Genomic DNA, 43,778 nt, shown 5'->3' on the forward strand with positions numbered 1-43,778 from the left:
TACAGTATAGAAAAGGATCGCTAAAAGTTCCGGGAGTGAAGGGGATAATATTTATTTAAATAAAAAATAGCATTTCGCATGGAGACACTATAACTGACAATAATAGTATATTCTATGTAAGGTGAATCGTCAAAATTATATAATATTGTTTAAGGTGGTGGCAAATAAATTTGCCACCTTTTTGTAATTATTTTAAAAAGGATATAAAATAAGATTATAATAAGGTCATAAGTATACTAATATTTAAAATTGGGGAGGAATATATGAATTTACTTGTTGTGGGAAATGGATTTGATTTAGAGCATGGATTACCAACACAATATAAAGACTTTCTTGACTTTATATATGGGTTTAAAATTTTAATAAATGGTTCATATAGAAAAAATGGTTTAAAAGAATTTGAGAGAATAGTAATTAATGGAGAAAATACTTATATTGATGAGGTAAATAATAGAAAAAAAGAACCAAGGAATTTCAATGAATATGTAAAAAATATGCTACTATATGAAGACGCATTTACTATAAAAGGTTTTGAAGAATGGAGCAATCAAGATCATGTTAAAAATTTAAAAAACTATTGCGATGATAATATTTGGATAGAATATTTCGTTGATAAAAGAGATAAAGAAAAGAAAACTTGGATTGATTTTGAATCGGAAATATCTGAAGTAATACAAAGCTTAGACTATATGAGAAAATATAGGATAAAAGCGAAAGAAAATAAAAGTACATATTGTAATGAAAAATGCTTTAATATAGAGGGAAAGGTTTATAAATTACTAAATAGAGGAATAAACCACAGAGATATAAACTTATTAGATTATGAAGAATATAAAAAAATAGTAATAGATAGATTAAAAAATGATTTAAATAAATTAATATGTGCTTTAGAGATATATTTATATGTATATGTTAATAATGTAGATATAAAAACAATTGCTCCGGATATAAAGAATGTAGAGATTGATAAAGTATTGAGTTTTAATTATACAGATACATATAACAAAATATATTTAAAAAACAATATTAATTTTATGAAGTATCATTATATACATGGACATGCTAATTTAAAAGAAGAGAAAAATAATATGATTATAGGTATTGATGAGTATTTAGATGATGATTTAATAAATAAAGAAACTGATTTTATAGCATTTAAAAAATATTTTCAGAGGATTTATAAAAAAACAGGTTCTGAATATAAAAGTTGGTTGAACAATATGAATAAAAGTGATGAGCATAATAATATTTATTTTTTTGGACATTCTTTAGATGTAACTGATAAAGATGTAATAGAAGAATTAATAATAGGAAGTAATAAGAAGACTGACATAACTATATTTTATTATAACGAAGAGACATATGAGAGTCAGATTGCAAATTTAGTTAAGGTAATAGGAAAAGATGAACTTATAAAACGAGTTTCAAGGTCAGAAAATAGTATTACCTTTAAAAAACAAAAGAGTAGTGTTTCTTTAGAATTAATTTATAATATAGAAAAAACAAGTAAAGAGCTGGCTAAAGAGTTACATAATGAAGAGGTTTATTTTAATTATAGTAAAAATATTTTAAATTTAGGTTCCGACTTATATATTTATTTTGAAATAATTAATAATGAACTGATTAATGCTAACTTATATATTGATAAAATAGATGTTCATGATGTATACGGTGAATATATTCGCAATATAAATGATATTTGCACCCTTGCAATTAAGATTAAAGATGATAAATATTATATAGATACTATTTCATATAAATTAAATAATTCTGTAGATAAAGGAAATATAGATGGAAGTTTAGCTGATATATTAAAATACATCTATGAAGATTATACTTCAAAAACATGGAAGTATAGATGAAAATAGATGTCTATAAATCAGATGATTACATAAACAGATTATAAAGAAGAAAATGGCTTTTGCAACGTAGCAAAATGGTTATAAATAAGACTAAATAGGCTCAAAGAGTGTTTACGAAAATTGAATGTGATTTTGTAGACACTTATAATAATATCATAAGATAAATTAATGAAGAGGATTGATGATTATGATATTTGGATATATGAGAATAAGCACACAAAAGGAAAAGCAAACTACAGACCGTCAAAGAATTACATTAGAGCAGTATGCTAAAGATAATTCATTTACTTTTGATGAAATTATAGAGGAAAGAATAAGTGGAACAATTAAGGCTGAAAGTAGACCTCAATTTAATGCATTAAAGTATAAGTTAAGGGAAAATGATATATTAATCGTTACTGATATTGATAGGCTAGGGCGTAACGCTGATGATGTAATAATGGAGTTTAAGAAGTTAAAGGCTCAAGGGATTAGAGTTATTGCTCTTGATACTCCATACCTTAATGAATGGGAGAAGATTCAAGACAGTTCAATTTATAATATGATAGCTGATATATTCATTACTCTTAAGGCTCATATGGCGCAACAGGAGAGGGAGAAAACAGTTCAACGTATAAATCAAGGTTTAGAAGTTGCTAGAGCAAAAGGGAAGACTTTAGGAAGACCAAAGGTAGAACTATCAAAAGAATTTATAAAAGAATACAAAAAGTTTAAAGATGGTGCATATGGAGATATGTCAGCTTTAGCATTTGCTAAGGTGTTGGGTATTGGTAGAAGTACATTATATAAATATATTAAATTATATGAAAAAATAAAAAATACATGATTAATAAGATAATAGAAAGTGATGAATCTAGTTGAATTTTATAATAAAAATTAAAGATGGTTATGGCACATTTTGGGAATATAATAGTAATTAAAAGAGGTATAGTATTTAATACTATGCCTCTTTATATATTAAAATTTTGATTTTAATATATAAATTATTACAATAAACAACAAATACACTAAATAATATTTATGATATAATTATATATCATAAGTGGAAAGGAGTGTATAATATGGAAAATATATTCGAAGAAAAAGTTAAAGAATGTTTAAATAAAGAGAATTTATGGAAAAAAGGATATCACTTTGAAAAAAATCCTAATCAAAGAGGCCAATCTTTTAATTTTTTTGTAGTTGATGAAAAGGATCAAAAGATCTTCATTGCAAAGTTTTTTAATTATCTAGCTGATTTCAAGGGTGAAAGTTTTGAAAGGGCAAATGAATTTTCTAGTATTGCTGATTATATAGAATGGCTTTCAAACTCTGATAATTCTATTGATGTAGAGCAAGTAATGGAAATTACTCATTATATACAACGTTCATTTAATAGATATGTTGAGGTATGTTCTAATTATAATTGTGGATTTCCTAAATTATATGCAAATGAAAAATCATTGAAAATTAATGGATCATTTTATGGACTACTTATTGAAGAAGTTATAGTTGGAATAACATTGGATAAACATTTAAAGTACATGAACCGTAATAATTTAGAGAGTAATAATTTATTTTTGCAAGTAGTTTCATTTATTAATGAAATTACAAAAAGTTTAACGTTACTAAATCAAAATAATATAGTTCATAGAGATTTATCACCAGATAATATAATTTATAATGATGGTACATACACGATAATAGATCCTGGTGTAATAAAAATGATTGATAGAGATAAGACTAGAACTTTTGGGTTTGTATTTGGAAAACGTGATTATGTTTCACCCGAACAATTTAGAGGATATGCATCCCAAGTGGATTTTACAAGTGATTTGTATTCATTAGGAGTAATAAGTTTTGAGTTTATACTTGGATATAATCCATTAAAAAAATATATAAATAAAACAAGCAATCCACATAAAGACTTTTTTAGAGATATAAATAGAGATATAGAAGATGATTTTTTTGATTTAATAGAAGAAAGTACAACAACAAGGAGATTTTATCAGTTGCTGTGTAAAATGGTACAAGTAGAAAGAAGATATAGATTTGAAACTATGGAGGAATTCAGAGAATTTTTAGATACTATTACAATGGAGGTGGGAATATGACAAAGTTATTTGCACAACATGGGGCAGCTAAAGGGAAAAAAATTGATAATGCTTTTGATAATGATAGAATAGAAGGCGTTATTTTGTCACCAAGAGAGGAATGTATTGATACTATGATTAGTTACATTAATAATAATAAGTTATTAAATAAAGATAATTGTTTATATGATCCACAGTTTTATTATTCTACATATAATAATACATCCCTATTAAAAAAATTGGAAGAATTAGAGCATTATCCTCAGAAGGTAGAACGAAAAGATTGGAGGAAAAAATCAGAAAGATTATTAACTTATTTTGATTCGCATGTAAAACAGTCAGAAATGTTTTCTGATGCAATTATTGTTCCAGGATTTCATATAGAAAAACTTGATTGGAAATTTGATTATTCTTTAGATATTTACTCATATTTTTATGAAAACTATGAAAATAAAAATCAATATTTATCCTTATTAATATCATTTAGTTTATTCCATAGTAATTCAGATGTAGATGAAATGATAGAAGAAATTGTTGATAATATACAGCCTGAGGAAAGAAATGGAATATACTTAACTGTTTGCTATGAATCTACCTCAAATAATAATTATGAAGAGGTCGACCCAGAAAACTTGGCTAACGTATTATATTTTGTTCATTCTTTAAAGAAGGAAGGATTTAGAATAATAGTAGGTTATACATTTATAAATAGTTTATTATTTACAATGTTAGATTGTGATATTGTATCAAGTGGATGGTTTAATACATTAAGAAAATTTAACAAAGGACGTTTTGAAGAAAGTGATACATTTGGAAGACGAAAAAAAAGATATACAAGTATCCCATTGTTAACTAATATAACATTTGATATTATAAATAATTTTGATGAAGATTTACTAATAAAATGTTTATCAGGTACTTCTTTTGATCAAGCAGTAGTAGACGATTTAGAATCATTATCTTTTGTAGATTTAGAGCAACAGTATTGGGAAGCTATAAATAATTGTGTAAAGGATATTAATAAATCTAATCAAAAAATACAATATACTATTAAATTAATAGAGAACGCAAAAAAACTTTATAGCGACATATTAATAAGAAATGCATCATCAGTTGAACTATGTTACAGAATAAAAAAAGCATCTTCTCATTTAGATGTATGGATTACAGCAATAGTACTATTTAAGCGTAGAGCGTCAATAGTTTAAAGTAAAGAGCAAATTACAAAGAAGATGGGACTAAGTAATTTGCTCTTTTTCTGTTCTGATAGTTTGAGACTTAACTAAATGTAATAATCGCATATATGATTTTATTTCTTTGGCTTTTTGAGCTCTAATATACAATGTATTCTTATCTGTATCTACACCAATTAAGCCTACAGACTTTAGTATTAATTCGTATGAATATTTTTTGTGAATTTTTTCTGCTATATCATTTGGAAAAACTAAATAACTATAGTCTACATACTTTCGATTCTCAGTTGCTTGAAAATATGCTTTATTAAAATTATGAAGTTTTGCCTCGTAACCGTATATGGTAACATTAGGAAAATTGAAATTAACATTTCTTATGTATTTATTATCTTTTTCTTTTATTAAATTAATTTTTAGTAATTCATGTATTGAATTATTAAAAGTAGATTCGCTTAAACCCAAACCATTAAATAATGTATCAAAAGTTATTGGTCTTTTATTTTTTATTTTCATAAATATTTTTGCATTAGAAGGTTTACTAAGACAAAAACATTGATTGATGTTAAAGGGTAATGAATTAGAACTTATATTGACAACATCAATATTTCCCCATCTAATTGGCATTTCTTTAATAATAATTTCAGAGGAATCTAGATTTTTTATAAAGTTATCAACTAATGCTTCTTCGTATTTGAAATAATTATTCATAAAGATATCCTTTCTATAAAATACAATATACTATATCTTATCATATTTAAAAAAAATTATATATATCCAGGGATCATGAGTGAATGATACATACATCAAAAGGACAAGGCTAAAAAAAAGAAAATTATACAGCTCTAAGACTTTTGATCCCCCCCTATTTCGGTGGAATTTTTATTAAATGGACTGACACCACACAGCCCCCATTTAGATACACAATTTTCCCTAAATGAAATTTTAAAAAGATTTATTTTATAAAATGTGCTATAGTTAACGTATAATGGTAATTTAGAATTAATAAACGATCATATGGAAATAGCATTATAGAAATAATTTGTTTAAGATTTATGATTAATTAAAACAAAAGGGGATGTTAAGTGTGGAGATAATTACAATTGATGGGACAAATGTGTGTTGGTGGTATTCACAAGTAACTCCAAAAGAAATGTCAATAAAGCCTTTATTGGCAGTTATTGAAGCAATACTTGATAATGATGACGAATTCTATTGTGTATTTGATGCTTCTATTTATTATGATTTAAAAGAAAGTAGTAAAAGTGATGAAGAAAGCATTTTATCAGATTTAATTACTAATTTTTCAGATAATTTTTATATTGTCACAGCTTCAAGTCGTGCAGATGGAGTAGTCCTCCATGATGCAGAATTTCATCAAAGAAGAATTATAAGCAATGATATTTATAGAGATTATATAGAAAAATATTCGTGGTTATCAGATACACACAATTCAAGGTTAATACAAGGAAATTTGCAAAGAAGTGGATTAATAACAATTGACAAATTAACATATGGAAAACTTAATATAAGTGAAAATATTGAAGAACAAGCCAAAAGAATAAAAGATAAATTATCTTTAAAGAAATCTCCTGAAATCATTGGAATTGAAAGTGAAATCAATAAGAAAAAGAAAGTTTTATGTGGAATTGAGGAAAAAATACAAAAAGAAAATACAAATTTAGAGAATATATTTAAAGAAATAGAATTTAATAAAGATAAGATTCGAGTATTGGAGTATACTGAGAAAAAATACACAGAAAGTATAAATAGACTAATAGATCAAGAAAAAGTATATAAAGAAAAAATTGATTTTGCAAATAAGCAGTATATTCAACTTGAAAAAAAAATACAGGAAGCTGGATTTTTGGTTAATTATGATCAGATTCTTAAAGAGAAATACGATACAATAGCAAAGCTAGATAAAATTATAGAAGAAAGAGAATCAGATAAGAATAGGATTGATGATGAAAGTAAATTGATTCTTCAAAAATATCAGAAATATAAATTAGAAGTAAAGAAAGTGGAAGAAAGTGAAAAAGAAGAAGAATTAAAACTTTCTAATGATAAAGAATGCATAAGAAAAGCTCAAGAAGCTATAGGTAAATTTCTAGAACAATATGGTATTGATAATAAAGATCATTATTATAGTGGAAGAGGGAGCAAAAAAAGGTGTGACCAATTGGGTTTGCTACAATATACTGATGAAGATTTTATTAATTTTGATGGCTCAACATGGGATGTTGCTGTAAAGGCATTGCACATGTCATTTAAAAAATATCCAATTTGTGAAGATTGTTATGAAAGAAATATCTTTAGATGGACAGATGGGATATCTTGTAGTGCTTGTAAAAGTAAAAATATAACAACAAATCCAGAAAAAATATGGGACATAATTAATACATTTGCACCTAAAAAATAATTATATTCAGAAATTTATTAAGTCCAGAGATTTTTTTAATGTAATATGTTAGTACATAATGTTCAAATTGTGTAACAACCCCAAAACACATTATTCGAAATGAATGATGTGTTTTTTTGCAGAATTTTAAGAAATGCGGACAATCTAAAGCCCCTATGCTCAGATTATATAGTAAATAATTCATAAAACATATTCTAAAATTTCATTTTACAGATTTTTTGCATATGATTGGGGCGTTGTGGTGTTGTTATACTTTAAGAAGTATAACAACAAATAGGGGGAGTTAAATTTATATTAAAGTGACAGTTATGTGACTAATAAACCTGTCTACCTAAAACTATTGATATAACTAATGTTAGGACTATGTGACAAAGTGACAACTAATTAAATAGTTTTAATTAATAATTATTGATTTTTTATACCATTTAAATATATATTTTATAATGATTATTTATTATTAGGTGGCAAAATATTAACTTGCCACCAATTTGCCGTCCATGTATAAATTGTATAAAAATATAATTTAATATATTGTAATTTAAAATAGTTTTTAGTTTCCTTAAAAGTGTCAATTATCAAAGGTTAATACGATGTACTATGATTTAGTATGAGTTACCTTGTATATGCGATATCTACAAACAAAGCATGTGGAAACTGTGGCGAAACTAATCAAAGAAGTAGGCTGATATCAAAGGGTTTGAAGGTTTTTTAGAAAATTTCATAATGTGTTTTATATGTTCCCCAAAGTTGCTTTGGGGAATTTTTTGATTTAGGAGGCCTAACTTTTACGCAGAAATAAAGATATTTGCGTTAAAGTTTTAATTTCGCAAAATTACATAAGCAAAACAATAAAAGTACCACTATTGTAAATTTATAAAGAGAATATTGCCCATCAATCGTAACTCTACGATTGATGGGTATTAGTAGTTGATGTTGACACTATTGCTTTTTCACAGAGTTTATATTTAAAGATAAGCAACTCATATACTTCTTATCTTTATGCTAAGATAGACTAGTGTATTTAGAATACAAAATTAATATAAATATGAACTTCAATTTATTTGTTAAAATATACTTTTTCCATCTGTTCTTTTAAATTGCGTATGCCTTCCGGAATATCTTCTGGTTTTAAGGAATCGTGTACAGTACATGTCCCGGCAGCTTGTGCAGTTTCATAGTACCAGCATTTAAATTTAATCAAATCAAGAGTTTTATGTAATTCCGCTATATGTTCTGTAACTCTTTTTTGCTGCTCTCTGAACATGTTGAGCCGTTTGTCAATTGTTTCATCGCCTTGCATACACCAGTCCATAAATTCCTTTATATCTTTGATTGACATTCCAGATTTTTTTAAATATTCAATGATAAAAAGCGATTCAAAATCATCCTCCTTAAACATACGGATCCCGCTTTGGCTGCGTTCAACAAATGGCATTAAACCTTCCTTAGCATAAAAACGAAGTGTATGCGGAGATATATTAATTTTTTTGGATATTTCGCTAACTGTATAGTACATCTTTACCTCCCTAAAAAACTTTAAAAAAATATTTGTCTGAGAGTAAACTCTTAAGTTTGTGATAATATTACCATGCAAAAGAGTAAGAGTCAAATATGATATGCAACAGAGGCTTATAATCTAAATTGGAAAGTACAATTTAAGCAAATAAATGAGAAATTTTCAAATTTTCAAAAAAACATTGACTTAGAGTATACTCTCAAGTTTATTATAATCGTATCACCTAATTGAGTGTGCATAACCCATAATATATTATTAGATAAAGCTTTACGCAATATAATAAAATGTAAAATTAAGGAGGAGTTTTTTTATGAATAAAAATAATATACCACACATCGCACTTGGAGCTTGGTCATGGGGGACTGGTGCAGGAGGAGGAGATCAGGTTTTTGGTAACCATCTTACTGAATTAGATCTTAAGCCTGTATTTGATACAGCCATGAACCTTGGATTGAATTTATGGGACACGGCTGCAGTATATGGTATGGGAGCTTCAGAAGAAATTTTGGGGAATTTTGTAAAAAACGAGCCTCGTGAAAATGTCATTATCTCTACAAAATTTACACCTCAGATTGCAAATGACTCACTAGATGCAGTTCAAGAGATGATTGACGGAAGCAAGGAGCGCTTACATACAGATGTGATTGATATTTATTGGATTCATAATCCTATGGATTTTGAGAAATGGATACCGAAGTTAATTCCAATTGCTAAAACCGGGCAAATTAAGGCTATTGGTGTTTCTAATCACAATTTATCAGAAATCAAGAGAGCAAATGAAATCTTTGGAGAGGCAGGACTTAAGGTTTCCGCTGTGCAAAATCATTACAGTCTATTACACCGTTCTTCTGAAAAAGCTGGTATTATTGATTATTGCAAGGAAAATGGTATTACATTCTATTCATATATGGTTCTAGAGCAGGGCGCTTTGTCTGGAAAGTATGATCAGACTCATCCTTTCCCAGAAGGCAGTGGACGTGCAAATTCTTATAATAAGGCTCTTACTGAGTTAGAAGTGCTAGTAAATGAAATGAAGATTATTGCTAAAGCTCATGATGTAAGTGTTGCTCAGATTGCAACAGCATGGGCTATTGCAAAGGGAACAGTTCCAATTATAGGTGTTACAACAGTAAATCATGTAGAAGATGCTGCAAAAGCTGCTAAGATTAAATTAAATGCAGAAGAGATCAGTAGAATGGAAGCATTAGCTGACAAGACAGGGGTTTCAACACTTCGTGAATGGGAAAAATCCATGATCTAAACTGATTGTCTCATAATTAGAAATAAACAACAGCCGGTATATTTGTAAATGAACCATATGCACAGTCATTGGAAAAATGTATCAGGCATTTAAAGAAGTATACTACGATTTTAGGGGATTGTACTAATACGCAGAACTAGAGATATTTGCGTTAAGGTTTATATCTATGCCGGAAAATAACTTTTATATTATCACACTTTTGTAAATCTAATTGAAAGCATTTCCACCTATTTGCCACCGCTAATAAGTAGTTGGCGGCAATTTTTATAATATAATTACTTAGCATCATCTTTATAATTATTAGTATCCTTTAAGATATATTCAAGTATATCCACTGTATTATCGCTTATTTTCTTAGTAACATGTAAATAAATATCCATGGATAATCGAGTATGAGCCCCTAAAAAAGGATATATTCTTGTTGTTTAGAAAAGTAGTTATCTATGCTCCTGCCCCCATATGCACATTGCACCCATGATCGGTATTAGTGATCTTCCTTTTTCTGAAAGACTGTATTCTACTTTAGGTGGAACTTGTGGGTATTCTTTGCGAGTGACAAGACCATCTTTTTCTAACTCCTTGAGCTGTATACTTAGTGTCTTATAAGTAATCGTTCCGATTAGGCGCTTTAATTCGTTATATCGAACTACCTTATGACCATATAGCAAATAAAGAATTATCATTTTCCACTTTCCACCTAAAATGGAAAGTGTGTACACATAAGGAGTATCAGCAATATTAGATTTCCTTTGAATCGATTCATTATTCATATTCACACTATCCTTTACGAAAGTATGCGTCATAAAAGTGCATACGTATAATAATCTTTATACGATTGTGTAATATTACTGATATAAATTCAACTGATATTCAGTTGGATAAAACATTCTTATAAAAGGAGTGACTTGAAATGAAAGTAACTGTAATAACAGGGAGCCCACGTAAATCCGGTACGTCCACTCTCCTGCAGATAAATTTATCAAAGGTGCCAAGGAAGCGGGACACGAAATTTTTCGATTCGATGCAGCCTTTGAAGGAGTTCATCCTTGTACTAGCTGTAATAAGTGTGAGCATGGTGATAAACCCTGCGTTTTTCAGGACAGTATGGCAAGGCTATATCCACATTTAATTGACGCCGATTTGATCGCATTTGTAACACCGCTGTATTTTTTCGGTGTATCTTCTCAGATTAAAATGGCTATAGACCGCTTCCATGGCATCAACAATCAACTGAAAGGTGCAGATAAAAAAGCTATACTGATGGTAACCGCTGCCGGTAAAGAAGAGCATGTCATGAACGGTGTTGTTGGAAGCTACAATGAGACACTGCGTTATCTACAGTGGCAGGACTGCGGCATCGTGCTTGCAAACGGCTGTACCGAACGGGAAGACATCGAAAAAACAAATTATCCTGAGCAGGCGTATCAGCTTGGAAAAAGCTGTAAATCGAATAAATGATTCACTTATGACTATGACATCTATATTGGGAGCTTCCTTCTAACTGGATAGATAACATGTATGATAAAAGAAATGAGGTTGTACATGGTGGTGAGGATACAGCACTTGAAGCAAGTAATCTTGTCTCAGAATTTTACTATCTAAGACGCATTCGCAAATAAGTATCGAAAATTTTCCGGTTATATCATAATATTTTTTGCAGAGATAATTATTTTGGAAAGGAGTTATATCTAGTTAATAAAGAGATAAATAGGTACACGAAAATGTATATAGCATGAAAGGTGGTTTAGCAATGAAGATTCTTATAGTCGGATATTTTACAGAGGCATCAAAATTAAATGTTACAAGGTACTTTCCAGAAGAATGGGACGTTGTAATTGTCCCACCGGGAAAAGAAATGCTGCATCATATTGAAGATTGTCAGGTAATCATACCTGAACATATTAAAGTGGACAGCAGTCTGCTATCTATAGCAAAAAAATTAAAGTTGGTACAGACGGGTGCAGGATTTGATAATGTAGATATTGATGCCTGCACACAGCGAGGTATTTGGGTGGCCAATGCTGCAGGAGTGAATGCACAGGCAGTGGCCGAGCACGTAATGGCACTGATATTATCTTATTATAAAAACATACCATTTCTTGATGCTTTCATGAAAAACAGGATGGATGAAAATCAATTGGATTATATAGGGAGTGAATTAAGTGGAAAAACGATAGGGATTATTGGCTTGGGCGCCGTCGGTAAAAAAGTAGCTGAGTTTTGCAGGGTTTTTGATATGAATGTGTTGGCTTATGCTAGAAATGCGGTTGTACAGTCTGACGGTTTTGTAAAAATAACGGATTTCGATACTCTTGTAAGTGAATCAGACATAGTAAGTGTACATGTATCCTTGAATCAGCAGACAAAACAGTTGATAAGCAAGGAAGTATTCAAAAAAATGAAGAATACCGCGCTTTTTATCAATACAGCTCGCGGCGGGATTGTAAATGAAAGAGACTTGATAGATGCGTTAAAAAACAAGGATATTTTAGGCGCATGCCTGGATGTGTTTGAATCTGAACCGCTTCCTATTGACAGTGAGCTCCGGAATCATGGTAATGTGATACTTACTCCCCATACAGCAGGCATGCCTGACGGTCTGAAATTCCACAAAAAAAGATATGATTTCTTTGTAAATAATATAAAACGTGTAGAGAATGGTGAAGAGCCTGAAAGCAAGCTAAATCAGTTATTATAATTTTTGTACAATAAAAATAAGCGCCTTTTAGATTTCTATCTCATTTTATTCCAAGCTTTTTATTGTAGGCTTTAAAGTGAACAGGAGAGTAAAAGACCAGTAGTGGATTGGATGAAATTGATTCAATTCTTTTTAAGATAAATAAGAAAACAATACATGTAAAATAAGCAGATAATCACTTAGACAGTACTCTAAGTAATTACCTGCTCATTTTTTTGATTTGTATACCAGTGCTTATAAGACAGCAGGCAAGGATATATCACTTTTAGGTTGATGTTGGTTTTAGGTGAAGGGAAGAAGTACCTATTTGTAATAAAAGTGAGTTATATATACTGAAGAACGCAGATTTCCTGGATTTTATTGATGTTATACATGGCTTAAAATTTTCTTGGAAAATATTTCTAAATATGTTTGGCTTATATTCTAGCTGAACACAATTATTTTCATTTCATTATCCTACTACTATTAAGCATAGGATAGTCTCAATGTGGTTAAGCTATTTTAATACTGAGATATTAGTAATATAAAATAAAAATCATTGATAAGCAAACTATCTAGATTGGAGTGGATTAATTTGTGAAGATATTTGTAACTGAAGCAACAGAAAAGGTTGGAAGTTGTTTTGTACCTTATTTACTTAAGCAAGGTCAGGCTGTTCGTATTATTGTAAGAGATACTGGGCATGCATATACATTGAAGGAGCAGAGTCTGGTATGAGTAAAATTAAAAAGTTATATCTAACTATTTCGGGCATAGTTATTTTTCTTTTTTCATTATTCTTGTTATTGGAGATCGCTATGTTTGGAAGAATACTTCTAGGTTCCAAGGATCAGGAACTTACAATTAACAAGCTAAATGCAGTAAGTGAAAATAGAGATAATTTGGAATCTGGCTATTTTAATACAATATGGCCTAGTGAGCATGCAGATTTGATACGTTCACATGCAGTGTTTTCTGGAGGTCTTCAAAAGGACTTTGAGAGGAGTAAACTTCAGGTATCAAGCACTAAAATTTATATGCCTACCTGGGGATATACCAGAAATAAGGATGAGGTTTTTGTTATTGGAGGCAGTCCTGAGCTTATGACCACTTTCACCGAAGCCATTGAGCAGGGGAAGGATATATCAAAATCTAAGATCTTGATTAATAATTTAAAAGATATATTTAGTAAGGATGTTTCATATGTAGCTAAAATCAATTCAACAACTATGGAAAAGACAATATTAAAATTGGATATAGGTAAAACTGTTAATTATACAGGCGGTTTGGTCATGCATGATGACGGATATATTTATGCGGTATCACAGTCCGTACTTTATAAAATTGATCCAGAGAAAATGGATATAGTGAAGAGTGCAGATTTACCTAAGATAGGCAATAGATTAACTAATTACTGGACTACTTACAACGGTCTCCAGGTACTAAATAACGGGGAACTCGTGCTTAAAGGCTTCCATCTTTTAAATAATGCTGAACTTGATGGATACCTATTGCTGGTTGATCCTGATACCTTACAAATAGATATAAAACAAAAGGCAATGGTTTCTTCTGCCAGATTAGCCATAGAAAATAATTATCTTTATATTGTAAATGCAGAAGAAAGTTCTAGGTACAAAATAACTGATAGTGGATTTATTTTGGATGACGACTTTACTTCAAAATACAGGGATAAAAATGATAAAAGTACACAAGCAAGTTCTCCAATGTTGATGCCTGAAATCAATATGGTGGTTTTTGCGGATAATACTGCTCCAGGGGCGAAAACTCCTCTAAATTTATATACAAAATCCACAAAGGCTAGCAATGGAAAGGTGCAGTCGGCAAAGGCATTTTCAACTGATAACCCCAGCTTTAATTTCTTTATGGTGGGCGGCGATACATATATAAATAATATAGTAGTTTATTATGATCCACTAAATAATCTAGTTTCTGCAAATAAAATAAGCGAGGATGGAAGTATAAAGCTGCTGTGGGAAAAAGAAGATATAAAGGCCAGTGCATCTCCGGCTATATCTGCAATGAACGGTCAGGTTTATATAGATGATTATAAAAACGGCAGAGATAATTTTGTGGTACTCGACTTACTTAATGGGCAAGAACTTGGAAGAGTGGAACTGTCAGCAACTCTTCCGACAGTTGGAACAATATTTATAGGTGAAAACAACGATGTATTCATTCTAAGCAGTGAAGCGGGAAATAAAACTGGATATGTAAGCCGGATAACCGTTACATAAGGAGAAAAACAAAATCAGGGTTGTAATTAAAAATTTTTGTTAAATGTATGCTGTACGTGGTATATAAGGACTGAAGTTTAGAGAAATAAATTAAAAAATAAAGATAATAGTGAAGCTGGAAGAAAATTTTTTAAGCATTTTATTCTATTTTTTGTATAGTATTATATTCTGAAATATAGCTATAGAATCGCTTATATTTTTATAAGTATGCAATTTGTTTGCTTTAAAATTTAAAGAATTGCCTTTTTTCAATCTGAAGCTTTTATTATCTATAATCATCTCAATTTCGCCTTGTGTCACTAGGATATATTCCTCAACTTCATCATTATGTGGAGTGGAAGGATGAATACAGCCAGACTCAAGTTCTATAGTAAATATTTCAAATCCTTTACTAATATCAAAAGGAAATATGGGGTATAATCGCATTTTACTGTTTTCTTCTATTATTGGAATTATATCTTCTTGATTTATTATATTAAGTTCATCATTACTCTCATCGATAAAGACAGAAAAAGATACCTTAAGTCCAGTTGCAATTTTCCATAAGGTTGAAACCGTAGGATTAGATTGTCCTCGCTCTATTTGGCCAAGCATTGCTTTGCTGACACCGGTTAACTTAGATAGTTCATCCAAACTTAAATTTCTCTTACTTCTTATATATTTAAGTTTATTTCCTATAATCAAATTTAGATTTTCCATAAAAACCTCCTTGCTATTAATCAATAGTTTTGTACATTATGGAAGAGCAATTTCTAGATATATTTTATAGCATTCTAAAGGAAAAGTAAATTATATATTGAGCAATATAACGTATAAATATATAATATAACATATAGAAAGGGGAGATATATATGATAAAGGCATTTGCACTTGGAATAGCTGCATCATTTTTCTTTGCATTCACTTTTGTATTAAATCAACAAATGAGTGTCTCTGGAGGAAATTGGATTTGGAGCGCATGTCTTAGATATGCTTTTATGTTACCAATTTTATCTGTTATTGTTTTTTTAAAAAAGGAATTATTTTATGTTTTAAAAGATATAAAAGAAAGGACATTTCAATGGATTATATGGAGTACAGTAGGATTTGGAATCTTTTATGCTCCACTAAGTTTTGCTTCAGCTTATGGTGCATCATGGTTAGTTGCAGGCACATGGCAGATAACAATAGTTGCAGGAGCACTTATGTCACCTTTATTTTTTAAAAATGCACAAACCGGGGCTAAAGTTACTAGAGTAAGATGCAGAGCGCCTAAGAAGTCTATTTTAATGTCTAGTGTGATTTTATTTGGAATATTACTAATGCAGATTGAGCATTCAAAGGCTGTATCTGTATCACAATTAGGTATAGGCATTATACCTGTGATTTTAGCAGCTTTTGCCTATCCACTTGGAAATCGTAAAATGATAGAGATATGTGAAAATAAGTTTACTACTTTTCAGAGAGTATTCGGGATGACGCTTTGTAGTATGCCATTTTGGTTTGCTTTGTCTTCCTTTGGCATAATTTTTGATGGACTTCCAAGTAAAGGACAGTTAATTCAGTCTTTAATAGTTGCTATTTTTTCAGGTGTTATTGCAACTGTGCTATTTTTTAAGGCAGGAGACATAGTTGGGGGAGATACTCATAAAATGGCCATTATAGAATCAACTCAAGCTGGAGAAGTGGTGTTTACATTACTTGGAGGAATATTTGTCTTTGGTGATAAAATCCCAAATACTTTTGGAATTATAGGTATAATATTTGTGATTATTGGCATGATTTCTAATAGTCTTATGGGAAGCAGCGAAAACAAATAAAATATGATAATACTTAAGTTAAACTGGTGTGACTTATTTAATTGAAAAAATTAAAAACTTATTTGTTTTCATGAATCAAAACATCTGCTTGGAGTATTTCAAGAGAATTAATGGTAAATTAAAATATTTAAAGCAAAATTAACCATATATTAACCATCACTTAAACTCAAAGGAGTAACGTTAATAAGAAGGAATTATTTATTTTAGGAGGTCATATTATATGAAAATTAGTAAGAAAACTAAGTTTATTCTTCCAATTGCAGTAGCTGCAGTGGTTGCTACTTCTGCATGTCTACCTTATATAGCAGATGTTAATGCTGCTGTTACAGGAACTTCAAGCATTGAAGGTTTTTCTTTGCCTCAGGTAGCAGGTCCTTATAACATTAATGCAGGTGTTGGTTCAAATCCAAAGGAACTTGATTTCGCTTGGTTTACTCAAGCTGCTGGAAAAACTCAAGTAAAAATTTCACCTACATCTAAAATGAATGGCACACAATTTCCAGACTCTGCCGTAGTTCAGGCTGCAGATCAGGCTGCCGTAAAAGCTACACAATCTATTAATCAGGATTATTCAGTTCTTCCGCATACTAAAGGAACTCCAGAACCTTCTAACTATGGAGATAATGCTTTTAATGGAAAGGCTTCGTCAGGCACTCTAACTGGTGAATATTCAAATAAAGCTACAGTATCAGGATTAACTCCGGATACTCAATATTCATATTCTGTAAGTGATGAGAAAGGTAATTGGAGTCAAGTTTATACGATTACTACGCTACCTACTGATAAGGTAAGCTTTGCCGCTTTTGGTGATCCACAAATTGGTGCATTTGATGATTCTAAGGGAACTGCTAAATCTAATGCTACAGGCGGACATAAGAACTTAAATGATGATAAAACTGGCTGGCAAAACATGCTTAAGCTAGTAACTCAAAATAAAGATTTAAACTTCCTATTTTCAATGGGAGATCAAATTAACGATTATGATTACTTAACTCAACCTTCAGGTGTGCCTGATGGACAATGGTATCAATATAGAGACTTTTTCAATCCAGATCCTTCGATAAATTATATACAGAGTATGCCTTTAGCTGCATTTTCTGGTAACCATGATCATCAAATGGGTGAATATTACGGTTATCATTACAATCAACCAAACATAAGCAAGCTTGGTGCTACACGCTATGGAAATGACGGTGACTATTGGTTTAATGCTGGCCCTGTTTTATTTATGGTACTTAATGCAAATAACTATGCTACAGCTGGTCATGATCAATTTATGAGTGAAGCTATTAAAGCTAATCCAAATGTAAAATGGAAAGTAGCTGTATGGCATCAATCTGCATACAGTGAAGCAAATCACAATACTAAGAATGAGATTGATGATCCAGTTTTAACAATTCGTAATACTTGGACAAAGATGATGGATAAATATAATGTAGATGTTGTATTACAAGGTCATGATCATTATTATACTCGTACAGCTCAAATGCTTAATGGAAATGTAATTAATCCTGATACTGGAGCATCTGAAACTTTAGAAAAGACTAATACTACTTCTATACCAGGAACTACAAATCCAAAAGCTACTTATGCAAAAAAGGATTATCCAGACAGTGTAACAAATCCTAAAGGAACAGTTTACTTTACTCTTGACACTGGAACAGGAAGTAAATATTATGATTTTAATACAGGTAGTAACGATTCAGTTGGAGGAAGCGCAGACCATTCTTTCAGCGTTGTTGGATGGCAAGGTTATGTTCCATCTTACTCTGATGTATCTTTCACAGACAATACATTTACAATTAAAACTTATGCAACAACAGATTACACATTAAATAATCAATCACTAATTGATAGCTATACAATTACAAAAAACTAATTAATAAGTATTAAAAATCTTTAAAAAGATCAAACAATCTAGTTTATATTGACTAGATTGTTTGTTATATAAAATTACGCTGCTATTATATAAGTGCAGTATAGAAATAGGAGAAATGACATGAAGGTAAAATTAGATTGGATTTCATCAATTAAAATAGGTGGTAAAGTTATTGGGCCAATTGCTGTTTTGTTTGTTTATATCATAATGGCTGTACTTTTCAGTTCTCACACGCCGATTTATAACCCATATAGTTCAGAAGCTGGCGGAGAAATGCATTACGAAACAGGTAAGGTTGTCTCAATTGATGAGCAATCAATAAACCCTTCAGGTTTTTCTGGATTATATAGTGGAAGACAAATTGTCAGTGTCCTTATAGGAAGTGGACAATATAAGGGAAAAACTTTTCAAATTAATAATGCACTTAACTATGATACAAATTTTGTTCTTCATAATGGTCAAAATATTGTAGTGTCTGTAAATACATCCACTGGTGACACATCCTTTGTAAATGCGTATATGTTTGCACCTTATCGTGTTGTTCCTCTGCTTGTACTTATCGGTCTTTTTATTGGGGCAATCTGTTTGGTAGGAGGCTGGCGTGGTTTCCATTCTGTGCTAGGGATTATATTTACATTGACTACAGTACTATTTATTTTTGTTCCATTGCTTTTTCATGGTGTACCTGCTATTGAAGCAACTATTTTACTTGTTGTGGTCACTTCCTGCGTAACACTTTTTCTTGTGGGAGGCTTTGACAGGAAAACTTTGTCTGCTATATTAGGAACTGTAGCTGGGGTAATTATCTCAGTTATCCTTATGCTTGTTTTTAGCAAAATTTTAGGAGTATCTGGTTATACATCCTCTGATACAGATGCACTGCTCAATATTGCTGGTCAAAGCAAGCTGCAAGTGAAGGATCTTCTATTTACAGGGATTATTATTGCTTCATTAGGTGCTGTAATGGATATTGCTATTTCTATTGCAACTTCAATCAATGAGCTGCAAAAGCAAAAACCAGATGTTAGCTTTACGGAATTATTCAACTCTGGTATGAATATAGGACGCGATATGATGGGTACCATGACAAACACACTTATTTTAGCATTTCTAGGTGAGTCAATTTTTTCATTTATATTGATGTATTCTTATGAAGTTCAGTTTAAACAATTGATAAACTCTAACGGCATCGCAATTGATATTCTTAATGCTGTTTGTGGCGGCTTTGCAATTATTCTAACAGTTCCTATTGTATCTGGTATCACCGCTAAACTGCTTCAAGGAAAGCAAAGTTTAGATAACGAATAAGCTTTTATAGCATTATAATATACATCATGTGGACTAAGTGAAAACTTAGTCCATATTTTGTGATTCAATATATCTATAATTTGATTGCATGAGATGACGATTATCGGGCTTAAGATAATGCGATCGTTTTATTACAAGATGATATAATTATGTTAATAAAGGTTATATAACCATATTTTACTTAATATAGTGAGATAAAGTAGCTTCGGTAAACGACTACAAATTGAAGAGCATAGGAATATAAATCAACTTTTAATAATCATCAGATAAAGTTTGTGACAGCAATTACAATTGATATGATTCATTGTAATTTTCGACATCAAAAAACAGATAACATACCATAGGAAAAGGGGGAATGAGGAGAGATTAGGAATAATATGAATCCAATTTTTATTATTTAAGGAGGATGTATTTATGAAAAGATTAATGAGAAAAAGTGTTATGTTTATTATTGGTTTAGTACTAATAACATCATCATTTGTATCGGCAGCAAGTGCAGCAGCAAATCCTAGTCCGACATGGCATGTAGGTGAAAGAGTTATTCGTCATGGTGAAGCAAAACCATATGATTATTATGGTGCTAAGGATCCGAGCATTGTTTACTATAATGGTAAATATCATGTGTTTTATACAGGAGCAAATCAAAGTGGAGGGTGGCAGATGCTTCAGACGTCTGCAAGTACAATTTCAGGACTTAAAACTGCACCACGTAATTATATGAGTTCAATTGGAGAAAGCTATTTTTGTGCACCTGAGGTATTTTATTATGAGCCTAAGGGGCTATGGTATTTAGTATATCAAGATGGAACTTATGGGGTAGCCTATTCTACAACAAAAAATATAGATGATCCTAATTCTTGGTCAGGACCAAAATCATTTGGTATATCAGGAAACATGGGATGGGATTACTACATTGTTTGTGATGATTCGTATGCATACATGTATAATACACCAAGTGATGGTTCTGGAAAATTGTACGTACGTAAGACCTCTTTAGCTAATTTCCCAACAGGCTGGAGTGCACCTACAGTAGCTATAACTAATTCCTTCGAAGGATCACATGTTTATAAATCACTTGCAGATGGTCAATATTATATGATTATTGAAGATCAGAAAGATGGCCGCTATTATGAATTATGGACATCAAAGAATGCTGGAGGACCATGGACTCAAGTAGCTGAAAAGTGGGCGTGGCATGGTAATTTAACTTATGATGCAGATAAGTGGACAACTAACGTATCACATGGTGAAATCCTACGTGCAGGATATAATCAGAAAATGGAGATAAACGATATTAATCATGTTGATTTTCTCATTCAAGGCACTACTAATTTGAATGGCGATTATCAAAAGCTTACCTGGGACTTAGGAGTAATAAAAAATTATTAATAATCGAAAAGGAGCATCACTCCTGATTAAAATTTAATCATTTTGCGACGCTCCCTTTAATACTAATTAAGTAAGTTTAAAAATTGCCGGATTCTTTCATTATCAGAATTATTTAAAGCATCATAGGATCCTCTTTCAATAATTTCTCCTTTATCTACAAATAGGAGTTCATCTGCAACTTCTCGTGCAAAAGACATTTTATGAGTGACAATTGCTATTGTATAGTTTTCGTTAGCAAGCTCTTTTATAAGGTTTAAAACCTCTACCTCAAGTTCAGGATCTAATGCACTTGTAGGTTCATCAAAAAGCAGTATTTCAGGTTTCATCGCAAGAGCTCTTGCAATTGCAACACGCTGTTGCTGCCCGCCAGATAATTGATGTGGATAATTATTACGTTTATCTAATAATCCGATTTTTGCTAAAAGGAGTTCAGCATCTTTTATTGCTTGCTTTTTAGGAATTTTTAAAACTGTTATAGGACCTTCAATTATATTTTCAAGTGCAGTTCTGTGAGGAAACAAATTAAAACTTTGAAAAACCATACCTGTCTTTTTTCTATATGAATTTATTTCGGTTTTTGTTATATTTCCTTTAGAAAAATCCAATATATCATTATTCATGATTATCATGCCTTCATCAGGTGTTTCAAGAAGGTTGAGGCATCTAAGAAGAGTGGTTTTTCCAGAGCCTGACGGACCTATAATTACAGTTGTTTTATTTGACTCAATAGTCAAGTTAATATTTTTTAATATGTGTATATTATCATAATGTTTGTTTAAATTTTGAATTTCAACCATAGTTAAATCCTCCCAGCAGAGAAAAAATGGCATAAAATTTTAGCCTACAGATAGTTTCTTCTCTGAATACTTTTGTATTTGCGCTAATATTGTACAGAAAATCAGATAGACCAAAGCTACTTCGCAATATAAAACAAGAGGTTCATAGGTTCTTGCAACAATTCTCTGAGTTTCCATGAACATTTCAGTAACTGTTATGTTAGCTGCTAGTGATGTATCTTTAACAAGACTTATAAATGTATTAAAAAGTGGCGGAATTGATACTTTTGCAGCTTGTGGAAGAATAGTTCTTGTAAGAGTTTGTATATAAGTCATACCTAGGGAATAGCTAGCTTCCCATTGCCCCTTAGGTATTGATAATATGGCTGCTCTTATTGTTTCAGAACTATAAGCACCAACATTTAGGGAAAATGCAATTATAGCAGACGGTATTGGATCTATCTTTATTCCAGCACTTGGAAGTCCATAAAAGATTATGAAAAGCTGAACTAAAAGAGGAGTACCTCTAAATATCCATACATAAAATTTTGTGACTTGTTTTAAAATTTTAAGGGTTGAAATTTGAACTAATGCAACTAGAATAGCTATGAGCAGTCCAATTGCAAAAGAAACCAGCGTCAGTGGAATTGAATATATGATTCCAGCTTTAAGCATAGGAAAGAGCGAGCTTTTTATAATTTCAACTATACGATCGTCAAAAAACATAAGGATACTCCTTTTTATTATTTTGTAACATCATTTCCAAAGTATTTTTCAGAGATATTTTTTAATGTTCCATCTTTATCTAATTTAGCTAAAGCATCATTTACTGCATTTACGAAAGAATCATTACCTTTACGTATTAAAACAGCATTATTACTTGCTTCATTAAGAGTATCAGCAATTTTTAATGGAGCATCTGGTTTTTGCTTTAAGTAGTCATAGAAAGCAACATCGTCATTGATTGTGGCATCTGCTCTACCACTTGCAATAAGATCTATTGACTTACTAAATTGACCATCTGTATCAACTAAATCTGCGCCGTACTTTTTAGCCATATCTGCAAAGTTACTTGTTAATCCCTGTGCTGCTTTTTTACCCTTTAAATCGTTGAAAGACTTAATGTCATTATTATCTTTACCCACTATAAGTACAGCTCTTGTTACAGTATAAGGTGTTGAAAAATCATATTTCTCTTTTCTTTCATCAGTGATTCCAACCTGATTCATAACAACATCGTAACGTTTTGCATCTAGCCCTGCTATACATGAATCCCATGGTGTTTCTATAAATTCAGCTTTTACACCAAGTTCCTTTGCGATAGCTTGTCCAACCTCTACATCATACCCAACTAATTCATTTTTATCATTATGATAAGTGTAAGGGGCATATGTGCCTTCAGTACCTATTTTTAAAGTTCCGCTGGATTTGATTTGTGCTAGTAAATCATCAGAACTTGTAGTGGATGATTGCTCTGATTTACTATTATTTGATGCAGTGTTTCCAGAACTGCCACAGCTTAATAAAGATGTAGCGGTTAATACTCCTATTAATAATAAACTAACTAGATTTCTTTTTTTCATATTTTATTCCCCCATATAATTTCTATCGATTTACTAAGAATTTAAATGATATTGTAATAATATTACACTTGTACGATATTAATTGTCAATATATATTAGTAAATTTATCGGAATAATAGAAGAACGTTATTGATCATGGTAAAAGTCATGTTATTTTTATATAAAGTTATATCTTAAAATATCAAAAGTTATAGACAAAGTTTGATGTATATGATAGGCTAGACTTATAGAGTCTTGCTAATGTTTAGTATTGTTTTTTGAGTGTTAATATGAGGGAATTAGTTAGGCCTATGAAAGAAAATAACAAATCCAAATATTTAGGTGGATTTACTTGTTGTTTTTTCGATAGGCTTTTATCAAAAATGTAAGAATAAAACGTTGTTAGGAGGATGAAAGATGTATTTTAAAGAAAAACATGGTTTTCCAAAAGATTTCTTATGGGGAAGTGCATCGGCTGCCTATCAAGTAGAGGGTGCAGCAGAAGAAGAAGGAAAAGGAAAAAGCAATTGGGATGAATTTGTAAGAATTCCAGAAAAAACATTTAAAGGTACTAATGGAGATGTAGCTGTTGATCACTACCATCGTTATAAAGAAGATATAGCTTTAATGGCGGAAATGGGATTAAAGACATATAGATTCTCTGTCTCTTGGCCAAGAATTTATCCAAAGGGAAAAGGAGAAGTTAACGAAAAAGGATTGCAATTTTATGATAATGTAATTGATGAATGTTTAAAGTATGGAATTGAACCAATGGTCACAATATATCATTGGGATTTACCATTAGCGCTACAGGAAGAATATAATGGGTGGGAAAGCAGACAAATCATTGATGATTTTGAAAACTATGCTGTAACATTATTTAAGCGTTATAAAGATAAGGTTAAGTATTGGATAACTTTAAATGAACAAAATATATTTACAGCTCATGGCTGGATGATGGCTATACACCCACCAGGCAAGAAAAATGATTCAAAGATGTTTTATCAAGTAAATCATCATGCAAATTTAGCTCATGCTAAGGCAGTTCTTGCTTTTAGAAAGATAGTTCCAAACGGGAAAATAGGTGCCAGCTTTGCATTCTCACCAAGTTATGCAATAGATTGTAATCCGATAAACAATATAGCAAAAGCAGATTATGATGATATACAATCATTCTGGTGGATGGATGTATATGCATATGGAAGATATCCAAAAGCTGCATTTAAGTATTTAGAAGCACAAGGTGTTGCACCTGTTTTTGAAGAAGGAGATGCAGAACTTATGAAAGCAGCAGCACAAGTCGATTTTATGGGTGTAAACTATTATCAAACTGCAGTTGTCGAGTATAACCCAATTGACGGTGTTGGAAGGGCTGAAATGAATACAACCGGTAAAAAAGGAACATCGCAAGTTAGTGGTACTCCAGGATTATTTAAAAATCCACCAAATCAATACTTAAAAACTACAGATTGGGATTGGACTATAGATCCAATAGGTATAAGAATGGCTTGTAGAACTATCACAAGCAGATATGACTTACCAATAATTATTTCTGAAAATGGACTAGGTGCATTTGATAAGAAGACTGAAGATAATAAGATTCATGATGAGTATCGTATAGCTTATTTAAAGGCTCATGTGGAAGAATTAAAGGAAGCTATTAATGAAGGCTGCGAAGTTCTAGCATACTGCACATGGTCAATAACAGACTTGTTAAGCTGGTTAAATGGATACCAAAAACGTTATGGATTTATTTATGTAGATCGTGAAGAAGAAGAAGGTGCGTCAATGAATCGTTATAAGAAGGACAGCTTCTACTGGTATCAAAATGTAATAAAGACTAATGGTGAAGAACTATAATATAAGTGTTAACCAACTTATGAGTTATAAGTTATGAATTAAGGAGGAAAAGCCTTCAGGATTTTCAAAAAATATATTTTAGAAATTTTCCTTTTGTGGATAAGTGAGATAAGTGAGAGTCCAAATTTTATATTTGGATTCTCAAACTTAGTTAAATGGTGTATACAATTTAACTTCCTTTTGCATTTTGGCTCTTAAACTTTCTCCTTGAGCTTTATCCTTAACCTGTCACTCATAACTTATAATTTATCACTTCCCAAGCCCATCCCAATGTTCATAAGCCTCATTTAATTCCATAAGAGAGGCTGATGTATCTTTTGCTGTTATGGCACCACGAAGACGAGCCAAACTTGTATCGAAGGCATTTATTTCATCTCTTTCAGAACTGAATTGAACTCTTTTAACAATTTTATCCCATGTGTTTGATAAATTATCTGTATTTTTATTTGCGCTCTCCCAGTTTTCAGATTTTATATCTTGGGCAATTAATTGTATTGATTCAGGAATGTTATCATTTTTTCCTAATGGTTTCTTCAAAAAGCCGCCACTAAGCATAATCAATACAAAAGCGACTAATGCTATTACGGGAATAGATATAACTAAAAACTTTCGCATAAAAATCACCTCACTTATTTTTCATATTCCTTGGTTTACAGTTAAGGATGGGATCCTTTATAAAATTTGCCTCATCATAATTAAAGAAAAGTCGTAGACTTTTCCACTACAATTCATAACTTTTTATTAGTATGGGCCTTTATAATCTCCAATATCTGTTACTTTCCTAATGTGATCTGCATATTTATCTATGTACAAAGAGCCAGAAGGGGTAAGTGTAGCGAGAAACACTTCTGAAATGTCTTTAACTTCATTCATCTTTAATTGGTCAGTAAGCCACTTCTCAGTCTTATTGAGTTGTCTCAAATTTTCATTTATGAGAACTCCATCGTAAATAAGTTCTGTACTTATACCGCTTGGTGCTTTAACGATATTCATATCTTTAGGGGTCAAAGGTTCATAATCAGGTTTCTTCAGCACTGATAATTGGCCATTTGGCTCGATAATTGCAAAATCCACCTGTGATAAATCAAAAACATCCTTATTTCTTAATAATGCCATTATATCAGCGGCTGTATATCTCATTTTTCTTAATACATCTTCCATTATCTTTCCATTCATAATGACAATTGCAGGTTCACCTTCTATATATTTTGCGATATATCGCCATTTTTCGGTAATATACTCCATAAGGTATCCAAGTAATGCCCAAGTAAAAAGACCAACAAAATGTGGCCATGCTCTGCTAGACAAATCTGTAGTAAGAGTAGCAGCAATAGAACCAATTGTTATTCCAAGGGCATAATCAAAAAATGTTAATTGGCTTATTTGCTGCTTACCTAGTATCTTTGCAAAAATGAGCAAAGAAAAAAATGCGATAACTGAACGTACAAGAACAACTAATCCTTCATTCAACGTTTATTCCTCCTAATCTTAAGTAATCTATAGTTATTATTTAACTTAAAGTAATTTTTATACTAATTTGTAACTAATATTTAACATAAGTAATACTTCCGCAATATGAGTGATGATACCGATTTAATGAGCATTTATGTCGAAATTGATGAAAAAATAAGGTTTTCGATTGCCAAATATTATGGTATTATATTTTTATAAGAAAATACATAACTCAAAGCATAAAGTGGGATATCATGTAAATAAAGTAGTGACAGTGTCAAATAAACAAATTAAATGTTAAATTAATTGAGGGGTTATGTGATAATAAGGGGGAGAAAAATGGACATATTTTTGGTTTTAGGTATGATTGGAGGATTAGTAGTTGTTGTTACCGCAATGATTCTAAAAGGAGCCAGTATATCTATACTATTAAGTGGTGAAGCAATAATGGTAATCCTTGTGGGAACAGTAATAGCGTTATTAAATTCGTTCCCAAAAGGCGAATTTGTCAAACTTCCCAAGATTTTTGGTGTACTTTTTAGCAATAAAGGTCAAGAAGATCCTGCCGAAGTAATAACAATGCTTGTAGAAATGTCTCAACAAACAAGAAAAGATGGATTATTATCTCTTGAAAGTACAGTACAAAACTTAGATAATAAATTTATGAAAAAGGGACTGGAAATGGTAGTAGATGGATTAGAACCTGATCTTATAAGAGAGGTCTTAGAAATTGAGATTGAAGGTCTTGAAGAGAGACATCGTCTTGGTGCTACGGCATTTGCAACTGCGGGAGGTACAGCACCTACACTTGGAGTTTTAGGAGCGGTTATCGGATTAATTGGAGCTCTTGGAAATTTAAATGATATTGCTAAACTTGGAGAAAGTATATGTTCGGCCTTTGTTGCAACTGTTTATGGTATTTTCACTGGATACTTAATTTGGCATCCATTTTCAAACAGATTAAAAAGAAAGTCTTTAGAAGAAGTAAAAAATATGAATATTATGCTTGAGGGAATATTAGCTATTCAAGCAGGAAATAATCCAAAAAGCATTGAGAGAAAGCTAGTAGGTATGTTAGAGCCAAAACAAAGAGTTAGATTTGAAGAAAACAATGATAAGTAGTTTAGAGGAGAATAGCTATGAGTAAGAAAAAACAACATCATGAAGAGCATGTTGATGAAGCATGGCTTCTTCCATATTCAGATATGTTGACTCTTTTACTAGCACTATTCATTGTTATGTTCGCAATGGGACAAACTGATAAATCAAAATTTCAGGCGATGGCTCAGGAATTTAGCGTAATTTTTGCAGGTGGCAGTGCAATGATGAACAATAGTGGTGATTCCGCAGTTATTCCTACAGGAAGTCCTACAGAAGCTCAAGCAATTAAAAGTGCGTCTGAATTAGAAGAAGATAAAATGACTGAAGTTAAAAAACAGTTAGAACAAGAGATTCAGCAAGAAGGTTATGCGGATAAAATTAAAGTTGAACTTAATGGTGATGGATTAGATATTGCAATACAGGATGTTGTACTTTTTAATTCTGGAGAAGCAGATGTGCTACAGAATGTATCGCCATTGCTTACAAAGATTTCTGATATGCTAAAAGGATTAGACAATAAAATTAAGGTTGTAGGTCACACTGATAATGTTCCTATTAGTAATTCAAAGTTCCGTTCAAATTGGGATTTAAGTGCAATGCGTGCCATAAATGTAATGAATTTTATGACTAGTACCGGACAGATTGCTCAAGATAGAATGTCAATTCAAGCATATGGAGATCAAATGCCTAAATACTCAAATGATACAGAGGAAGGCAGAGCGAAAAACCGAAGAGTTGAAATAGTTTTAGCTCGTAAATATCCTTCAAATACGGATGAAAATACAAAGCCAAATCAATAATATGAATAAACATTAATAAACATAAAATTTTAGTAGTAAGAGGTATGCAATTAAATTATATTGATTGTATGCCTTTTGTTTTTTAAAATTAAAAATTAAGTTGGCCATGAGCCTTTTTTATTATATTTTGTGCAATCAGCATTTTGGACTATCATAATAGTGCAATCTGCATTTAAAACTATGACCTGTGGTACTTAAAAGATGTTGATAAAGAATTTAATATATAAGATACATAGATAACTTATGTATTTATCATTAAGAAAACCTATCGAAAAACAATTGGAGGAGGAATTATGAGATTTCTAAAAGATATAAAAATTAGAACAAAATTAGTAATGGGTTTTGTAATAGTAGCACTTATAGCAGGAGCTGTAGGTGGAATTGGAATCTCTAAAATATACAGTACAGATGTAGAGTATACTGATTTATATAAAAATTACGGAGTAAGTATTGGAGACATTGAAAGTGTATCTGTTTCATATCAAAAAATAAATATTAGTGTATATAATCTTATCATGGAAAGAGATAAGGCTGATAAGACTAAAAATATAAATGAAATAAAGGATTATGAAAGCGTTATTAATGAAAAATTGTCACAATTTGAGCATTCGGTTAAAACTGAGGAAAATAAAAGAGAGTTGGATAATCTTAAAGCATCACTGGACAAGTATCGCATTATTGAAGATGACATTATTGATTTGATTAATTCTGGAAAAGCAGATCAGGCATATGAAATGATTACTTCAGATGCAGCACAAAATTTATCAAATAAAATAAATAATTCTATAGATAATTTATATAAATCTGAAATATCTAATGGTAATAATAAATCAGAGCAGTATTCATTAGAGGTTAGATATACAATTATAACTATGATTATCACGATTGCTATAGCAGTGATTTTAGCTATAAGCCTTGGAGTTATAATTTCTAAAGCAATAAATATAGCCATGTCAAAGCTTATATACGTGACAGATGAAATAAGTAGTGGAAACCTAGATATATATATTATAAGTGACTCAAAGGATGAAATAGGGATACTTACAGAAGCTATGAGAAAAATGAGATGCAAATTAAATGAAGTTATAGGGAATATAAGCTTTGCAGCCAATCAGGTTACAGTTGGTTCAAAGCAGATAGCAGATTCTGCTGTGATTTTATATCAGGGAGCTACAGAGCAGGCTAGTGCTACTGAAGAATTAACAGCTTCCATTGAAGAAATATCTTCTCAAATTAAAGTAAATGCAGAAAGTGCTAAAAAGGCCAATGTTATAGCTAATAATACAAAAGAGAGTGCAGTTAAAAGAAATAGTGAAATGAAATTAATGCTTAATGCAATGGATGAAATTAATGAATCTTCCAATGATATATCAAAAATAATTAAAGTGATTGATGAAATAGCATTTCAAACTAATATACTTGCCCTAAATGCAGCAGTAGAGGCAGCAAGAGCAGGACAATATGGAAGAGGATTTACAGTTGTTGCTGAAGAGGTACGGAATTTAGCTGCAAGGTCAGCAAATGCTGCTAAAGAAACTACAGAGATTATAGAAGAATCTCTTATTAAAATTAAGGATGGGACTAATATTGCAAATCAGACAGCGGAAGCACTTGAAAGTATTGTAGGAGATATTGAAGAGGTTGCAGGAATAATTAATGGAATATCAGAAGCATCAGATGAACAGGCTGCTGGAATGGCTCAGATTTCACAAGGGGTAATACAAATATCCCAAGTGGTGCAGAGCAATTCAGCTACAGCAGAAGAAAGTGCTGCTGCAAGTGAAGAATTAGCAGGACAGGCAGAAGTTTTAAGACAGCAGGTTAATATGTTCAATTTATCGAAAGATACTGAACAAGATTCTCTTGTAGAACAAATGAATGATGATGAGACGCAGTCCCAGTCTTATGTTCAGAGTATAAAGGCTAACATTAGTATAGAGAAAGTTAATAATGGTATCAAAAATACAAAAGAACTAAAGCATAAAAAGATAATACTCAGTGATGATGAATTTGGAAAATATTAAAGATAAGGTGAAATTATGATTACAATTACAGAAAAAGAATTTATACAATTGTCTCAATACATAAAAGATAATTATGGAATAAATCTTAAAGTAGAAAAAAAGATGCTTGTGATAGGGCGCTTACAAAATGTATTACTGGAACATAATTTTGAAAGCTTTTCTCAATATTATCAATATATAATTTCTGATAAAAGTGGAAAGGCAGTCAGTACATTAATTAATAAGATTACTACTAATCATACATACTTCATGCGTGAAAAGAATCATTTTGAATATTTAAGAGATACAGTACTTCCGTATTGGGCTCAAAACATAAAAGATAAAGATTTTAGAATGTGGTCAGCAGGATGCGCATCAGGTGAAGAGGCATATACAATTGCAATGATATTAGATAGCTTTTTTGGTGAGAAGAAGTTATGGTGGGATAAGAAGATTCTCGCTACAGATATATCTGAGAAGGTATTGAATATTGCAAGAGGAGGGATATATCAAAAAGATAAAATCTCACCTTTACCTGAAGTATGGAAAAAGAGTTATTTACAGAATTATGATGCGGAAAATTTCATATTTACAGATAAAATAAGAAATGAGATTATATATAGGAAATTTAACTTGATGGATAAAGTGTTTCCATTTAAGAGAAAATTTCATGTGATTTTTTGCAGAAACGTAATGATTTATTTTGATAGTAAAACTAAAACTGAATTAGTACGTAAGTTCTATAATAGTATGGAGCCAGGAGGGTACCTTTTTATAGGACATTCGGAATCCTTAACTGGAGAAAATGTGGGCTTTAGATATATAATGCCGTCTGTATATAGAAAAGAATAGGGAAAATTAAAGGCGACAGTAAGTTTATAGCTGGCTTAAGTGATAATGTAAAGAGAAGGTGACATATGTGAGTGTAATTAGAGTACTAGTGGTAGATGATAGCGTTGTATTTAGAGAGGCTATATCAAGAGGAATATCAAGAGACCCTAAAATAGAGGTTGTTGGAAAAGCAGTAGATCCATATGATGCAAGGGATAAGCTTTTAGAATTAGATCCAGACATAATGATTTGTGATGTACAAATGCCTAAGTTAAATGGTGTAGAATTTATAAGAAGGCTTCTTCCACAATATAAAATTCCAATAATAGTCGTAAGTTCGTTAAGCGATGTTGTTTTTGATGCTTTGAATGCTGGAGCTGTAGATTTCTTAAGTAAGCCAGATGCTAGTATTCAAAATGGTTTTGAAAATTTTATAACTGAACTTACAATGAAGGTAAAAGGTGCAGTAAACGTAAATTTATCAGCTAATCTAACAAGATTAATATCAACAGGTTCAGATAAGATTGGGGAAAAAAGTGATATTCGCGCTTATAATAATAAAGTAATTGCCATAGGAGCATCCACTGGTGGTACAGAAGCTATTTATAGTATATTAAAAGTTCTGCCAAGATCAGTGCCTGGAATAGTGATAGTTCAGCACATACCGCCAGGATTTTCAAAGATGTTTGCAGAAAGACTTAATATGCAGACACACTTTGATGTAAAAGAGGCAAAGACAGGTGATATAATTGAACCTGGAAAAGTATTAATAGCACCAGGTGATAAACATATGAAGATAAAAAAATTAGGTGATAAATATATGGTTGAAACTTTAACTGGAAACAAAGTTAATGGCCATTGCCCATCTGTAGATGTTCTTTTTGAGTCTGTTGCTAAAATAGCATCTAAACATGCAGTTGGAGTAATTCTAACAGGAATGGGGCACGACGGAGCAATAGGACTTATGTCCATGAGAAAGGCAGGGGCAAAAACCATTGGTCAGGATAAGCAATCTTCAGTTGTATATGGAATGCCCAAAATGGCTTTTGACCTAGGAGCCGTAGAAAAGCAAGTTTCTTTATCAAAAATACCTAGAACTATATGTGATATTATAAGTTAAAGCAATAACTAAAACAGTAATAAGTTGCGTAAGAAAATTCTTCTGATTTTCAAAAATATATATTTCAGAAGTCACATTATATATATTCAAAAAAATTACAAGTGATACGGCACGGTTCTTATTTGTAAGAATGTGTAAATTATAAAGTTGGCTTATATATACTTATTTTGTGTACACATACATCAGAAATTACATATATATTTGTGTAAGCAGCATTTGAAAATGAGCTGTTCTAGGTTCTTAATGTGAGCTTGTTCAATTTTCTGCTTGTCACGAACTTGCTTCGGGAACATGCAGAAATTGGCACAAGCTTACATTTAGAACCTTTCAGCGAAAATTTCATAAGTCTGCTGGAATAAATATATATGTAATTTCGGTTTGGTACAACATAAGTGGATCAAAGTTGCTTATCTATATATTTATACAAGCCCATTTTTTACGGCATATACTGCGAGTTGGGTACGGTCTTTTAGTTGAAGCTTTGAAATAATCTCGGTGATTATATTTTTTACAGTTCCATCAGCAATAAACAGAGCTGTTCCAATTTCCTTATTGTCTTTCCCATCAACAATCATAGCTACTATGTTTAATTCCCTTTCTGTTAAAGACACATTTATACCTTCAATAGCAATAGTCTTTTTTTTAGTCTTCTTATTTTCTTTATGCAGATTTGATACAAAAGGATTTAAAACATCTTTGGTGATTATACCAAGTCCTAATGAAGCACTTTTTATTGAAAGTATAAGTTCTTGTGTACTTATATCTTTTAAGATATACCCATCTGCGCCACTGCTTATAGCATCAGTTACATCATTTGTATCGTTAGATGCAGTAAGAATTAGTACTTTTATTGATGGAAATTTAGATTTTATTAATTTTGTAGCTTCCAGTCCATTACATACTGGCATAGATAAATCCATTAAAACTACGTCAGGCTTATATTCTTTACATAAATCATAAGATTCATTACCGTTAGTAGCACAAGCAACAACCTTTATGTCACTATTATTTTCAATTATATTCTTAAAACTTTCCCTCAAAAGCTTTTGATCTTCAGCAATAATAACCCGTATCATAAAAACCCCTCACTATCCAATAAAGTAATATACTAAAGATTTACCCTAAATTTACAAAATACACCATAAATTGAACACAAAATACAAATAAATTTATATTAATGTAAAAATTATACCATGTTTATATATAAGAGAACAATGTATAAAGAAGTGTATAAGCTTGTTTAATTTTCTAAAAGATAAAATTAAGTGAATGAAACAAAATTTAATGAAGTATTTTGTCTAAAAATGCATTTTGCATTTTTTAGTTATTTGTTGTGCAATTTGCATTTTATTGTATGACCTGTGGTACTACAAAGCTATTATAAAAACATTTAAAATAATACTGTTAATAGAAAAAAGTAGAAATTTATATAAATTAAGCGAAGGGGGAAGAATTTATGAAGAGAGCATTAGTTGTAGATGATGCAGCATTCATGAGAATAGCACTAAGAAAGATTTTAGAAAGGAGTGGCTTTGAAGTTGTAGGTGAGGCAGATACAGGAATGAAAGCTGTACATCAATACAGGATGTTAAAGCCAGATATTGTAACCATGGATTTGACTATGCCAGAGCTTGGAGGAGTAGAGGCAATAAAAATGATTAAATCTATTGATAATAATGCTAGAATCATAGTTATTTCTTCTATGGGGCATGAAATTAATGTTAAGGAAGCCATAATAGCAGGTGCAGTATCATTTATAGTAAAACCATTTAAGGAAGAAGTTATATCGAAGCAATTGATGAACTTTGGTGAAAAAATATAAAAACAAAGATTCTAGACTAAGAAATGCAAAGATAAATACGGGTACAATTTGAGCATGAAAATTAGAGGATTCAGTATTTTGTGGAGGGGATTAAGATGTTTACTATGGGGAATTCAAAAATAAAAAATAAGATTGGTTTAATATTTTTATTGATAATTGCGATAGAGTGCATATTATCGGCTATAGCTTATAAAGGAATAGATGTACAAAATTATATTTTAATAATTTTATTAGTTGCAGTATTTTTTACGATAATCTTGGGAGCATTACTTATAAATTCAATTGGTAAATCCATAAGAAACCTTAATAATACAATGGTTAAAATTGCAGATGGAGAATTTAATGAAAATATAAGTGTAGAAATCAAAGATGATTTTGCTGAACTAGGTGATACGCTAAAAATAATAATAAATGATATAAAAAATGTAGTCAATGATTCTAATTTCATTGCAGAATCAATTAAAAAAGGAACTTTTGATATAAAACTAGATAGTACAAATTACAAAGGATCATGGAAAACTATAAGTGAAAATAATTTAAGTACAGCAAACATATTTATAAAGAATATTAGAACCACTTCAAATTATATAGAAAAAATAAGCAAGGGAGAAATTCAAACAAAATACAGTGAAGACGAGTCCGGGGAATTCAACACAGTAAAGAAAAGCATCAATGGGCTTATTGATAATTTGAATGCATTTGAAAGAGATATATACTGGTTAAAAGATACTTTCAAGTTAGGAAATACAAGAGATAAAATAGATTCTTCTAAATTTGAAGGCGTGTTTAAGGAAATAACAGAGTGCATAAATGATACAGTATGGGTATCAATAGACGTGTTTTTACAATTATTTGGAGTGCTTAAGTCATATTCTGAAGGAGATTTATCAGCTCAGCTTGAAGAACAATCAGGAAGATATAATTTAGTAAAAGAACATTTAGATAAATTGAGAGGAAACCTATTGGCTATAGTTAAAGAACAGATTGATGTAGCTCACGAGATTAAAAAAGGTAATTTATCTAAAAGAATGGATTCTTCACATTTTAATGGCTCATGGGCTGAAATGACAGATGGAATTAATGGAATAATAGAAGCTTTTGTAGAACCAATAAATGTAACAGCAGATTATGTTAAGAGGATAAGTAACGGTGATATACCAGAAAAAATAGAAACTGAATACTATGGTGAATTTAATAATACAAAAAATAATTTAAATATGCTTATTGATACTTTAAATATGTTCATAAAGGAAATCAATTGGATGAACGACACCTTTGAATTAGGAAATACAAGAGATAAGATAGATGTTTCTAAATTTAGTGGGGCGTATAAACAAATGGCTCAAAGCGTAAACGACGCAATGTGGATATCTGTAGATGTATTAATAAAAATCTTTGCTGTATTAAAATCATATTCAGAAGGTGATTTAACAGTTGAACTTGAAAAATTACCGGGAAGATTTGGAATTGCTAATGATAGTTTAAATGGATTAAAAGATAATATTCTTAAAGTAGTTGATGAACAAGTAAGGGTTCTTTCAGCAGCGGCATCGGGCAACTTGCAGGTAAGAGGAGAGGAAGAGAAATTTGCTGGAAGCTTTAAAGAGCTTGTAAACATAGTAAATAGAGCTGTAGATGCTTTTGCCAAACCAATTGGAGAAATAAATAATGCACTTATAGAGATGTCAAAAGGTAACTTAGACATAACTGTTCAGAATACATACAGTGGGGATTATGGAAGCATAATAAATGCTTTAAATGCATCGATACAAGAACTTAACCAAGTACTTACAGCTATAAATGTTTCAGCAAGTGAAGTGGCAGCAGCATCTATTCAAGTTTCAAATGCAAGCCAAAGCTTGTCACAAGCATCAGCAGAACAAGCGAGTGCAGTTGAGGAAGTAACAGCTTCATTATCAGAAATAGGAGAGCAGACAAGATTAAATGCTTCAAGTGCTAATGAAGCGAATGATTTAGCTGTAAAAGCTACAACAAATGCTATAAACGGAAATACAGAAATGGATAATATGCTGAAGGCTATGAATGAAATAAATGAAGCATCTGAAAATATTTCTAAGATAATAAAAGTTATAGATGAAATAGCTTTCCAAACAAATATATTAGCACTTAATGCAGCTGTAGAAGCAGCAAGAGCAGGACAACATGGTAAAGGCTTTGCTGTAGTTGCAGAGGAGGTTAGAAATCTTGCAGGAAGAAGTGCAAATGCTGCTAAAGAGACCACAGTTTTAATAGAAGGATCTATTAAAAAAGTAAATGCGGGAACAGAAATAGCTAATAATACAGCTGAGTCATTAAATGCCATAGTTGATGATATCAGAAGCACTTCTGAAATAGTGAGCAAAATTGCAGCATCATGTGATGAACAGGTATTAGCTGTGTCTCAAATAAATGAAGCTATACATCAGATATCAAAAGTTACTCAAATGAATTCTGCTACATCTGAGGAAACAGCCTCTTCAAGTGAAGAGATGTCAAGTCAGGCAGAAAATTTAAAAGAAAGAGTTGCACAATTTAAGTTAAGAAGAAAAGCTCAAGGTAGAATATTCTTAGATAATAATGAAAAAGAAAATATGTTAGGAATGGATAATGCTGTGGATAATGGACAACTTAATAGATTATCCAATCTAAACGCAAGAAAGGAGATAAATTTAGATAATATGGATTTTGGGAAATATTAATATAGATATAAAACATATTAACTAGATTTATAATTTGCAACTGATATTTTTGATATGTTTAGGTAATAAATCAGCTTTTTAAGTTGTTTATTTATATAAGATGTAGAGGGAGCGATATGATGAATGAAAATATAATTAGTACTATTGAAGATGCAGAAGAAGATACCCAGAAGGAAAAATATCTTACTTTCTTACTTGATAATGAATCCTATGGTATAAGTATAAATAATGTTATAGAGATTATTGGAATACAACCAGTAACATTAGTTCCAGAGCTGCCAGACTATATAAAGGGAATAATTAATCTTCGCGGGAAAATAATTCCTGTTATGGACGTTAGGCTAAGGTTTAGGAAAGCATTTAGAGAATATAATGATAGAACCTGCATAATAGTTGTAGATATAAATGAATTATCAATTGGTCTTATTGTTGATAGTGTATCAGAAGTGTTAGTAATATCAGATCAAGATATTATGCCGCCACCAAATTTAAATAATGCAAACAACAGATATATAAAAGGCATAGGTAAGGTTGGCAAGGAAGTTAAGTTGATTTTAGATTGCAATAAATTAATAGGTGATGAAGAGACTGATATTTTAAATAATGCTGAATAGCTGTCAGGAGGAATTACAATGGCATGGTTTTATAATATGAAAATAAGGTCAAAAATATTATTAGGATTTTCGATAGTAGTTTTAATAGCAGGATTTATAGGAATTCTAGGGGCTATTAATATTAACAAAATTAATGAGCTTGATACAAAACTATATGAAAAGATGACTGCGCCTTTAGGAGATGTAATTGACGTATGTAATTCTTTTAATGATGTGAGAGCATATGCAAGAGATGCATTGCTTGCAGAAAACTCTTCAGATGTGCAAGATTACCAAAATAAAATTAAAGATTCAAGCGATAAGTTTAATTCTAGTCTTACTAAAGTTAAGGAGACCACACTCACTGATGAGGGGGAGAAAGCTATAAGCGAACTAGAAAGTTCAGAAGCAGATTATTTGAATATAGTAGATAAATCAATTCAGTTAAAAAATCAAGGAAAAGGCGAGGAAGCGCTAAATCTTTTTTATGATCAAGGAAAAGTAGCATTACAAAAACTACAAAGTAATGCTGATAAATTTGTTGACCTAAAGTTAAATATTGCAAAAGAAACAGCTGAAGGCAACAATAAAACAGCTGATAATACAACTATATTAACCATGGCAATTTTAATTGTAGGAATATTAGCAGCAATATTTATAGGAATATTTATTTCAGCATCAATAAGCAAACCAGTCCGTAAAATAATAAAAATAGCTGATAAAGTAGCTGATGGAGATTTTGATGTAGATATTAATATGGAAAGTAAAGATGAAATTGGTTTATTAGCAGAAGCTTTTAGAAGAATGACTGAAAAATTAAATAGTACTATGCATACTATAAATGCAGCAGCTGAACAAGTTGCAGCAGGATCAAGACAGGTGTCTGATTCTAGTGTATCCCTTTCTCAAGGCGCAATGGAGCAAGCAAGTTCCATAGAAGAATTAACATCATCTATGGAAGAGATATCTTCTCAAACAAAAATGAATGCTGAAAATGCTACAAGTGCTAACGATATTGCAGTAAGTGCTAAAGCAAATGCAGAAGATGGATACGAACAAATGAAGGAAATGCAAAAAGCAGTAGTTGAAATAAATAATTCTTCAACAAATATTTACAAAATTATAAAGGTAATTGATGAAATTGCATTCCAAACTAATATTTTGGCATTAAATGCGGCAGTAGAAGCAGCTAGAGCAGGGCAGCATGGTAAAGGATTCGCAGTTGTTGCTGAAGAAGTAAGAAATTTAGCAGCAAGGTCTGCAAAGGCTGCTAAAGAAACAGCAGATATGATTGAAGGCTCAATTAAGAAAGCAGAGGCTGGAACCAATATAGCTGATAAAACTGCTGGAGCATTAAATAAAATAGTAGAGGATACTGTGAAGATTGCTGAGTTTATTAGTCAGATAGCAATAGCTTCAAATGAACAGGCAGAAGGTATTGAACAAATTAATCAGGGAATAATGCAGGTATCAGCTATAGTTCAAAGCAATTCAGCAACAGCAGAAGAAAGTGCATCAGCTAGTGAGGAATTGGCTTCTCAAGCTGAAATGCTTAAGGATCAGGTCAAGCAATTTAAATTAAAATAAGAATGATAATTTATTTATATAAATTTTATTGTCATATTGCTATTTAAATCATAAGTCTTTATCTATCCATATTAAATGTAATAGCAATTTATCATTAAAAATTTTATAGATATGATGAAGAAGATATAAAAATAGAATACATATCATAAGGATAATTATTACGTAGGACAATTTGAAATATATTTAATAAATATAAAACACGCTGTTATCAAATATAGGAAGCAGCGTGTTTTATAATAGTTATATTTATGCAATATTAATAAAGACAGAACGTTCTTTAAAAAAATTTGCAATCTCTATTTCAGCCCTACTGCTTATAATAAATAATTCATTTAAGTCTGATTCGAGGTATGTAAGATAATTAGATCTTAAGGAATCGTTAATTTCAGAAGCTTTTTTATAAACATCGGTTAGCCTGTAATTGCCAGAGACTCCTTTAATATCATGAATTATCTTTTGCATATTTTTTAAATCTTTTTGAGCAATAAAGATTTTTAACTCTGATAATGATGAATTTATTTCATTAATTAATTCAGAATAAAGTTCTGATATTTCAGAAATGCTTAATCCTAAATCCTTAGCAAAGCCAGTTATATCATATTTACTATAATAATTCATAATTACTTCCTTCCCACAGTAGTTTTATCTCATATTTAATATATTTGAAATTCTTTTAACGAACTCCGGTATGTTAATTGGCTTGGTAATATAATCAGAAAAACCGAGAAAATGAGCTTGTTCTATATCCTCTGGCATTGCATTTGCACTAATGGCTATTACAGGTATATTAGAAGTCTCATCATGATTCTTTAATATTTCAAAAACTTTGTAACCATCCATTCCAGGAAGATTAATATCAAGTAATATTAAGTCTGGTTTGTTTTCTATAGCTAAATTGATGCATAATTCTCCAGAAGGTGCTGAGAGAATTTTTAGATTAGAGCTGATTTGATTAATAATATGCTCAACAAGTCGTAAATTGGCAGGATTGTCTTCAACGTATAATATTTTATAAGGTTTAGAGTCTACAAAAGGCTTTTTAACTTTTAATGAAATTAGATTCTTATATTCTTGTCTAACATTAGATTCTATACAGGGCAGTTCAATCCAAAAATGACTTCCAATATTTTTTTTACTGACAACAGAGATTTTACCATTCATTAATTCAGTAAGCTGCTTAGCCACAGAGAGGCCAATGCCTGATCCTTCTATTATATTATTTACGTTATTTAAGCGATAGAAAGGTTTGAAGATTAAAGTTAAATCAGACTCTGATAAACCAATGCCAGTATCGATAACATGAAATTTATATGTCTCATTAATTCGCTCATAATAAAAAACTACTTCACCTTTTGGTTTATTATATTTAATTGCATTAGATAATAAATTAATTAATATTTGTTTTAAACGAGTTTTGTCAGCATAAACAAACTCATCTGACTTTGGGAGGTTTGGAGTAATAATTTTAATCTCATGTTCATTAGCTAAAGGGCTTACAATGGAAAGAGTTTCTTCCATAATTGATTTAACGGGTACTGAATTCATAGAAATATTTAATTTCCTAGATTCTATTTTGGCTAAATCCAATACCTCATTTACCAACTCAAGAAGATGGTTACTAGCCTTTAATATTTCATTAACGCTTTCATTTTGTGAAGCCGTAAGCGGTGCTTCAGGATCTAATTGTAGAATTTGTGAAAAACCTAAGATCGCATTAAGCGGAGTCCTAAGTTCATGACTCATATTGGATAAAAATTCAGATTTAGCTTTGTTAGCTTTTTCAGCTTCTTCTTTAGCTTTAAGAATAGATTGAATAATTTCACTTTGTTTAAGTTCAGATTGCATATTTGATAAATTATTATCTGATTTATCTGAAGATTGACCATTGTAAATTAAATTTACTAATTTTTTTGCTCCCATAATTCAAAATTCTCCTCATAAGTTTTCAAAAAAACAATATAATACTGATAATTTTACAAAAAAATAACACCTCTCACTAATTAATATACCATATTTTACATTAAAATTTAACTGAATATTAGTATTTTTCTATAAATTTCAAAAATTAATTAAGGCACATGAAAGAAAATAATAGACCAAAGATGCTACGCATATTTTGCGTCAGGCAAGGAAGCAAATTCTGCTCATAGCGGGTCTATTAGTAAAATTTGCTGATGAGTAGAGAACCCAAATCTTATGATTTGGCGTGAATCACTTACTCAAGGAGCGTATGCGAGTGGAGCTTCCTCTATGACACAAAATGGGCAAGCATACTGGTCTGTTATTTTTTGATTGTGCCTAAAAGCATAATATGACATGATGCTGTCACATTATGAGTGATATATTGTTAGAAGTAATTGAAATTTATTATATAAGTTGCAATAGCAATTTTACATTAATAAATTTAAGAAACTCTGCAAAGACTTCAGTCATAATTGTGAATTGTAAATTGCAACATATATATGAATAATTGAAAGGGAGTATATATAATGGATTATGAGATAGTATATCTAAAAGAAAAAATTGTTACTGGTATTAAAATTAGAACAAATAATAATGATCCGGCAATGAAAAATGATATAAGTAATCTTTGGAAAAGGTTTCTGGAAGATGGAATTTATCAATCAATTCCTAATAAGAGAAATGAGAATATTATCGGATTATACACGAATTATGAAAGTAATTTTAATGGAGATTATGATGCAATGATCTGCTTCGAAGTATTAGAAGAAAAAAAGTTCTCAAAAAAGGTTGAGGTGAAGAAAATTACAGCAGGCAAATATGCAAAGTTTATTATTAAAGGTAATAATAAAGAAGCAGTAGCAGAATTTTGGGCTAAGCTTTGGACAATGGAATTAGATAGAAAATATACCTTTGACTTTGAGGAATACCAAACTGATTGGGATATGAACAATAGAGAAATAAATGTGTATATATCAATAAATTAAAGAGAACGCATTTATTGCAAAATTATAAAAAGAAAGAGGAAAGCTCATGGAATTTATAAGTGCTAAAACAATTGTATCAGGATATTCTGAAAGCAATGCTTGGTTTGGAGATAATTATACTATGAATATTTATAAGGGATGCTGCCATGGATGTATTTATTGTGATAGCCGTAGTGAATGTTATAGAATAGACAATTTTGATGTGGTAAGAGCAAAAGAAAATGCCCTGGCATTAATTAATAAAGAACTTAAGTCTAAAAAAAGAACTGGTGTAATAGGAACTGGTGCCATGAGTGATCCTTATAATCCTTTTGAAAGAGAATACAAACTCACGAGGGGAGCTTTAGAGCTTATCAATACATATGGATTTGGAGTGTCGCTTATAACAAAAAGTGACTTGGTTATAAGAGATATTGATATTTTAAAGAAAATAAAAAGCCATTCTCCAGTTTTAGTAAAGATAACAATAACAACCTCTAGTGATGAGCTTTGTAAAAAGATAGAGCCTAATGTTGCAGTATCCTCAAAAAGATTTTCTGCAATAAAAGAACTTTCAGAAAACGGAATCTTTGTAGGGATACTGCTTATGCCAGTACTTCCATTCTTAGAGGACGATGAAGAAAATATAAGAAGCATAGTTAAGCAGGCTTATGAAAATGGTGCTAAATTTATATTTCCAGCCTTTGGAGTAACATTAAGGCAGAATCAAAGAGAGTGGTATTATAAAAAACTTGATGAAAAGTTTCCGGGAATTAAGCAAAAATATATAAAACAATTTGGAAATAACTATGAATGTTATTCTCCAAAGGCAAAACAATTGTGGAATCTTTTTAAAGAAGATTGTGAAAGATACGGGATAGTATACAAAATGAGCGATATCATTAAGGCCTATAAGAAAGGATATGAAAAAGATCAACTTTCACTATTTTAGGCACAATAAAATAAATAACAAGTCAATTTACCTCCTTGCCTGATGAAAAATATTCAAGGCAAC

Annotated in this window: 39 protein-coding genes (1 of these 39 only partly in view); 27 read left to right on the forward strand and 12 right to left on the reverse strand. The window is 30.9% G+C overall.

Going from position 1 to position 43,778, the window contains the following annotated elements; translation table 11 throughout:
* The 5 genes from CLOBL_RS01645 to CLOBL_RS01665 all read left to right on the forward strand — a co-directional run.
* Positions 1–59, forward strand: the 3' portion of a protein-coding gene (locus tag CLOBL_RS01645) for a hypothetical protein (RefSeq protein ID WP_077857399.1). 2,398 nt of this gene lie to the left of the window's left edge; 59 of the gene's 2,457 nt are visible here — the last part of the coding sequence; its start codon lies beyond the left edge, outside the window; the stop codon is at positions 57–59.
* A gap of 204 nt (positions 60–263) precedes the next feature.
* Positions 264–1,862: an AbiH family protein gene (locus CLOBL_RS01650; protein ID WP_077857400.1), complete on the forward strand. Its 1,599-nt coding sequence runs from the start codon at positions 264–266 to the stop codon at positions 1,860–1,862.
* Positions 1,863–2,049: 187 nt separating this feature from the next.
* On the forward strand, positions 2,050–2,688 hold the full coding sequence (locus CLOBL_RS01655) for a recombinase family protein (protein WP_077857401.1): 639 nt from the start codon (positions 2,050–2,052) through the stop codon (positions 2,686–2,688).
* 235 nt (positions 2,689–2,923) lie between these two features.
* Entirely contained in the window at positions 2,924–3,955 is a 1,032-nt protein-coding gene (locus CLOBL_RS01660) for a protein kinase (RefSeq protein ID WP_077857402.1), read from the forward strand.
* The gene (locus CLOBL_RS01665) at positions 3,952–5,142 is read left to right on the forward strand and encodes a hypothetical protein (RefSeq protein WP_077857403.1); all 1,191 of its coding nucleotides are present in this window, start codon (positions 3,952–3,954) and stop codon (positions 5,140–5,142) included. Before CLOBL_RS01660 ends, CLOBL_RS01665 begins: the two co-directional genes overlap by 4 nt.
* 30 nt (positions 5,143–5,172) lie before the next feature.
* Here the strand turns inward: CLOBL_RS01665 and CLOBL_RS01670 are convergent, their stop codons facing one another.
* A complete protein-coding gene (locus CLOBL_RS01670; protein WP_077857404.1) occupies positions 5,173–5,835 on the reverse strand; it encodes a hypothetical protein in 663 nt (220 codons plus the stop codon).
* A gap of 376 nt (positions 5,836–6,211) precedes the next feature.
* Here CLOBL_RS01670 and CLOBL_RS01675 point away from each other — a divergent pair, with 376 nt between their 5' ends.
* A complete protein-coding gene (locus CLOBL_RS01675) occupies positions 6,212–7,546 on the forward strand; it encodes a hypothetical protein (protein WP_179117662.1) in 1,335 nt (444 codons plus the stop codon).
* Between the two features lie 1,057 nt (positions 7,547–8,603).
* On the opposite strand, the gene CLOBL_RS01680 is transcribed toward CLOBL_RS01675, so the two are convergent.
* Complete coding sequence (locus tag CLOBL_RS01680) at positions 8,604–9,062, reverse strand: MerR family transcriptional regulator (RefSeq protein WP_077857406.1); 459 nt, start codon at positions 9,060–9,062, stop codon at positions 8,604–8,606.
* 310 nt (positions 9,063–9,372) lie between these two features.
* Here CLOBL_RS01680 and CLOBL_RS01685 point away from each other — a divergent pair, with 310 nt between their 5' ends.
* Positions 9,373–10,323, forward strand: coding sequence for an aldo/keto reductase (locus CLOBL_RS01685; RefSeq protein WP_077857407.1), 951 nt, complete (start codon positions 9,373–9,375; stop codon positions 10,321–10,323).
* A 437-nt stretch (positions 10,324–10,760) separates the two neighbouring features.
* Here CLOBL_RS01685 and CLOBL_RS01690 read toward each other — a convergent pair whose 3' ends face one another.
* Positions 10,761–11,093, reverse strand: a complete 333-nt coding sequence (locus tag CLOBL_RS01690) for a helix-turn-helix domain-containing protein (RefSeq protein WP_077857408.1) — start codon at positions 11,091–11,093, stop codon at positions 10,761–10,763.
* Between the two features lie 238 nt (positions 11,094–11,331).
* On the opposite strand from CLOBL_RS01690, the gene CLOBL_RS01695 reads away from it, so the two are divergent.
* The 4 genes from CLOBL_RS01695 to CLOBL_RS01705 all read left to right on the forward strand — a co-directional run bounded on the left by CLOBL_RS01695 (position 11,332) and on the right by CLOBL_RS01705 (position 15,255).
* The gene (locus tag CLOBL_RS01695) at positions 11,332–11,781 is read left to right on the forward strand and encodes a flavodoxin family protein (RefSeq protein WP_347472771.1); all 450 of its coding nucleotides are present in this window, start codon (positions 11,332–11,334) and stop codon (positions 11,779–11,781) included.
* 292 nt (positions 11,782–12,073) lie between these two features.
* Positions 12,074–13,021, forward strand: a complete 948-nt coding sequence (locus tag CLOBL_RS01700) for an NAD(P)-dependent oxidoreductase (RefSeq protein WP_077857409.1) — start codon at positions 12,074–12,076, stop codon at positions 13,019–13,021.
* A gap of 576 nt (positions 13,022–13,597) precedes the next feature.
* The gene (locus tag CLOBL_RS27410; protein WP_242953768.1) at positions 13,598–13,738 is read left to right on the forward strand and encodes a hypothetical protein; all 141 of its coding nucleotides are present in this window, start codon (positions 13,598–13,600) and stop codon (positions 13,736–13,738) included.
* 80 nt (positions 13,739–13,818) lie between these two features.
* Positions 13,819–15,255: a hypothetical protein gene (locus CLOBL_RS01705; protein ID WP_143323830.1), complete on the forward strand. Its 1,437-nt coding sequence runs from the start codon at positions 13,819–13,821 to the stop codon at positions 15,253–15,255.
* 144 nt (positions 15,256–15,399) lie between these two features.
* Here the strand turns inward: CLOBL_RS01705 and CLOBL_RS01710 are convergent, their stop codons facing one another.
* Positions 15,400–15,954, reverse strand: coding sequence for an XRE family transcriptional regulator (locus CLOBL_RS01710; RefSeq protein WP_077857411.1), 555 nt, complete (start codon positions 15,952–15,954; stop codon positions 15,400–15,402).
* 152 nt (positions 15,955–16,106) lie between these two features.
* Between CLOBL_RS01710 and CLOBL_RS01715 the strand changes: the two genes are divergently transcribed.
* The 4 genes from CLOBL_RS01715 to CLOBL_RS01730 all read left to right on the forward strand — a co-directional run bounded on the left by CLOBL_RS01715 (position 16,107) and on the right by CLOBL_RS01730 (position 21,630).
* Positions 16,107–17,054, forward strand: a complete 948-nt coding sequence (locus CLOBL_RS01715; RefSeq protein ID WP_077857412.1) for a multidrug resistance efflux transporter family protein — start codon at positions 16,107–16,109, stop codon at positions 17,052–17,054.
* Positions 17,055–17,274: 220 nt separating this feature from the next.
* Positions 17,275–18,933 (forward strand): metallophosphoesterase family protein, encoded by a 1,659-nt coding sequence (locus CLOBL_RS01720; protein WP_077857413.1) that lies wholly within the window; start codon positions 17,275–17,277, stop codon positions 18,931–18,933.
* A gap of 93 nt (positions 18,934–19,026) precedes the next feature.
* On the forward strand, positions 19,027–20,241 hold the full coding sequence (locus tag CLOBL_RS01725; protein WP_242953769.1) for a YibE/F family protein: 1,215 nt from the start codon (positions 19,027–19,029) through the stop codon (positions 20,239–20,241).
* A gap of 414 nt (positions 20,242–20,655) precedes the next feature.
* Positions 20,656–21,630 (forward strand): non-reducing end alpha-L-arabinofuranosidase family hydrolase, encoded by a 975-nt coding sequence (locus CLOBL_RS01730; protein ID WP_077857415.1) that lies wholly within the window; start codon positions 20,656–20,658, stop codon positions 21,628–21,630.
* Positions 21,631–21,692: 62 nt separating this feature from the next.
* On the opposite strand, the gene CLOBL_RS01735 is transcribed toward CLOBL_RS01730, so the two are convergent.
* The 3 genes from CLOBL_RS01735 to CLOBL_RS01745 are packed head-to-tail and all read right to left on the reverse strand — an operon-like array spanning position 21,693 to position 23,989.
* Positions 21,693–22,427 (reverse strand): amino acid ABC transporter ATP-binding protein, encoded by a 735-nt coding sequence (locus CLOBL_RS01735; RefSeq protein ID WP_077857416.1) that lies wholly within the window; start codon positions 22,425–22,427, stop codon positions 21,693–21,695.
* Between the two features lie 39 nt (positions 22,428–22,466).
* Positions 22,467–23,132: an amino acid ABC transporter permease gene (locus CLOBL_RS01740; protein ID WP_009172868.1), complete on the reverse strand. Its 666-nt coding sequence runs from the start codon at positions 23,130–23,132 to the stop codon at positions 22,467–22,469.
* A gap of 17 nt (positions 23,133–23,149) precedes the next feature.
* Positions 23,150–23,989: an amino acid ABC transporter substrate-binding protein gene (locus CLOBL_RS01745; protein WP_009172867.1), complete on the reverse strand. Its 840-nt coding sequence runs from the start codon at positions 23,987–23,989 to the stop codon at positions 23,150–23,152.
* A gap of 396 nt (positions 23,990–24,385) precedes the next feature.
* Between CLOBL_RS01745 and CLOBL_RS01750 the strand changes: the two genes are divergently transcribed.
* The gene (locus CLOBL_RS01750) at positions 24,386–25,828 is read left to right on the forward strand and encodes a glycoside hydrolase family 1 protein (protein WP_077857417.1); all 1,443 of its coding nucleotides are present in this window, start codon (positions 24,386–24,388) and stop codon (positions 25,826–25,828) included.
* A 249-nt stretch (positions 25,829–26,077) separates the two neighbouring features.
* Here CLOBL_RS01750 and CLOBL_RS01755 read toward each other — a convergent pair whose 3' ends face one another.
* Positions 26,078–26,443, reverse strand: a complete 366-nt coding sequence (locus CLOBL_RS01755) for a DUF4363 family protein (protein WP_077857418.1) — start codon at positions 26,441–26,443, stop codon at positions 26,078–26,080.
* A gap of 126 nt (positions 26,444–26,569) precedes the next feature.
* Positions 26,570–27,298, reverse strand: coding sequence for a DUF421 domain-containing protein (locus tag CLOBL_RS01760; RefSeq protein ID WP_077857419.1), 729 nt, complete (start codon positions 27,296–27,298; stop codon positions 26,570–26,572).
* Between the two features lie 321 nt (positions 27,299–27,619).
* Here CLOBL_RS01760 and motA point away from each other — a divergent pair, with 321 nt between their 5' ends.
* The 5 genes from motA (at position 27,620) to CLOBL_RS01785 (ending at position 33,135) form a co-directional block, all read left to right on the forward strand.
* A complete protein-coding gene (motA, locus tag CLOBL_RS01765) occupies positions 27,620–28,402 on the forward strand; it encodes a flagellar motor stator protein MotA (RefSeq protein WP_077857420.1) in 783 nt (260 codons plus the stop codon).
* A 17-nt stretch (positions 28,403–28,419) separates the two neighbouring features.
* Entirely contained in the window at positions 28,420–29,181 is a 762-nt protein-coding gene (locus CLOBL_RS01770) for a flagellar motor protein MotB (protein ID WP_077857421.1), read from the forward strand.
* 293 nt (positions 29,182–29,474) lie between these two features.
* Entirely contained in the window at positions 29,475–31,205 is a 1,731-nt protein-coding gene (locus CLOBL_RS01775; protein WP_077857422.1) for a methyl-accepting chemotaxis protein, read from the forward strand.
* Between the two features lie 15 nt (positions 31,206–31,220).
* Positions 31,221–32,036 (forward strand): protein-glutamate O-methyltransferase CheR, encoded by an 816-nt coding sequence (locus CLOBL_RS01780; RefSeq protein ID WP_077857423.1) that lies wholly within the window; start codon positions 31,221–31,223, stop codon positions 32,034–32,036.
* Positions 32,037–32,103: 67 nt separating this feature from the next.
* A complete protein-coding gene (locus CLOBL_RS01785) occupies positions 32,104–33,135 on the forward strand; it encodes a chemotaxis response regulator protein-glutamate methylesterase (RefSeq protein WP_077857424.1) in 1,032 nt (343 codons plus the stop codon).
* A 419-nt stretch (positions 33,136–33,554) separates the two neighbouring features.
* On the opposite strand, the gene CLOBL_RS01790 is transcribed toward CLOBL_RS01785, so the two are convergent.
* Positions 33,555–34,211 carry a response regulator transcription factor gene (locus CLOBL_RS01790; RefSeq protein ID WP_077857425.1) on the reverse strand — a complete coding sequence of 219 codons (657 nt, stop codon included), beginning with the start codon at positions 34,209–34,211 and terminating at the stop codon, positions 33,555–33,557.
* Between the two features lie 380 nt (positions 34,212–34,591).
* On the opposite strand from CLOBL_RS01790, the gene CLOBL_RS01795 reads away from it, so the two are divergent.
* The 4 genes from CLOBL_RS01795 (at position 34,592) to CLOBL_RS01810 (ending at position 39,836) form a co-directional block, all read left to right on the forward strand.
* The gene (locus CLOBL_RS01795) at positions 34,592–34,957 is read left to right on the forward strand and encodes a response regulator (RefSeq protein WP_077857426.1); all 366 of its coding nucleotides are present in this window, start codon (positions 34,592–34,594) and stop codon (positions 34,955–34,957) included.
* A gap of 95 nt (positions 34,958–35,052) precedes the next feature.
* A complete protein-coding gene (locus CLOBL_RS01800; protein WP_077857427.1) occupies positions 35,053–37,656 on the forward strand; it encodes a methyl-accepting chemotaxis protein in 2,604 nt (867 codons plus the stop codon).
* A gap of 119 nt (positions 37,657–37,775) precedes the next feature.
* On the forward strand, positions 37,776–38,270 hold the full coding sequence (locus tag CLOBL_RS01805) for a chemotaxis protein CheW (RefSeq protein ID WP_077857428.1): 495 nt from the start codon (positions 37,776–37,778) through the stop codon (positions 38,268–38,270).
* A gap of 18 nt (positions 38,271–38,288) precedes the next feature.
* Positions 38,289–39,836: a methyl-accepting chemotaxis protein gene (locus CLOBL_RS01810; protein ID WP_077857429.1), complete on the forward strand. Its 1,548-nt coding sequence runs from the start codon at positions 38,289–38,291 to the stop codon at positions 39,834–39,836.
* Between the two features lie 246 nt (positions 39,837–40,082).
* Here CLOBL_RS01810 and CLOBL_RS01815 read toward each other — a convergent pair whose 3' ends face one another.
* Entirely contained in the window at positions 40,083–40,454 is a 372-nt protein-coding gene (locus tag CLOBL_RS01815; RefSeq protein ID WP_077857430.1) for an Hpt domain-containing protein, read from the reverse strand.
* A 24-nt stretch (positions 40,455–40,478) separates the two neighbouring features.
* Positions 40,479–41,756: an ATP-binding protein gene (locus tag CLOBL_RS01820; protein WP_077857431.1), complete on the reverse strand. Its 1,278-nt coding sequence runs from the start codon at positions 41,754–41,756 to the stop codon at positions 40,479–40,481.
* Positions 41,757–42,325: 569 nt separating this feature from the next.
* On the opposite strand from CLOBL_RS01820, the gene CLOBL_RS01825 reads away from it, so the two are divergent.
* Both CLOBL_RS01825 and CLOBL_RS01830 read left to right on the forward strand, forming a co-directional pair.
* A complete protein-coding gene (locus CLOBL_RS01825; RefSeq protein WP_077857432.1) occupies positions 42,326–42,784 on the forward strand; it encodes a GyrI-like domain-containing protein in 459 nt (152 codons plus the stop codon).
* 46 nt (positions 42,785–42,830) lie between these two features.
* The gene (locus tag CLOBL_RS01830; protein ID WP_077857433.1) at positions 42,831–43,715 is read left to right on the forward strand and encodes a radical SAM protein; all 885 of its coding nucleotides are present in this window, start codon (positions 42,831–42,833) and stop codon (positions 43,713–43,715) included.
* Positions 43,716–43,778: the final 63 nt, after the last annotated feature.

It is taken from the genome of Clostridium sp. BL-8 (assembly GCF_002006495.1).
Classification (GTDB): domain Bacteria; phylum Bacillota; class Clostridia; order Clostridiales; family Clostridiaceae; genus Clostridium.

Excerpts from the sequence above, each read along its gene's own strand:
- CLOBL_RS01650 (WP_077857400.1), top strand. The coding sequence starts at position 264 with ATGAATTTACTTGTTGTGGGAAATGGATTTGATTTAGAGCATGGATTA.
- CLOBL_RS01655 (WP_077857401.1), top strand. The coding sequence starts at position 2,050 with ATGATATTTGGATATATGAGAATAAGCACACAAAAGGAAAAGCAAACT.
- CLOBL_RS01660 (WP_077857402.1), top strand. The coding sequence starts at position 2,924 with ATGGAAAATATATTCGAAGAAAAAGTTAAAGAATGTTTAAATAAAGAG.
- CLOBL_RS01665 (WP_077857403.1), top strand. The coding sequence starts at position 3,952 with ATGACAAAGTTATTTGCACAACATGGGGCAGCTAAAGGGAAAAAAATT.
- CLOBL_RS01670 (WP_077857404.1), bottom strand. The coding sequence starts at position 5,835 with ATGAATAATTATTTCAAATACGAAGAAGCATTAGTTGATAACTTTATA.
- CLOBL_RS01680 (WP_077857406.1), bottom strand. The coding sequence starts at position 9,062 with ATGTACTATACAGTTAGCGAAATATCCAAAAAAATTAATATATCTCCG.
- CLOBL_RS01685 (WP_077857407.1), top strand. The coding sequence starts at position 9,373 with ATGAATAAAAATAATATACCACACATCGCACTTGGAGCTTGGTCATGG.
- CLOBL_RS01690 (WP_077857408.1), bottom strand. The coding sequence starts at position 11,093 with ATGAATAATGAATCGATTCAAAGGAAATCTAATATTGCTGATACTCCT.
- CLOBL_RS01700 (WP_077857409.1), top strand. The coding sequence starts at position 12,074 with ATGAAGATTCTTATAGTCGGATATTTTACAGAGGCATCAAAATTAAAT.
- CLOBL_RS01705 (WP_143323830.1), top strand. The coding sequence starts at position 13,819 with ATGTTTGGAAGAATACTTCTAGGTTCCAAGGATCAGGAACTTACAATT.
- CLOBL_RS01710 (WP_077857411.1), bottom strand. The coding sequence starts at position 15,954 with ATGGAAAATCTAAATTTGATTATAGGAAATAAACTTAAATATATAAGA.
- CLOBL_RS01715 (WP_077857412.1), top strand. The coding sequence starts at position 16,107 with ATGATAAAGGCATTTGCACTTGGAATAGCTGCATCATTTTTCTTTGCA.
- CLOBL_RS01720 (WP_077857413.1), top strand. The coding sequence starts at position 17,275 with ATGAAAATTAGTAAGAAAACTAAGTTTATTCTTCCAATTGCAGTAGCT.
- CLOBL_RS01730 (WP_077857415.1), top strand. The coding sequence starts at position 20,656 with ATGAAAAGATTAATGAGAAAAAGTGTTATGTTTATTATTGGTTTAGTA.
- CLOBL_RS01735 (WP_077857416.1), bottom strand. The coding sequence starts at position 22,427 with ATGGTTGAAATTCAAAATTTAAACAAACATTATGATAATATACACATA.
- CLOBL_RS01740 (WP_009172868.1), bottom strand. The coding sequence starts at position 23,132 with ATGTTTTTTGACGATCGTATAGTTGAAATTATAAAAAGCTCGCTCTTT.
- CLOBL_RS01745 (WP_009172867.1), bottom strand. The coding sequence starts at position 23,989 with ATGAAAAAAAGAAATCTAGTTAGTTTATTATTAATAGGAGTATTAACC.
- CLOBL_RS01750 (WP_077857417.1), top strand. The coding sequence starts at position 24,386 with ATGTATTTTAAAGAAAAACATGGTTTTCCAAAAGATTTCTTATGGGGA.
- CLOBL_RS01755 (WP_077857418.1), bottom strand. The coding sequence starts at position 26,443 with ATGCGAAAGTTTTTAGTTATATCTATTCCCGTAATAGCATTAGTCGCT.
- motA (WP_077857420.1), top strand. The coding sequence starts at position 27,620 with ATGGACATATTTTTGGTTTTAGGTATGATTGGAGGATTAGTAGTTGTT.
- CLOBL_RS01770 (WP_077857421.1), top strand. The coding sequence starts at position 28,420 with ATGAGTAAGAAAAAACAACATCATGAAGAGCATGTTGATGAAGCATGG.
- CLOBL_RS01775 (WP_077857422.1), top strand. The coding sequence starts at position 29,475 with ATGAGATTTCTAAAAGATATAAAAATTAGAACAAAATTAGTAATGGGT.
- CLOBL_RS01780 (WP_077857423.1), top strand. The coding sequence starts at position 31,221 with ATGATTACAATTACAGAAAAAGAATTTATACAATTGTCTCAATACATA.
- CLOBL_RS01790 (WP_077857425.1), bottom strand. The coding sequence starts at position 34,211 with ATGATACGGGTTATTATTGCTGAAGATCAAAAGCTTTTGAGGGAAAGT.
- CLOBL_RS01795 (WP_077857426.1), top strand. The coding sequence starts at position 34,592 with ATGAAGAGAGCATTAGTTGTAGATGATGCAGCATTCATGAGAATAGCA.
- CLOBL_RS01800 (WP_077857427.1), top strand. The coding sequence starts at position 35,053 with ATGTTTACTATGGGGAATTCAAAAATAAAAAATAAGATTGGTTTAATA.
- CLOBL_RS01805 (WP_077857428.1), top strand. The coding sequence starts at position 37,776 with ATGAATGAAAATATAATTAGTACTATTGAAGATGCAGAAGAAGATACC.
- CLOBL_RS01810 (WP_077857429.1), top strand. The coding sequence starts at position 38,289 with ATGGCATGGTTTTATAATATGAAAATAAGGTCAAAAATATTATTAGGA.
- CLOBL_RS01815 (WP_077857430.1), bottom strand. The coding sequence starts at position 40,454 with ATGAATTATTATAGTAAATATGATATAACTGGCTTTGCTAAGGATTTA.
- CLOBL_RS01820 (WP_077857431.1), bottom strand. The coding sequence starts at position 41,756 with ATGGGAGCAAAAAAATTAGTAAATTTAATTTACAATGGTCAATCTTCA.
- CLOBL_RS01825 (WP_077857432.1), top strand. The coding sequence starts at position 42,326 with ATGGATTATGAGATAGTATATCTAAAAGAAAAAATTGTTACTGGTATT.
- CLOBL_RS01830 (WP_077857433.1), top strand. The coding sequence starts at position 42,831 with ATGGAATTTATAAGTGCTAAAACAATTGTATCAGGATATTCTGAAAGC.